Origin of the sequence: Agrobacterium sp. a22-2 (genome assembly GCF_012276985.1) — a bacterium.
In the GTDB taxonomy this organism is placed as follows: Bacteria; Pseudomonadota; Alphaproteobacteria; order Rhizobiales; family Rhizobiaceae; genus Allorhizobium.
The window spans coordinates 172,082-224,603 of record NZ_JAAXMM010000011.1; the positions used below are offsets into that span (position 1 = coordinate 172,082).

Below are 52,522 nucleotides of genomic sequence, written 5' to 3' on the forward strand. Positions count from 1 at the left end.
GAAGCCAAGGTACCTTACGACATCGTCATGGAAATGGACGAGATCAACGACGACTTCCCGAATACGGACGTCGTCATCGTCATCGGCTCCAACGACATCGTCAACCCGGCGGCAGAGGAAGACCCGAACTCGCCGATCGCCGGCATGCCGGTGCTGCAGGTGTGGAAGGCCAAGCAGGTCTTCGTCTCCAAGCGCGGCCAGGGCACCGGCTATTCCGGCATCGAGAACCCGCTGTTCTACAAGGACAACACGCGGATGTTCTACGGCGACGCTAAGAAGTCGGTGAGCGAACTGCTGCCGATGATCAAGTAGGACGGCGCTTTACGCGAGACTTGAAGAAGCCGGGTGGAGACGCCCGGCTTTTTCGTGGGCGCTATCGAAGCGAAAAACGCTCTCAACCCATCAAATGTCAAAATACTCCGGCCGGTCGAGGTCGGCGATGAGGCCGGGTTGGGTTGGGTGCCAGCCGAGCGCGTCGCGGGTCTGTTGGCTTGAGGCGCGGTTGTCGATGGCGGCGAAATGGGCGAACCAGCCGAAGTGTTCAGCGGCCTGCTCGGGGGAAGTAGCGATGACCGGCAGGTTCAACCGGCGGCCGATCACGCCGGCGATGTCGCGGAACGGGATTCCCTCTTCCGCGACACCGTGATAACGCCCGCCGGCAAGTCCCTTTTCCAGCACCAGTCGGTAGAGCTTTGCGGCATCAAGCCGGTGCACGGCGGGCCAGTCGTTCATGCCCTCGCCGATATAGGCGGAGACGCCCTTTTCACGGGCTATGCCGATCAGGATCGGCACGAAGCCGTGGTCGCCATCACCGTGCACCGACGGCGGCAGCCGCACCACCGAGACGCGTATGCCGGCCTCAGTCATCGAAAGGGCCGTCTGCTCGGACACCCGCGGGATCGACGAGCCGTAGGCCGGCGGTGTGTCTTCGGTCGCAAGGGCTGTTCGGGTCAGCAGTCCCGTGGCGGAGGTGACGATCAGGGCGCGTCCTGTGCCGGCCAGCGCCTGGCCGAGAGCCTCGATGGCGCAGCGGTCGACTTCGCAATTCTCCTTGAATCTTGAGAAATCATGGTTGAAGCCGGTGTGAATGACGGCATCTGCCACCGCCGCACCGCTTTTCAGGCTGTCGAGGTCTTCCAGATTGCCGCGATGGGCTTTGGCGCCGGCAGCGGTCAGTGCCGCGGCAGCCTTGTCGGAGCGCACCAGGCCGAGGACCTCGTGGCCTGCCTGGATCAGTTCTTGGACGACGGCCGAGCCAACAAAGCCCGTGGCGCCGGTGACGAAAACACGCATCGTATCTCTCCTTGTTATGTTGCTCGGCGCCGTCGTGCGGCTCCGTTGAGGGAGAGATAAGGGTTTGCGGGCATACGATCTATGCTGTAAAATCCGGATAAACTTCGCCATCGTCCTGGAATTTTGGATGGACCCGCTGTCAAACGTGCTGTCGCTGCTCAAGCCGCGCAATTATTTATCGGCCGGTTTCGAGGCGGGCGGCGACTGGTCGATCCAGTTTCCCGACCAACAGGAAGGCATCAAATGCGGCGCCGTGGTCTCCGGCGAATGCTGGCTGGCGGTGGATGGCGTTACCGACGTCGTGCGCCTTCGGCCGGGCGACTGTTTCCTGTTGCCGAGCGGTCGGCCTTTCCGGCTGGCAACCGATCTTGCTTGGCCCGCGGTCGATGCCGCCTCGGTGTTTCTGGCGCCGCGCGAGGGCAGCATTGCCCGGTTGAACAGTGGCCGGGATTTCTCGCTGGTCAGCAGCCGGTTCGGGCTTTCCGGCAATCATGCCGGCTTTCTGCTGCGGATGCTGCCGCCCATCGTCCTCATCCGCGACCAGGCCGGGCAGGCGGTGCTGCGCTGGTCGGTCGAACGCATGATGCAGGAATTGCGGGATCCGCAGCCCGGCGGCTTTCTGGTGGTCGAGCACCTCGCCCATATGATCCTTCTCCAGGCGCTGAGGCTGCATCTGGCGGAGGGGGCGGCGACCGGCGTCGGCTGGCTCTTTGCTCTTGCCAACAAGCAGATGAGCGCGGCGATCGGTGCCATGCATGCGGACCCGGCCCATCGCTGGACCTTGCAGGCCCTGGCGTCGCAGGCCGGCATGTCGCGATCCAGCTTTGCCTTGAAATTCAAAGAAACCGTCGGCACATCACCTCTGGACTACCTGACGCAATGGCGCATGGCGCTGGCCGCCGACAGGCTGGAAACATCCGAGGATCCGCTGTCGATCATCGCGCCGTCCCTGGGCTACGAATCCGAGGCGGCGTTCAGTACGGCGTTCAAACGGGTCATGGGATGCTCGCCGCGGCGCTACAGCCGCGGTTGATCCTGCCTCACATCACCGCGCCCAGCTGCCACGGCACGAATTCGTTGTCGCCGAGGCCGCAGAGTTCGGACTTGGTCTTGGTCCCGGAGGCGGTGGCCAGGACATGGGCGAGGATTTCACGGCCCTTGGCTTCGATCGACACGCCGGCGCTGACGATATCGCCGCAGTTGAGGTCCATATCTTCGCGCATGTCGTCATAGAGGCGGCTGTTGGTGGCGAGTTTGATGGTCGGAGCCGGTTTTGAGCCGAAGGCCGAGCCGCGGCCGGTGGTGAAGACCACGAGCTGGGCACCGCCGGCAATCTGGCCGGTGGCCGAGACAGGGTCGTAACCGGGTGTGTCCATGAAGACGAAGCCTGGCGTCTCGATGCGTTCGCCATAGTTCAACACGCCGGTCAGCGGCGTGCTGCCAGCCTTGGCGGCCGCACCCAGCGATTTTTCCAGAATTGTGGTCAGTCCACCCAGCTTGTTGCCGGGGCTCGGGTTGTTGTCCATCGAGCCGTTGTTCATGCGGGTATAGTTTTCCCACCAGTCGATCCGTTCGATCAGCTTTTCGCCGATGGCGCGCGAGGCGGCGCGGCGCAGCAGCAACTGTTCGGCGCCATAGATTTCCGGCGTTTCCGACAGCACGACCGTGCCGCCCATGGCGACCAGCCGGTCCGAGGCGATGCCGAGCGCCGGATTGGCGGTGATGCCGGAAAATCCGTCCGATCCGCCGCATTGCAGGGCGAGCTTCAACTCCGAGGCATGGATCGGCTCGCGCTTGATATCGTTGACTGCCGGCAACAGGGCACGGATATGATCGACGATGCGGGCGATGGTGGCCAGCGTGCCGCCGCTGTCCTGGATGGTGAGCGCGAAGAAGCGGCTATTGTCCTCGCCGCCGTAGAGCGATTTCATCCGGGCGATCTGCATCACCTCGCAGCCAAGCCCGACGAAGACGGCGGCGCCGACATTCGGGTGGGTGGCATAACCCCACAGCACGCGCTGCAGGACCTCGATGCCAGCACCGCCCATGTCCATGCCGCAGCCGGTGCCATGGGCAAAGGCGGCGACGCCGTCGATATTGGGATACTGGTCGAGAATGCCGGACCGGTTGATCTCGTCGGCAGCACGACGGATCACCGTGGCGGAACAGTTCACCGTGGCACATATGGCGATGTAGTTGCGGGTTCCGGCCTGGCCGTTCGGCCGGCGATAGCCCATGAAATGGGCCGGCTCGACCTTGGGGATGGCCGCCAGCGCCTTGTCGTAATCGACGCCGATCTGGTAGTCGCGGTCGTGATCGCCAAAGGCGCAATTGTGCGAATGCACATGGTCTCCGGCGGCGATCGGCCGGCTGGCATAGCCGATGACCTGGCCGAATTTGGTGATGTCGCCGCCTTCCGGGATATCGACCCTGGCAATCTTGTGGCCGCGCGAAACCGGCTGGGTAAGCGTCACGCCCTGGCCGAGCGGACAGCTGCCCGCCGGGGCCGGGTCTGTGAGGATTGCGACATTGTCCTGGGGGTGCAGCAGAAGATGGGCGATGGTGTCAGGCATGGGGCATGCTTTCATGGGATAGGGCGCGGATCACGCCGCGCAGTTCGGCAAGGCCGCGCATGCGGCCGATCAGCGGATAGCCGGGATGGGTACCCCGGCCGATGTCGTCAAGCAGTTCATGACCATGGTCGGGCCGGAACGGGATCACCGCATCGGTGCGTCCGTCCTGCACCCGGCGCTTTTCCTCGGCCAGCAGGGCGGCGATGAGCGACACCATGTCCGTATCGCCATCGAGATGTGCCGCCTCCTGGAAGGAGCCGTCAGGGTCTTTCGAGACGCTGCGCAGATGGGCGAAATGGATGCGGTCGGCAAATTGCCGGGCAATGGCCGGCACGTCATTGCGAGGGTTGGCGCCGAGCGAACCCGAGCAGAGCGTCAGGCCGTTGGCGAGGCTTTGCTGCTGGCCCATGATCCAGGCGATATCCTCGGCATTTGAGACGATGCGGGGCAGGCCGAGAATGTCGCGCGGCGGGTCGTCCGGATGCACACAGAAACGCATGCCCAGCTCGTCGGCAGAGGGGATCACCTCGGACAGAAAGCGGGCATAATTGGCCCGCAACGTATCGTGGTCCATGCCCTCGTAGCGCTTCAGCGCTTCGCGCAGGCTCTGGATGTCGTAGCGATCGAAAGCGCCCGGCAGGCCGGCCATGATGCTGTTCAGCAGGTTCTGCCGCAGCCCTTCGCTGGAGGCGTCGAACCAGTCCTTTGCTGCCTGGCGCACGGGTTCGGCATAGTCGGCCTCGGCGCCGTCGCGTTCCAGCATGTGGATCTCGAAGGCGGCCATATGCGGCTCGGAAAAGCGCAGCGCCGTGCCGCCACGCGGGGCGGGGGCGTCGAGCTGGGTGCGCGTCCAGTCGAGCAGCGGCATGAAATTGTAGCAGATGGTGGTGATGCCGCAGGCGGCCAGATTGCGCATCGACTGGCGGTAATTGGCAAACAGCCGCTCCAGATCGCCTTCGCCGCGCTTGATATCCTCATGGATCGGCAGGCTTTCGACGACGTTCCAGTGTAATGCCAGCCCTCGGTCCTCAGCAATTTCGGCCTGGCGGTCGGCAATCAGTTCCTCCGGCCAGACTTCGCCATAGGGGATTTCATGCAGGGCCGTGACGATGCCCGAGGCTCCCGTCTGGGCGATTTCCGGCAAGGTGATGCGGTCGTAAGGACCGTACCATCGCCAGCTCTCGATCATCGGCAGGCCTCCTCCGTCATGCGCCGGGCACCCTTCTCGATCAGGCCCTGATAGGCGCTGACCAGCGTTTGCCGGAACGTCTCGTTTGCTGCCAGGGCCGGCGGGAAGATTTCGCCGACCGAAAGTAGTGCTGCCACCTTGTCTGCGAATGTCGTGGCCGTTTCGCTCAAGGACTTGAGCCGCGCTGCCAGCGGATCCCGCACATCGATGCTCTCTCCCTTTTCATCGACGGCGCCAACATAGCGCATCCAGGCGGCCACGGCGAGAGACAGGCCGGCAATCGGAAGGCCGCTTGCCAAATTTTCGCCGATCGTCGACAGAATGCGCTGTGGCAGTTTCTGCGATCCGTCCATGGCAATCTGCCAGGTCCGGTGCCGGATGGCCGGGTTCGAATACCGCTCGAACAGGGCTTTCGTGTAGGCGCTAAGATCGACGCCTTCGGGCGGCGCAAGACCGGGCACGATTTCCTGCGCCCACAATTGCTTGCAGAAGGCGGCAAAAACCGGATCAGCCACGGTGTCGCTGATCGTCTCATGGCCGGCAAGATAACCGAGATAGGCAAGCGACGAATGGGTGCCGTTCAGGCAGCGCAGCTTCATATGCTCGAAGGGCGTGACATTCTGGACCAGCTGAACGCCAACCGCGCCCAAGTCAGGTCGGGCGCCGTCGACGAAGCGATCCTCGACCACCCATTGGCGGAAGGGCTCGTGTATGACCGGCGACAGGTCCAGCGTGCCGGTCTTTTGCGCCAGCCGCTCGACATCTTCCGGCTTGGTGGCGGGAACGATGCGGTCGACCATGGTGGAGGGAAAGGCGCCTTCTGCAGCGATCCAGTCGGCGAGATCAGGGTCGACAAGGCGGGCGAAATCCAGAACGACACCGCGCACCACCTTGCCGTTTTCAGGCAGGTTGTCGCAGCAAAGCACGGTGAAGGGGCGGTGGCCGGCGTCGCGGCGGCGCTGCAGCGCGCGAGTCAGGAAGCCGATGGCCGAGCGCGGCGCGTCGGGGTGCTCAAGGTCATGAGCGATATCGGCGTGGCCGGCGTTCAACCGACCGGTGGCCGGCTCGTGGCAATAGCCCTTTTCGGTGACCGTCAGGCTGACGATGCGGGTCGCCGGAGCGCTCATGATATCCAGAACCGCATCTGGATTTTCGCGGGCGACCAGCACGTCGTTGATGACGGTGATGACGCGCGGCGTTTCGCCGTCGGGGCCGAGTTCGACGGCGGTATAGGCAAAACCTTGCGGGGCCAGCAGGTCGCGCTGGTCGGGACGCACCAAGCTGACGCCGAGGATGCCCCAGTCGCCGCCGGATTTCTCCATGGCTTCGGCGATGTAGACCGCCCCATGGGCGCGATAGAAGGCGCCGAGGCCGAGATGCACGATGCCGGTCGCGGCACGGTTGCCGGCCGGGCGCGTCAGGCGCGGAAGGTTATCGGGCAAGCCAGCCTCCATCGACATTGAGGATCGCACCATGGATATATTTGGCGGCCGGCGAGGCGAGGAAGACCGCGGTGCCGCCGATATCCTCGGCATCGCCCCAGCGACCGGCCGGGATGCGGTCGAGGATCGCCTTGTTGCGTGCCTCGTCATTGCGCAGTGCTTCCGTATTGTTGGTGGCGATATAACCCGGCGCGATGGCGTTGACGTTGATGCCCTTGGCGGCCCACTCGTTGGCGAGCAGCTTGGTGAGGCCGGCAACGCCGCTTTTCGAGGCGGTATAGGATGGCACGCGGATGCCACCCTGGAAGGACAGCATCGAGGCGATGTTGACGATCTTGCCGCTGCCTTGGCGGGCAAAGACGGACCGGGCGAAGGCCTGGCTCAGGAAGAACACGGCCTTCAGGTTGACGTTCATGACGTCGTCCCAGTCGGCTTCGGTGAAATCCACTGCGTCATTGCGGCGGATGATGCCGGCATTGTTGACGAGAATGTCGACGGGACCGAGGGCTTCGAAGATATCGCGGCCGGCCATGGGATCGGCAAGATCGAGCTTCAGACTTTCGGCCTTGCCACCGGCTTTTGAGACAAGGTCTATGGTCTCCTCGACAGAGGACCTGCCGGCGCAGACGACCGAGGCACCGGCTTTCGCCAGCGACAGGGCAATGGCCTGGCCGATGCCGGTATTGGATCCGGTGACGAGGGCACGCCTGCCGGACAGTGAGAAGATGTCACTCACTTCAGCGTCTCCATGGAGACCATTTCGACATCCTTGTAGTCGACATTGTCGCCGGCCATGGCCCAGATGAAGGTGTAGGCGCTGGTGCCGGCGCCCGAATGGATCGACCAGGGCGGCGAAATGGCGCCTTCCTCGTTCTTCAGCACCATGTGGCGGGTCTCATCCGGCTCGCCCATCATGTGGAAGACGCGGGCCGTCTCCGGCAGGTCGAAATAGAGATAGGCTTCCATGCGGCGGTCATGCACATGGGCCGGCATGGTGTTCCAGATGGAACCGCTCTTCAGCTTGGTCATGCCGACGACGATCTGGCATGATTTCATTACTTCGGGATGCACGAACTGGTAGATTGTCCGCTCATTGGAGGTCTCGGCCGAGCCGAGCGTCATGTTGGCGGCTTCATCGATCTTGATCAGCCGCGACGGATAGGTGTGATGGGCCGGTGCCGAGAGGATGTAGAAGCGGCCTTCGCCTGAAAAGGTGACGGGACCGGCACCCATGCCGAGATAAAGCATGTCGCCCTTTGCCATGGCATAGTCGCCATCCGCCGTGACAGTGCCGGGACCGCCGATATTGACGATGACCATTTCGCGGCGGTCGAGGATCGAGGCGGTGCCGCAGGGCTTCACTTCATCGAGCACCAGCGGCGTGCCATCCGGCACGGCGCCGCCGACGATCATGCGGTCGTAATGGGTATAGATCAACGTGATCTCGCCGGAACGGAAGATATCGCCGACATGGAAATTGTCCCGCAGCTCCGTGGTATCGAAGGTCTTTGCGGTCTGGGGATCGATGGCGTGGCGGATCTCAACGCTGAGCATGGGGAACTCCTGTAAAAGTCAAAGAAAATCGTCGCGGCGCGGGGTGAACGTATCGACCAGCACGCCGGGTTCGATGGCACGGCAGCCGTGGACCGCCATGGAGGGCACGACAAAGCTGTCGCCGGGACCGACTTCGAAACTCGTGCCGGAAATGGTGAACTCGAACCGGCCCGATTTGACATAGGTCGACTGCACATGCGGATGGTTATGCGGTGCGCCGATGCCGCCATCGGCAAAGCGGAATTCGACCACCATCAGCTCAGGGCTGTCGGCCATGACCTGCCGGGTGACGTTGTTGCCGGCATCGACAGCGGGAAAGGTTTTGACGAAGGGTTCGGTCATGAAAGCTCCTATTTGAAAACGGATGGCAGCCAGAGCGACAGTGCCGGTATGTAGGTGACGAGCAGCAGCGTGGCGACGCCGGCGCCGTAGAACGGCCAGATCGATTTCATGGCCTGTCCTACGCTGATCTTGCCCACCGCACAGCAGACGAATTGTACCGCCCCGACGGGAGGCGTGTTGAGCCCGATGCCGAGGTTGAGGATCATGATCACGCCGAAATGCACGGGGTCGATACCGTAGGCCTTGACGATCGGCAGGAAGATCGGCGTGGCGATGATGATGGTTGGGCCCATGTCCATGAAGGTGCCCAGCACCAGCATGATGACGTTCAACATCAGCAGAATGATGATCGGATTGTCCGAGATGGCGTTCATCCCCTCGATCAGCATGCTTGGAACCTTGTGATAGGCCATCAGCCAGGAAAATGCGCTGGCCGTGCCGATGATCAGCAGCACCATGGCGGTGGTGCGCACCGCGCCGAGCGTCGCATGGACAAAACCGTCCCAGTCAAGCTGCCGGTAGACGAAGGCTGCGATCAGCAGGGCATAGAGCACGGCGATGCAGGAGCTTTCGCTGGCTGTGAAGACGCCAGAGCGCACGCCGCCGAAGATGACGGCAATCAGCAGCAGGCCGGGAATGGCGATGAAGCCGAGGCGCAGCACCATGGCGAAGCCTGGAAACGGCTCGGTCGGATAGCCGCGATGGCGGGCGACGATGTAGGCGGTAACCATCAGCGAGCCGGCCAGGAGCATGCCGGGAATGATGCCGGCGGTGAACAGATCGGCGATCGAGATCGTGCCCCCGGCCGATAGCGAATAGAGGATCATGTTGTGCGACGGCGGGATCAGCAGGGCGATCAGCGCCGCCATGGATGTGACGTTCACCGCATAATCGGCGCCGTAGCCGCGCGCCTTCATCTGCGGGATCATGATGCCGCCAACCGCTGCGGCTTCAGCGACGGCCGAGCCGGAAATGCCGCCGAACAGGGTGGCGGTGGCAATGTTGACCTGTCCCAGGCCGCCGCGCACATGGCCGACCAGCGAGCCGGCGAGCGAGATGATCTTCGTGGCGATACCGCCGCGCACCATCAGGTCGCCTGCAAAGATGAAGAAAGGGATGGCGATCAAAGCGAAGGCCGACATGCCGGAATTCATCTGCTGGAACACCACCATGGGCGGCAGGCCCATGTAGATGATCGTGGCCATCGATGCGATGCCGAGGCAGAAGGCAACCGGCGTGCCGATCAGCAACAGGATGGTGAAACTTCCGAAGAGAACGGTCAGCGCCATGGGTCAGACTTCCGTTGGCAGAGCGGGATTGGCCTCGTTCGGCAGCTCGGCGCCGGAGGCGCGCAAGGCTATGCGTTCGAGGGTGAAGAGCGTGATCAGCAGTCCGCCCGTGATCAGCGCGAGAAAGGCGACGCCACCGGAGTAGCCGAGGCCCGGAATGGTCGATTGCCAGGTCTTGGCGGCCATTTGCCAGCCGAAGAAGGCCATGCCGGCACCGAAGCCCAGGACCGCCAGGTCGGATATATAAAATAGTACCCGCCGTGCTCCGTCGGGCAGCACATAGAGTAGCACCTCAAAGCTCATGTGGTAGCCTTCCCGCACGCCGACGGCGGCGCCGAGGAAAATGAACCAGCTCATCAGCAGGATCGCCATCGGCTCCGTCCAGGACGGACTGTTGTTGAGAACGAACCGTCCGAAGACCTGCCAACCGATGAACACCGTCATCAGCACCAGGCCGAGGCCCGCCAGGTAAAGGGCGATGCGGGAGACCCAGCCCAGCACCACCACTGTCTTATCCAAGAAAGCCTGCACGTCCCACTCCTCCCAATTCAAGGTGGCCCGCAGCGACACGCCGCGGGCCACCGATATCGTTATTCAGTTGCCTGAATGCGGGTCACCATGTCCTTGAGCTTGTCCGACTTCAGATACTTCTCGTAGACCGGCTTCATGGCGTCGATGAAGGGCTTCTTGTCGATGTCGGTGATGATCTCGGCACCGGCGGCGCGGATCTTCTCTTCCGACTTCTTTTCCTGGGCGGCCCAGAGCTCGCGCATGTAGGGCACGGATTCCTTGGCTGCGGCCTTCACGGCCGTCTGTTCTTCCGGCGACAGGCCGTCCCAGGTCTTCTTCGACATCACAAGCACTTCCGGCACGATCAGGTGCTGGTCGAGCGTGTAGTATTTCGCCACTTCGAAATGGCCGGAGCTGTCATAGGACGGCCAGTTGTTTTCCGCGCCGTCGATGACGCCGGTCTGGATCGACGAATAGACTTCGCCATAGGGCATCGGCGTGGCATTGGCGCCGAGCGCATTGACCATGTCGACGAACATGTCGGACTGCATGACGCGGAACTTCATGCCCTTGAGGTCGGCTATGGATTTGACCGGCTTTTCGGAATTGTAGAAGCTGCGCGAACCGCCGTCGTAGAAGGCGAGACCGATCAGGTCATGGGCGGCGAAGGCGTCGAGGATTTCCTGGCCGATCGGGCCGTCCATCACCTTGTGCATGTGGTCGACCGAGCGGAAGATATAGGGCAGCGAGGGTATCTGGGTTTCCTCGATGATGTTGTTGAACGGCCCAAGCGAGACGCGGTTCAGATCGATGACGCCGAACTGGGTCTGTTCGATCGTGTCCTTTTCCTGGCCGAGCTGGGCCGAATGGAACACTTCGACGCCGAGCTTGCCGCCGGTCTTTTCTTCCAGCAGCTTGCCCATCTGCTTGACGGCCTCGACCGTCGGATAGCCGTCCGGATGCGTATCGGACGAGCGCAGGGTGCGCTCCGCGGCGTTCAGGCTTACCGCGGTGGCGATGATCGCGACCGAGGCCATGAAGGCTATTCCCATTGTCTGCAGCAGTTTCATTTCCGTTCTCCTCCCGTTGGAAACTAGGCTGTCCTCACAGCCGGTAAGCTTGTTTTGCCAGTCGATAGGCAAGATCGTGGGCGACTTCGGCCGCTTCGTCCTCATCGAGGCGGCCAGTGGCGACAAGCGTCGCCAGATAGGCGCAGTCCACCCGACGGGCCACGTCGTGGCGGGCCGGGATCGAGCAGAAGGCGCGGGTGTCGTCGTTGAAGCCCACGGTGTTGTAGAAACCGGCGGTCTCCGTGGTCAGTTCGCGAAAGCGGCGCATGCCCTCGGCACTGTCGAAGAACCACCAGGCCGGCCCGAGCTTCAGGGCCGGATAGGCGCCGGCCAGCGGCGCCAGTTCGCGCGAATAGCTCGTCTCGTCCAGCGTGAAGAGAATGATCGTCAGATCCGGTTCCATGCCGACTGCGTCGAGCATCGGCTTCAGGGCGCGCACGTAATCGGTGCGGGTCGGGATATCGAAACCCTTGTCGCGGCCGTGCATGGCCATTGTGCCGGCCGAATGGTTGCGGAACGAGCCGGGATGGATCTGCAGGACCAGTCCGTCCTCCAGGCTCATGCGGGCCATTTCGGTCAGCATATGGCCGCGAAAGGCGTCGGCTTCGTCTGCTGTGCAGCGGCCGGCCAGCGCCTTCGCAAAAAGCGCGGCGGCATCTGTCTGGCTGAAATTTTCGGTGCGGGCCGTCGGGTGGCCGTGGTCGGTGCTGGTGGCGCCATAGGATTTGAAAAAGGCGCGACGGTTGCGATGGGCTTCAAGATAGCCGTTCCATGTGGTGGCATCCGTGCCGGCGAGGTCACCAAAGCGCTCGATATTCTGCGCGAAACCTTCGAATTCGGGGTCGACGACGCTGTCGGGGCGATAGGCGGTGACCACCTTGCCCTTCCAGCCGGACTGGCGGATCATCTCATGCCATTTCAACTCGTCGAGCGGGCTTTCCGTGGTGGCAATCGCCTCGATGTTGAAGCGCTCGAACAAGGCGCGGGGCCGGAACTCGGGTTTTGCCAGGCATTCGGCGATATGGTCGTAAAAGGCGTCGGCAGACTTTGCCGAGAAGCGCTCCGTCAGGCCGAAGACATCGGCGAAGGCATGCTCGACCCACAGCCGGCTTGGCGTACCGCGGAACAGATGGAAGTTTTCGGCAAACAGTTTCCAGATCTTGCGGCCGTCGGTTTCGGTCGGGCCGCCATCGATGCGCGGCACACCCAGTGCCGTCAGCGGAATGCCCTGCGAGCACAGCATGCGGAACACGTAATGGTCCGGCGTCACGAACAGCTGCGCGGGATCGGGAAAGGCCTCGTTCTCGGCATACCATCTGGGATCGGTGTGTCCGTGCGGGCTTACAATCGGAAGATTGCGCACCTGCCCGTAAAGCTCTCTCGCCAGCCCACGTGCCGTCGATTCGATAGGAAAAAGCCGATCCTCATTCAGCAATGCCATAGCCTCCCAGCTACTCACTCACTATGGTCGCGAAAGGCAGATTGCATTTCGCGGACAAACTAATATGTTAGTATGCATAGTGAGTCAATGGAGGTTTCATGGCTGATCAACTTCAGCTGCGCACGGTGGAATCGTTGCGTGGGCCATCCGTGACCGAGCTTGTTTTTGAGCATCTTTATCATCAGGTCGTCGAACTGGAACTGCCGCCCGGCACCAAGCTGTCGGAGGTGGAAGTGGCCAAGCAGATGGGCGTTTCGCGCCAGCCGGTGCGTGATGCGTTCTACCGCCTGTCGCAACTCGGCTTCCTGCTGATCCGGCCGCAGCGCGCCACCGTCGTCACCCATATTTCGGAGGAGGGCGTGCACCAGGCGCGGTTCATCCGCACGGCGCTGGAAATGGAAACCGTGCGGGCGGCCAGCGAACGGTTGACCACGGAGCAGATGGATCGGCTGGACGCCCTCATCGCGCGGCAACAGGCGGCGATCGATACCGGCGACAAGGTGCTCTTCCATGCGCTGGACGATGATTTTCACAAGCAGATCTGCGACATGTCCGGTCACGATTTCGCCTGGGCGCTGATCCGCGAGAGCAAGGCGCATATGGACCGGGTGCGCTATCTCAGCCTGTCGTTTGGCGCCCAGAGTGCGCTTGACGATCACAAGGCCATCATGGCAGCGCTGCGCAGCCGGGATGGCGACCAGGCGGCGGCAAGCATGCGCATTCACCTGTCGCGCATCAAGACGATCATCAGCCGGATCCGCGAGAGCCACGGACAGCATTTTGCAATGGACGAGAAATGACAGACATGCAGACAGAGATCATGACCATCGGCGAATGCATGGTCGAACTGGCGCCGCGCGAGGACGGCGCCTTCAACCGCAATTTCGCCGGCGATACGTTCAACACCGCCTGGTACCTGCGCCACGCTCTGCCGGCTGAAACCCCGGTCCACTATTGCTCGGCGCTCGGCACCGATCGCATTTCGGAGCGCATGCTGGGCTTCATGCGGCAGGCCGGGATCGGCACGGACAGGATTCGGCGCATCGCGGATCGTACCGTGGGCCTCTACATGATCGAACTCGACAAGGGCGAGCGCAGCTTCATCTACTGGCGCGACAGATCCGCAGCCAAGCTCCTGGCCGAAGACCGCGAGTGGCTGGCGGTGGCGGTGGCCGGCAAATCCCTGCTGCTGTTTTCCGGGATCACGCTCGCCATCCTGTCCGACGACCATCGCGCCATCCTGCTCGAGGTGTTGGCGAAGGCGCGGGCAGACGGTGCGTCGATCGCCTTCGACCCCAACATGCGGCTCAGGCTCTGGCCGGACGCGGAGACCATGCGCCGCGCCGTGACGCAGGCGGCAGAGGTCGCCGATGTCGTCCTGCCGTCCTTTGACGAGGACAGCCCGAATTTCGGCGATGCTTCGCCCGAGGATACCATCGCGCGCTATTTCAAGGCCGGGGCCTCGACGGTCGTGGTCAAAAATGGCGCGGGTCGCGTCTTTGCCAGACATGCGCAGGAAGGGGCCGTGACCTTTGATCCGCAGCCTGTGACGGATGTGGTCGATACGACGGCGGCCGGCGACAGTTTCAACGCCGGTTTCCTGGCGGCCCGTCTGTCGGGCGCGCCGATGGTCGAGGCCATCGCCAAGGGGGCCGCGCTGTCAGCAAGAGTCATTCGGCAGCGCGGTGCGCTGGTCGATCTCGCGGGGTGAGAGCGTTCAGCTCTTGAAGGTGTAGTCCGCTATCGACTGCGCCTTCATCTCGATCGAGAAGCCCGGCAGGGAGGGCGGCATATAGGCGGCGTCCTTGATCACGCAGGGGTCAAGGAAGTGTTCGTGCAGATGGTCGACATATTCGATCACCCGGCCGTCCTTGGTGCCTGACACGGCGATATAGTCGATCATCGACAGATGCTGCACATATTCGCAGAGGCCGACGCCGCCGGCATGGGGCCAGACCGGCAGGCCGTATTTGGCAGCCATCAGCAGCACGGCCAATACCTCGTTCAGCCCGCCCATGCGGCAGCTGTCGATCTGCACGATATCGATGGCGCCGCCGGCAATCATCTGCTTGAAGACGATGCGGTTCTGGCACATCTCGCCGGTCGCCACCTTGACCGGCGCGATCGCCTCACGGATCGTCCTGTGGCCGGCGATGTCGTCGGGGCTGGTCGGTTCCTCGATGAAGAACGGCTTGTAGACGCTGAGCTCCTTGACCCAGTCGATCGCCTGGCCGACTTCCCAGACCTGGTTGGCATCGATCATCAGATGGCAGTCGTCGCCGATCACCTCGCGGGCTATGCGCAGGCGCCGCTTGTCGTCCTCGAGATCGCGGCCGACCTTCATCTTGATATGGGTGAAACCCTCATCGACGGCTTCCTGGCAGAGCCGGCGCAGCTTCTCGTCGGAATAGCCGAGCCAGCCGGCCGATGTGGTGTAGCAGGCATAACCGTCGCGCTTTAAGTTGGCGATGCGTTCGGCCTTGCCGGGCTCGGCTTTCCTCAGGATGGCGAGCGCCTCCTCCGGCGTCAGGGCATCGGTCAGATAGCGGAAATCGATGATCGAGATGATCTCTTCCGGGCTCATGTCGGCGACCAGTTGCCAAACCGGCTTGCCGGCCTGCTTGGCCATCAGGTCCCAGACAGCATTGACGACGGCGCCAACCGCCAGGTGCATGGCACCCTTGTCGGGGCCGATCCAGCGCAACTGGCTGTCGCCGGTGACATAGTGCCAGAAGCGGCCGGGATTGGCCTTGACCCAATCGAGGTCGAGGCCGATCACCAGATGCTTTAAAGCGTCGATCGCGGCGCAGCAGATTTCATTGCCGCGACCGATGGTAAACGTCAGCCCATGACCCTCCAGCCCGTCCTGATCCGTGCCCAGAATGACATAGGCGGCCGAGTAGTCGGGATCGGGATTCATGGCGTCCGATCCGTCGAGACTCGCGGATGTGGGGAAGCGCAGGTCAATGCTGCGCAGGCTGGTGATCTGGGTCATGGGTCTGCCTTGGCTGTTCTTTAGGTTGCTGTCGTGTCAGGCGTCGGCGCGGAAGGTCTGCTTCTGGGTGCCGAGGCCTTCGATGCCCAGTTCCACCACGTCGCCGGCTTTCAGGAAGCGTTGCGGCTTCATGCCCATGCCGACGCCCGGAGGTGTGCCGGTGGAGATGACGTCGCCCGGATGCAGCGACATGAACTGGCTGAGATAGGAAACGACATGGGCGACGCCGTAGACCATGGTCCTGGACGAGCCGTTCTGCATGGTTTCGCCGTTGACCTTCAGCCACATGCCGAGGTTCTGCGGATCGGCGATCTCGTCCTTTGTGACGAGCCAGGGGCCGATCGGGCCGAAGGTGTCGCAGGACTTGCCCTTGGTCCACTGGCCGGCGCGCTCGGTCTGGAAGGCGCGCTCGGAGACGTCATGGCTGACGCAATAGCCGGCGACGTAATCCAGCGCGTCGGCTTCCGAGACATATTTCGCCGTCTTGCCGATGACGACGCCGAGTTCGACTTCCCAGTCGGTCTTTTCCGAGCCGCGCGGGATGAGAACGTCGTCATTGGGGCCGACAATGGCCGAGGTCGCCTTCATGAAGATCACCGGTTCCGGCGGAACCGTAGCACCCGTTTCGGCGGCGTGGTCGGAGAAGTTCAGGCCGATGCAGATGAACTTGCCGGTGCCCGCGACGCAGGCGCCGATCCGGTCTGCGGCCAGTTCCGGCAGGGTGCTCGGATCGATGGCGGCCAGCGTCTTCAGGCTTTCGGGCGAGATGGCAGCACCACCGATATCGGCGACATGGGCGGAGAGATCGCGGATCTTGCCGCTAGCATCGAGAAGGGCCGGCTTTTCCTGGCCCACGGGGCCAACGCGCATCAGTTTCATGGTCTTAGTTCCTTTGGTAAATTTCGCTCAGATGGTCCAGCCGCCGTCGATGGCATAGGCTTGGCCCGATGTGTAGGTGGCGCCGGCCAGATAGACGGCAAGATCGGCGATTTCTTCCGGTGTGCCGAGACGGCCCATGGGCTGGCGGGCGATGAAGGCGGCGCGGGCGTCGTCGTAATTGCCCTGGGCCTTCATGCGGTCCTGCAGCGACGGGCTTTCGACGGTGCCGGGGCAAATGCAATTGCAGCGAATGCCCTGTGCGACATAATCGGCGGCGACCGACTTGGTCAGGCCGACGACGGCCGCCTTGGTCACCGTATAGGCGCAGCGGTTCGGCACGCCCTTCACGCTGGAGGCGACCGACGCCATGTTGACGATGGAGCCTTCGCCCTTGGCAAGCATTCCCGGCAGAACGGCGCGGATGGTGCGGATCATGGCACGGACGTTGAGATCGAAGGCGAAATCGAGATCGCTGTCGGCCATGTCGAGAACCGAGCCGCCATGCACGAACCCAGCGCAATTGAACAGCACGTCGACCGGGCCGAACTCCGCCACGACGGTTTGAACGGCCTCGTTGTTGAGGACGTCGAGCTTGCGCGTTACAATGCCTGCCTCGCCGGCGAGGGTGGCGAGTGCCGTCTCGTTGATATCGGTCGCGCAGACCACGGCGCCGGCGCGGGCGAAGGCGAGCGCACTGGCCCTGCCTATGCCCTGTCCGGCGGCTGTGACCAGCACGCGCTTGTGTTGAAGTGAGGCCATATGAACTCCCTTTTCATTTTGTCATGTTGTCAGACCACCTGAGGTCTGCGCTCGACAATGTGAATGTGATCGGCGGCAAGCACAACCTCACCCCTCTGATTTATTACCTCCGTGCGCTCCACGACACGCCCGACGCCGGCCCGTTTCGGGTCATCCTCGCGGGAATGGATGGTGACGCGCGTATGGATCGTATCGCCGATGAAAACAGGACGAATGAAGCGCAGCCGGTCATAGCCATAGGAAAACGCAGCCGGGTTGATGACGCTGGCCGTCAGGCCGATGCCGATCGAGAACACCATGGTGCCATGGGCGATGCGCTGGCCAAACGGCGTCGTCTTGGCGAATTCGGCATCCATGTGATGCGGAAAGAAATCACCGGTATGGCCGGCATGCACGATGAAGTCCGTCTCGGTAATCGTGCGGCCGGTCGTCTGGCGCTGTTCGCCGAGCACATAGTCCTCGAAATATTTGAGCTGTTCCATGGCGATCGGTCCTTAAGGTCGTATGCCAAGCGGCGTGGCAGGGGCAGCGCTGGACGCATAGGCCGCCTCGACCAGCGCCATGGTCATCCAGGCATCTTCCACGGAAGAAACCAGTTCGCTGTCTTCGCCGTTCGCATAGCGCTGCAGATTGGCCATCCGGCCGACAAAGGCATCGGGAAACCAGGTACCCTGCAGCGGCACGGTGATCCACCCGGACCCGCCCTTGGGATAGATTTCCAGAATGTCCGGCTCGCCGCGCGGATAGTCGAGATTGACGCCGAGTTGAACGTAAGCCGCCCCTTCCGTTCCGCACACGCGGAATTCGCAGGCCTGGTGGCGCCGGCCGAATTTGTGGTCGTGGTTGATCGACAGAGCGCAACGGACGCGATCGCCATAGTCGAGGATGGCGGTGGTGCGGGTCTGGGCCATCTTGTGGTTCGGATGGCCGATCGACTTGGCATGCACGCCCGTGGGGTCGCCGAGGATCTGGCGGATGGCATCGATATAATGGATCGAGTGCATGGCGATCTCGATGCGCGGCAGGCCTTCGAGGAAGGACCACAGCTGCCAGGGCGTATCGAGGGCCAGATGGACCTCGAAATCGACGACCTCGCCGAGCAGCCCCTTGGCGATCGCGTCTTTCAGCGCCAGCATCATCGGCGCAAAGCGCAGCTGGAAATTGACGGCGGCCTTGAGCTTCTTGTCCCGGCAGATTTTCAGGATCTCGGTTGCCGCCGCCAGATCGCTGCCCATCGGCTTCTGGATCAGCACCGCGGCCCCGTCGGGAAGGGCTGCGAGAACCTTGGCATGGGCCGCCGGCGGCGTGGCGAGATCGAAGATGGCATTTTCGACGGCCGCCGCTTGCTCGAGCGACGCATAGGCCGTCACGCCCCATTGATTGGCAAGCGCCTTGGCTTTTGCCTGATCGGGATCAAAAAGCCCGGCGATCGGGAAGCCGCCCTTGGCATAGGCGGGAAAATGCGCGTCGCTGACGATCGATCCGGCCCCGAAGGTGACGATCGGGCGCGGGACGGAGGGCATGGGCCAGGATTGGGCGAGGGAGGCTGGGTCGAAGGTCATGGGTGAATTTCCCTCGTTGGCATTGCAGTCGGAACAAGCACAGCCTCACGCATGATAAAACACCTCCTCCATCTCCGCCCACCATTCGCCCTCCTTGCGGGTGGAAAGCGGTGCCTGGCAGGGCATGCAGACGGCCCACCAGTCCTGGGTCTTCGGATCGGCGGCCATCTTCGCCATGTCGGCGTCGAAATCGTGGCCGTGATATTCGAAGAAGGAGAACAGCAGGTTTTCCGGCTCCTTCAGGAAGATCGAATAATGCTTGATATGGCAGGCCGAAATCATCGAGAGCACCTCTGGCCAGACGGCCGCGTGCAGGCGCTTGTACTCGGCGATCTTTTCGGCATTGAGGCCGATGACCATTCCCTTGCGTTGCATCTCGGCCCCTCTCAACGGATCTCGCGGTTGAACTCGGCGATCCGCCGGCCGGCGATCGCCTCCCAGTCCCATTCGATGCCGAGACCCGGTGTCATCGGCGCCAGGGCCTGACCGTCCTTGATCTGCAGCCTCGAGGTGGTGATGTCGTCGAGCTGCGGGATATATTCGACATATTTGCCGTTCTGAACGGCGCAGGTCAGGCTGACATGCAGCTCCATCAGGAAATGCGGGCAGATCGGCATGTCGAAGGCCTCCGCTGCATGCGCCACCTTCAGCCAGGGGGTGATGCCGCCGATCCGGCCGGCGTCGACCTGGACGATCGAGCAGGCGCCTTTCTGCATATATTCGCGGAAATGGCGGATCGAATAAAGGGATTCGCCGACTGCGATCGGGGTCGATGTCGAGCGGTTGAGCCGTACATGGCCATCGATATCGTCGGCTGCCAGAGGTTCCTCGATCCAGGCAAGGTCCAGTTCGCGCAATCGGTCGGCGCGGCGGATCGCCTCATCAAGGGCAAAACCCTGGTTGGCATCGGTCATGATTTCATAAGCGTCGCCAACAGCCGTGCGCACCGCCGAAAGCCGGGCGAAATCCTCGGAACCATGCGGTCGGCCGATCTTGACCTTGGAGCCGCGGAACCCTTGGGCCTTGGCCTCCACCGCATCCTCGACCAGGGCTTCGACGGGCAGATGCAGCCAGCCGCCTTCGGTGGTGTAGAGCGGACAGCGATCCTTGGCGCCGCCGGCCAGTTTCCACAGCGGCAGGGTCTGCTTGCGGGCGCGCAGATCCCAGAGGGCCGTGTCGATGGCCGCCAGCGCGATGGCGGTGATGGCGCCGATGGTGGTGGCGTGGGTGGCAAATTCCAGCTCGTGCCAGATCGCCTCGATCTGGTCGGCATCGCGGCCGATCAGGCGGGGGCCAAGATGATCGGCGAGCAGCCGCATGACCGAGGAGCCACCGGTGCCGATCGTATAGCTGTAGCCGGTGCCCTTGGCGCCGTCGCTGTCTGTGATGGTGACCAGCGGCGTCTCCTGGCTGACAAAGCTCTGGATGGCGTCGGTGCGCACGACCTTCGGGCGAAGGTCGACCATGCAGAGTTCAATGCGTTCAATTCTGGCCATGGCTCAGGCCCTCAAGGATTTGCCGGTGTCCCGGTCGAAAAGATGGGCCTGGGACAGGTCGAAGCAGAAGTTCAAGGGCTGGCCCGATTTCAGCTGCCGCGGATTGAGCATGCGGCCGACCCATTCCGATCCGCCGAATTCTGAGAACACCAAGGTCTCGTTGCCGAGCGGCTCGGTGATGGTCACCTTCAGGTCAGCGCTGTGCACCGCCGTCTCATGACCGGAATGGATGCCGTGGCCGGTCGGGTAGAGATCGTCGGGCCGCAGGCCGAAGGTGACCTTGGCACCGGCGGTGACCTGGCTTTCGAACTGCTTCGGCAGCGGCAGGCTATCGCCGTTGGCGAAGACAAGCCTGCCGTCGGCGACATCCGCGTCGCGCAGGTTCATCGGCGGGGAGCCGATGAAACCGGCGACGAATTTGGAATTGGGCCGCTGGAAGACATCCTCCGGCGTGCCGATCTGCTCGATATAGCCGTCGCGCATGATGACGATGCGATCGGCCAGCGTCATCGCCTCGACTTGGTCATGGGTCACGTAGATCACCGTCGACTGCACCTTGGCATGCAGCTTCTTGATCTCGGTGCGCATCTGCGTGCGCAGCTTGGCGTCGAGGTTGGAGAGCGGTTCATCGAACAGAAAGACTTCCGGGTCGCGCACGATCGCCCGGCCCATGGCGACGCGCTGGCGCTGGCCGCCGGACAGCTGCGACGGGCGGCGGTCGAGAAGGGCGGTGAGGTCGAGGGTGCGAGCGGCCTCGTCGACGCGCGGCGCAATCTCGTCGGGCTTCATGCCGGCGATCTTCAGCGAGAAGCCCATGTTCTCGCGCACCGTCATGTGCGGGTAGAGCGCGTAGGACTGGAAGACCATGGCGAGGTTGCGGGCGCGCGGCGGCAGGTCGTTGACGACGCGGCCGCCGATCCGAAGTTCTCCGCCGGAGATCGGCTCGAGACCGGCGATCATGCGCAGCGTCGTCGACTTGCCGCAGCCGGAGGGGCCGACAAGCGCGATGAATTCGCGGTCGGCGACGTCGAGGTCGATCCCGTGAACCACTTCCAGGGCGCCGTAGCGCTTGACCAGCTTATGCAGGGAGACGGTTGCCATAACTTATCCTTTGACTGCGCCGGAGGTGAGGCCGGATACGAGATGCTTCTGGACGACGAAGGTCAGCGCCAGGGCCGGAACGATCATCACCACGGCCAGCGCACACATGCCGCGCCAGTCGATGGTGAATTCCGACGTATAGTCGAGCAGGCCGACCGGCAGGGTCTTGGAGGTGACCGAGCGGGTGAGCTGCGAGGCCAGCGCAAACTCGTTCCAGGAGGTGAGGAAGGCGAAGATGCCGGCGGACGCGATGCCGGGGCCGGCCAGCGGAAATTCCACCTGCCAGAAGGCCTGCCAGCGGGTGCAGCCGTCGATCTGAGCGGCTTCCGCCAGATCCTTCGGCACCTGGCGGAAGAAGCCGTCGATCAGCCAGATGGTGAAGGGCACGTTGAGCGCCACATAGACCAGGATCAGCCCGAAATGGGTGTCGATGATGCCGAGCCTCGCATAGACGAAGAACAACGGCAGCGACAGGGCGATGCCGGGCACGGTGCGTGTCAGCATCAGGCCGAGGAAGATCGCCGATTTTGCCTTGAAGCGGTAGCGGGCAAAGGCATAACCGCCGGCCATGCCGATGGCGATCGAGATCACCGTCGAGGTGACGGAGATGATCAGCGAATTGCGGAAATAGCTGACGATCGGAATGCCGCCCTGGCCGATGCCGGAGAACATCGCCGTGTAGGCGTCGAGCGACAGATCCTGCGGGATCCAGACCGGCGGCTTGGCCATGATCTCGACCGTCGGGCGGAAGGAGGACAGCACGATCCAGATGCCCGGCATGCAGATGATCAGCATGGCGAGGAAAAGGCCGATGGCGTGGGCGACGGCCAGCGCATTGCGCTTCAGGCGATGTTGTGCGTTCTCGTTCATGATCACCAATCCGCAGCGATTTGGGTGCGCGCGGCTGCGAGCTTCCGGTAGAAGTAGACGGTAAAGAGGATCGACAGCAGGATCGCCACATAGGCCATGGCATTGGCCAAGCCCATGCGGGCGTCCGAATAGGCGGTGCGCGCCACCAGCGTCCACAGCAGTTCGGTGCGCTTGGCGGGGCCGCCGTCGGTCATGATCTTGACGATGTCATAGGCGCGGGCCACGTCCAGGGAGCGGATCGTCATGGCGATATAGGCAAAGGGCATGATGAAGGGCCAGGTGACATAGCGGAAGGTCTGCCAGGGCGTGCAGCCGTCGACGCGGGCGGCCTCCAGCGGCTCCTTCGGCATGGCCAGCAGGCCGGCAAGGATCAGGATGGCGAACACCGACGTGGAGGACCACACCTCGGCGATCAGGATCGCGTAGAAGGCCAGTTGCCCGTCGATCAGCCAGGGAATGGCCTGGTCGGTCAGCCCGAGCGACTGCAGGGCATTGTTGATCAGGCCGATGTTGTCGTTGAACATGAACTTGAACTGGAAGCCGACCAGGATAGGCGAGAACATCATCGGAAACATCATAATGGTCCGGAGCAAACGCTGGCCGCCGGTCGCCTTCTCGACCAGCATGGCAAGGCCGAGGCCGAGCAGCATTTCGAGGTTGAGCGCCACGGTCAAAAGCAGCACCGTGCGGCCGAAGGCGGTCCAGAACTCGATATCGGTCAGGATGCGCTGATAGTTGCGAAAGCCGACGAGGGTAAACAGCGATGCCGGCTGCGTCAGCCGGAATGCGGTGAAGCTCGAATAGAGCGACAGCAGCAAAGGCAGGATGACAACGGCTGCCAGGACGATGAAGGCCGGCAGCAGAAGCAAAACGGGCGCCGGGGGTCTCCAGCCTTTCATGAAATGCTTCTCCTGTAAGCGCTTGGTCACATCAGTTCGGTGGTCGTTGCGTAAGGACATCTATAAAGTTGCGGGATGCCCCTCCCAAACCCTCCCCACAAGGGGGAGGGCTTAACCCTGCCATACCCCGGCGAAATAGAACCGGGCGGCTTCCGCGGGTCTTCTCCCCCCTTGTGGGGGAGATGGCCGGCAGGCCAGAGAGGGCTTTCTCCCCGCGAGCGGGGAGAGGGGTATTCTTGCGTCAGAGCTCGCCGGCATCCTCGAGGATGGCGGTCGCCTTCTTGGCAGCGTCGTCGAGGGCCTGTTTCGAGGTCTTGTCGCCGAGGATGGCGGCCTGCAGTTCCGGATAAACCGCGTTGGAAATCTCGATCCACGACGGCGTCTGGGGAACCGGGAAGGCATGCTCAGCAGCCTGCTGGAAAGCGCTCAACACTTCCTTCTTGTAAGGATCGTTGGCGGCTTCGGCGATATCCCATTCCCAGACGGCGGTGCGGGTCGGCAGCGGGCCGGCCTTGGCTTCCAGCTTCTGGCTGTCCTCGTTGGTCAGGAACCAGACGAGCGAGGCTGCGGCTTCCTTGGTAGCGCAGCTCTCGGTGACCGAGAAGCCGTGATGGCCGGACCAGCCGGTGCGCTTGCCGGAAGAGCCGGCCGGCTGCACCTTGACGCCGACATTGCCGGCCACCTTGGACGACTTCGGATCGTTGAAGAAGCTTGCCCAGCCAGGCCAGTCGAGATTGAGGGCGATGGTGCCTGAGGCGAAGCCCTGGCCGAGATCGTCCCAGAGATAGTTCGTCGTGCCGGCCGGAACGGCCTTGGCCTTGTACATGTTGACGAACCAGTCGAGGGCCTTCACGCCGGCTTCCGAGTTGAAGGCTGGCTTGCCGTCGGCGTCGAGATATTCGCCGCCCTCGGCCACGACCATTTCATAGAAGCGGCCGTTGATGGCCTCTTCCTTGCCGGCAAACTGCGTGCCGTAGAAATCCGGCGGGCTGGAGAAGAAGGTGGCCTGGTCGGAGACCTGCGCCCAGGTGTCGGGCGGGGTCAGCTCATAGCCATACTTCTCTTTGAAGGCAGCCTTCTTGGCTTCGTCCTGATAGAGGCTCTTCTGATAATAGAGCGCCGAGACGTCGAACTGGGCGCGCGGCAGCATGACCAGCTTGTCCTGGAGTGTCGAAGCCTTGATATTGGCCGGCACGAAGGCGTCGATTTCTTCCTTCGGCAGCAGGGTCGAAAGGTCCGTGTAGATATCGGGATATTGCGGGGCGAAGGACGAGTGGTTCGAACCGACGCACCATGAGATGCTGCCTGTTGCGATATCCGACTTGATTTCCTTGTCGAGCTCGAAGTGGTTCTTCTTCGAGATGACGTTGACCTTGGCGCCCGTTGCCTTTTCCCATTCGGCAATGCGGGCATAAAGGGCTTCGTATTGCTGTCCGCCAATCAGTTTGGCATCGATCGAAACGCCGTCGAACTTGCCCGGCAGATCGGCAGCGCCGGCCACCAGGGTTGCCGATGCGTAGAGCAATGCTCCGGCTGCAACGCCGGCTAAAAGTTTTGACATTTTCTCCTCCCAGATGGCTGTCGCCACACTCTCACCCATGAGAGCTTCATTTATATACAAACCAAATAAACGAAAGGCGTCAAGCAAAAACTATTGTAGAGTGCTATTTCTGCGTATATGAATAATGTCATTCACTGAGGATGTCGCGTGTGACTGAAGACGATACCGATCGCTACCGCGCCCCGGCGCTGGACAAGGGGCTTGATATCCTGGAGTTGCTGGCAGCCGTCGACGGGGGCTTGTCGCAAGCTGAAATCGCCAAGCGTCTCGACCGCAGCCCCAACGAATTTTACCGCATGCTCGACCGTCTGGTGAAGCGCGGCTATGTCACGCGCATCGATGGCGACCGCTTCACGCTGACGCTGAAACTGTTCGGCCTGGCGCAGCTGCATGCGCCGGTGCGGCGGCTGGTATCCTTCGCCATCCCGTTGATGCGGGAACTGGCCGAAGCCTCGCGCCAGGCCAACCAGTTGGTGGTCTTCGACCGCGGTTATCCCGTCGTGATCGCCCAGCAGGAAGCTCCGGGCTACTGGGGCATTTCCATCCGTGTCGGCTCGCGCATCAGCCTGTTCGACACGGGTTCCGGCCATGTCCTGCTGGCTTTCCACAGCAAGGACGAGCGCGAGATGATGATTGCCGAAAACCTCGGCAGCAGCGGCGATCATGCCAAGGTGACGTCGGAATTCCTGGCGCGGCTCGACCAGATCCGCACCCGCGGCTACGAGATGATGCCGAGCGCCCAGACGGCGGGCGTGATCAACCTCTCGGCGCCGGTCCTGGGCGCAGACGGCAAGGCGATTGCCGCGCTTACCGTGCCCTATATCACGCTGATCAACTCGCCCGGCGCGCCTGACATCACCAACTCGATCCATCTGGTGGTCGAGACGACGCGCAAGCTCTCCGAGATGACCGGCTCCGATTTCAAATCGGACGCGTAAATTCGTATTTGAAGGATCGATTTTTCTGTGGCACCTTGCCGGCGGTTTCGGGGAGGAGGCCGTCATGATCATCGACACCCATCTGCATCTCATCTATCGCGGCGTGCTGCACTATCCCTGGCTTGCCGGCGTGCCGGCGCTGGATGCCGATTTTCCCTATGAAACCTATGCCACCGAGGCAAGGCGCCTCGGCATCGCTGAGGTGCTGCATATGGAAGTCGATGTGGCGGAGGAGCAGATGGAGGCCGAGACCGGCGTCGTCGAGCGGCTGTCGCAGTCGGATGGCAGCCTTTTGCGCGGCGCCATCGCCGCCTGCCGGCCCGAAAGCTCCGAATTTCCGGCCTATCTGGAGCGCCAGCGTGCCAATCCCTTCGTCAAAGGCTTTCGCCGTGTGCTGCATGTCATGCCGGATGATTTGTCGGAGACGGTGCTGTTTCGCGCCAATATCGCCAGGCTGGCCGGCACAGGCCTGACCTTCGACCTCTGCGTGCTGCCGCACCAGGTCGGTCAAGCCGCAGCACTCGCCGATCTGGCGCCGGATGTATCCTTCATCCTCGACCATTGCGGCGTGCCGGATATCAGGAGTGGCGCCTTCGAGATCTGGCAGGCGGGCATCAGCGAGATCGCCCGCCGGCCGAACGTCACGGCAAAACTCTCCGGCATCCCCGCCTATGGCGATCCCGAAAACTGGACGCTCGAGGACCTCAAACCCTATTTCGCCCATGTGGCGCAGAGCTTTGGTTTCGAGCGGATGATCTGGGGCAGCGACTGGCCGGTCTGCACGCTCGGCGGCGGGCTGTCGACCTGGGTCGGTGCAACACATGCGCTGCTGTCCGGCGTCAGCCTGGAGGACAAGGCGCGGGTTCTCTCGGGCAATGCCGCGGCGATGTGGCGGCTGGGGTAGGGCAGTTTGGCCCTCTGGCGGCCCCTCATCCGCCTGCCGGCACCTTCTCCCCGTTGTAACGGGGAGAAGGAGACGTGCCGCGGCGTCTTGCTCCCTCTTGAACGAGAGCGTCGGATTGGTATTGGTGTGGGGATGCCAGGAATGAAAATGGTGCGCAGGGGACACGTCCCCTCGCCCCGCTTGCGGGGAGAGGGCTAGGGTGAGGGGCCGTTTTGCCCGCTACGCTCCAAAACTCTCCCGGAACATACTGTTCAGCCGTTCGACAGCGCCTTTCGCGGTGATCTCCCCGGTCACGGCATCGTTGATCACATGCGAGGCTGCTTCCTGGAAGGGCATGTAGCCGTTGTGCCGCGGGCGCAGCCAGGCGCCGTTGAGCGTGGCGCGGGTGCCGGTGTAGAAATCGCGCGTCGCGGCATTGGCGGCCGCACTTTCCCAGCCATCGGCATGGCCCGGCTGGCCACCGGAGCGCCAGTAGAGATCGGCCTGGACGGGTCCGCTCGCCACCCAATAGGCGAAATCGACCGCTGCCTGCCGGTTGGCGCTGAAGGCCGAGACGGCGATGCCGGTGCCACCCAGCGCCGAGCCGATCGGGCCGCTTACCCCAAGCGTCGGCATGTCGGCGAACTGCACCGGACGAGCGCGGAAACCGTCGAGGCTGTAGCTGACATAGCCATAGATCAGCGGCGACAAGGCGGCTTTGGATCCGGCGTCGCTCATGCGGTCGAGCACGCCGATCGGGTCGAGGGTCAGGCAGGCCGGGTCGACCAGGGCGGCCAATTCGCGGATGGCGTCCAGAGCCTGCGCGCCGATCTTGGCATCGGCAAAATCCCGGTCTCGCTCTACCGCGCAGGCCCGACCGAGATTGCCGCAGAGGGTGAAGAAGCTCATCAACGAATGGGGTGGGCGCAGCGGCAGCAGGACGTGGCCGTGGCGTGCAAGGTCGATCACCTCTGCCCATGTCGTCGGCGGCCTGCCGACCAGATCGAGCCTCAAGGCCATCACCTGCGTCGCCGCATCGATCGGGAAGGCCCATTGCCGGCCCTGCCAATTGTAGCTCGGAAAAGAGGCGCCGACGCTGCCCTTAGCCAGGGCCTCGAACTCGGCCTCGCGGCCGGCCACATCCAGCGGAGCCAGGCAATTTTCGGCGGTGATCTGGCCGACATGCGGGTGATCGATGACGATAAGGTCATAGTGCCGGGCCAGTTCCTCGACCGGGAAACTCTCGAAATCCTGTAGCGAGCGCTTGTCCCAATCGATCGTCACGCCGGTTTTCTGCAGCCATTCGGCGGAACAGGCGACCATCGGATCATAGCCGCGCGGATGGCTCCAGGTCATGCCTTTCAAGCGAGGCGTGCTCATCGGGCGAACTCCGCCCGGATCTGTGCCGTATGCTCGCCAACCAGCGGTGCGGCGCGGCCGCCCTTGGGACGCTTGCCGTTGACGCGAACCGGGCAGCGGGTGGTGCCGACCGAGACATTGTCCTGACGGGTGACCGTCTGCAGCATGTCGAGAATGCCGAATCCGTCGCTGTCCAGCAGTTCCTGCCAGTCCAGCACCTTGGAACACCAGATGTCGGCGGGCTCCAGAATGTCCAGCCAATGCTGGACTGGTTTGGTGGCGATCCGCTCGGCGATGATCTTCTTGATGACGTCGCGCTCGGTAAACCAGGCCTTGGCGTCGTCGCGGAACGGCGAAAGCTGCTCGATGTCGAGCAGGTCCTGCAGCCGGCCGATCGGCGTCATGGCAATGGCCAGATAGCCGTCGCTGGCCGGATAGACGCCATAGGGCGCCGAGAGATAGGCATGGGCGCTGCGGAAATCCGAGCGTTTCGGCCGGCGGCGGCCGTCGTTCAGATAGGTGGTCAGCACTTCGAACTGGAAGTCGACCAGGCTTTCGAGAAGGCTGGTCTGGATATGGGCGCCGCGACCGGTGATGCCGCGCCGGACCAGGCAGGCGAGAATGCCCTGGCAGGCATTGGAGCCGGCCAGCATGTCGGCGATCGCCAGGCCGAAGGGTACCGGGCCCTGGCTCTCGTCGCCGTTCAGCCACATCATGCCGGAGCGCGCCTGCGCCAGCAGGTCCTGGCCCGGCCGCATGACCCAGGGGCCTTCCTCGCCATAACCGCTGATCGAGGCATAGACGAGCCGGGGATTGATCGCCCTGACTGTCTCGTAGTCGAGGCCCAGTCGTTCGATCACGCCCGGCCGGAAATTCTGGATCATCACATCGGCCTTGGTCAGCAGATGGTGCAGGAAGGCGAGGTCGTCGGCATTCTTCAGGTCGATGCCAAGGCTTTCCTTGCCGCGATTGATGGCATGGAACAGGGTGGAATCGCCACCGACTTCGGTGTCGCTCAGGTAAAGCCGACGCGACAGGTCGCCGCCATCCGGCCGTTCGATCTTGATCACCCGGGCGCCGAGATCGAGCAGCCGCAGCGAACAATATGGCCCCGACAGAAACTGGCTCATGTCGATCACCGTCAGGCCTTCGAGCGGCAATCCATTGTCGTCCTGCATGCGAAACATCCTCCCGTCGGGCACCCGAAAACCGGCGCCTTTGCCGCACGCCTTCGGGCAACCTCCCGCGCCCTAGGGTGAGCGGCATTCTTATTTGAATTTATTTTTCACATATGGGTGGTTATTGCAAGGGCAAAGATGGTCGACGTCGGCCGCGTTTGCGACCTGCGCAATTATGGCAATGGCGTGGAAATAGAATGAGGGAGAGCGTCAGGCCGCTTCGGTCAGGCGCCGCAGATAGTCCTGGGTGGCGACGATCAGCGCCTCGACGCTTTCGCGGGCCAGGTCCTCGTCATGCAGCGCAAAATTCTGCAGGATGAGGCCGTCGATGCCGATCAGGATGAAGCGGGCGATGGCCTTGCCGATCCGCTCGCGCTCTGTCGGCGGCACATCGGCATCGTCGAGGATCAGCCGGCTGTAGAAGTCGATATAGGCGTAGTACTGGCGCTCGGCCAGCCATTCGGACCCCTTGGTGCGCAGGGCATAGAGCGTCAGCTCGATCTGGGCGATCTGGCGGTTGCGGGTCTCGCCGATATAGTGCCAGATCAGCCGGATCAGGGCGGCGATGCGCTGCTGCGGATCGTCGGCAAAGGGCCGCGCCGGATGGTAGCTGGAGGCCATATCGGCAATCATGTCTTCCAGCACGGCCAGAAGAATGGTTTCCTTGCTGTCGAAGTAATAGTGCAGGGTGGCCAGCCGGACATTGGCGCTGGCGGCGATCTTGCGGGTCGTCATCGCATCGATGCCGTCGTTTTCCAACGCCTCGCGGGCACCCCGGATGATGCGGGCGCGGGTCTCCACGCCCTTCCTGGTGGCACCGGCGGTCCTTGCCGCCGATGTTTCCGTCGCTGTGGTGTCCTTTTGTTCCATCCGTGTCTTATGCAGCCTCGTAGGTAATGCGTCCATCGCAAATGGTGAGCACCGGCTTGACGTCCGCCACCTTGTCGAGCGGGCAGGCCTCGATGTCCTGATTGAGCATGACGATATCGGCGAGGTAGCCGGGCTTCAGCTGGCCCTTGCGATCTTCCATGAACTCCACCCAGGCGCCCTCGGCCGTATAGGCGTGCAGCGATTCCGACAGCGTCATGCGCTGGTCCGGATCGCCGTCCTTCCACGGCTTGCGGGTCAGGGCGTTCTGGATGCAGCCGAAAGGCGAGACCGGCGAGATCGGCCAGTCCGTCGCAAAGACCAGACGGGCGCCGGCATCCTTCATGGTGCGCCAGGCATAGGCATAGGGAAAGCGGGCCTCGCCGAGGCGATGGATGGTCGGCTCCAGGGGGAAACACGAGCCGCCCGGCACATGCACCGGCTGCATCGACGCGACGACGCCCAGTTCAGCAAAGCGCGGCACATCGCTTGGATCGATGATCTCGATATGCTCGATGCGGTGGCGGCTGTCGCGGGCTCCATTGGCCTTTGCGGCGGCCTGATAGCCGTCGAGGGTCTGGCGCACGGCTGCGTCGCCGATGGCGTGCACGGCGATCTGCAGGCCGAGGCTGTCGGCCTTGACGGCCACAGCTTCCCAGGCCTGCGGCGTGAACAGCGGTTCGCAGCAGAAGTCCGGGCGATCGGCATAGCCTTCCAGCATATAGGCCGTCTGGCTGTCGATGACGCCATCCATGAAGACCTTGACGAAATCGCCGCGCAGCATGTCTGATGCGAAGCGCTGCTTCCAGGACGCTGCCGTTTCCAGCATGCCGATATCCATGAAATTCTTCATATGGAAGGGAATGCGGATGCGCACCGGCAATTCGCCGGCCTGAAGCAGCTCCTCCATCAATTCCAGCTGATAGAGATTGCCGTCGAAATTCTGCACCGAGGTAATGCCTTCCGAGGCGCAGTAGTCGAGGCCGCGCTTCAGCATGGCCCGGTCGCCGGCGCGCTGTTCGGGCGTGACGTTGTCCGGATCGCCACCGGTCAGGATGCCGAGGCCCTCGCGCCCGCCGGTTGAGGCCAGCTGCACGACAGGGCTGATGGCGTTGGTCTCGCGCAATTCGCCCGTTGCCAGACCGTCGTCGCCCATCACCACCTCGTTGCCGACGCCGACATCGCGGCCGTTCAGGAGGTCGGCGAGCTTGAGCGCTGCGGTATTGGCCCAGGCGGTGTGATGGTCCGGCGCATACATCAGGAAGGGACGGTCGGGAAGGATCTGGTCGAGATGGTGGCGGGTGACCTCTTCGCCGGCGCCGAGAATGGTATAGTCGGCCGATTGCGCGAGCAGAACGGGCTCGTCGGGATTGGCCGCGGCATAGGCCTTGATCGCCTCGCTCATCGCCTCGAAACCACGCACCCCGTAAAGGCTGAGTTGTTGCAGCGACAGCGAGCCCATGAAGATATGCATATGGGCTTCATTGATGCCGGGCATCACGGTGGCGCCCTTGGCGTCGATCACACGGGTCGAGGGGCCTGCGAGCGAGTCGATCTCGGCATCCGTGCCGATCGAAAGGATGGTGTTGCCGGAAAGCGCGATGGCCTCAGCATGGGGTGCCGTTTCGTCCATGGTCAGGAGCTTGGCATTGCGGATGATGATGTCGGCGTGCTGCGCCATGGAGTTGGTTCCTACTTATATATAAGAGACGAGTTATGCGGCGAGCCGGCTGATGGTGCGGAAGAAGGCCAGATTGTCCTGCTTCAGCTCGTCATCCAGCGGATTGGGTTGCGACGACAGTTTGACGATGACGGTCTCATGGGCCGGATCGACATAAAGCCACTGGCCGTGGATGCCGATGGCACAGAAGGCGCCGTCCTCTTCGCCGGACTGGTACCATTGGCTGCGATAACGGCCGTTCGGCATCATGTTGGGCTCTCCGGCGAGCCAGGCATCGTGGTCGCCTGCCGTCAGCATGTCGGTCAGCCAGCCGTCCGACAGGATTTGCCGGCCATCCACGGCGCCGCCGTTGCGTAGCATTTCGCCGACGCGGGCGAGATCGCGCGCAGTCACGCAGATGCCGCCGGCGGCGCGCGCCGAGCCTTGCGCATCGACGCTGACCAGCGCGTGGTTCTTTGCGCCGAGCGGTGCCCAGAGCAGGTCGGACATCAATGCGCCAAAACGCTTGCCGGTAACGCGTTCGAGCACCAGTCCGAGCAGGTCGGAATTGGGCGAGGCGTAGAAGAACGGGCCGCCATGCGGACGATCCGCCTTTGGCAGGGAATAGATGAACTCGGCCATGCTCTCGCTGCGCGTGTCCGGCTCCGGCGGGTTCCAGAGGGTCGAGCGGCGATAGCGCGCATAGGCGCCATCCTTGTTGAGATAGGCTTCGTCGAAATCCAGGCTGACGCGCATGTCGAGCACGTCACGGTAGCGGCAGTCGCCATAGGCACTGTCTTTGGCCTCGGGCAGATAGTGGCCGATCGGTTTCTCGGCATCGATGAGCCCTTGCGCCTCCAGAATGCCCGAAACGATCGCCGTCAGCGACTTGCTGACCGAAAAGACGATATGCGGCCGGTTCACATGCGAATGGGGTGCGTAATATTCGGCGACCACCTCGCCGCGTTTCATCAGGACGAAGGCGTCGGTATGGGCATAGTCCAGGAACGCCCGCGCCGTGCGGGCCTCGGCCAGGCCGGTATCGATGATCGCATCGAGCATGGCCGCACCGGCCAAGGCCGTCTCCGGCATTTCGGAAGCGCAGCGGATCGGGCTGGTCGGCACGATTTCGCTCACATGCTGGAAGCTCCAGCAGCTGAAGGGGGCGGTGCGCCAGTTGGCGAGCGTCACATCCCGGCGCTCGAAGCCGTAGGTGGTCTTGAAGTGGCTGGTCATGGAAAAAGCATCCGCTGTGCGGGAGAGCTGATCGGCCCTCCCGCATCTGTTGGTGATCTCAGGCCTTCTGCGGTTACTTCTGCAGTTCGGTCCAGATCTTGGTGTAGAGTTCCTGGACTTCCGGTGCGCAGGCCAGGTTGAAGTAGCCGGCCGCCTTGGCGGAGTCCGGAATGTTGACTTCCGGTGCGGTCTTCATGTCTTCCGGCATGAAGGCTTCCGATCCGGTGATGCCGTTGGCATAGCGGGCGAAGGACGACAGCATGGCGGCATTTTCAGGCGCCATGATGAAGTTGAGGAACAGTTTTGCGTTCTCGACATTCTTGGCGTCCTTCAGGATGGCGGCATTGTCCATCCAGATCGGGTAGCCTTCCTTGGGATAGCCATAGACGATGTTCGGATTGGCCAGGCGACCGCGGAAGGTCGCGCCGTTCCAGTCGACGGAGGCCGCAAGGTCGCCCTTGGTGTATTTCTCGACGGTGCCGTAATCCATCGAGATCCACTTCGGCTTGGCGGCGACCAGCAGGTCGCGGGCCTTTTTCAGCACGGTCAGGTCGCCGGTGCAGGGCGTGCCGCCCGCATAGGTCACGACCATGTGCATGACATCCGACATTTCCGGCACGACATTGACCTTGCCGACCAGCTCGGCCGGCGGGTCGAGGAAGATAGCCGAGGTGTTCGGGTCGCCGGAATAAACCGACTTGTCGACGGCGATGCCGGTCGTGCCCCACTGCCACGGAACCGAATAGTGACGGCCGGGATCGAAGGGCACGTCGACCCACTTGGGATCGACATTCTTGAAGTTTTCCATCTGGTCGGGACGCGATTCCAGCAGCAGGCCTTCGCTGATGAAGATCGGCAGGGCGCTGGCGGACGGAACGACGATGTCGAAGCCGTGACCGCCCTGGCGCACCTTGGCAAGGGCGGTGTCGTTGCTGTCGTAGTCGGTGATGGTCACCTTGACCTTGTAGGTGTCCTCGAACTTCTTGATCATCTCGGGGCTGGTGTAATTGCCCCAGTTGTAGAGGTTCAGTTCGCCCTCCGCATGGGCAATGGCCGTCGACGCCATCAGCGCGATCGCGGCTGCCGCGAGCTTCATCATATGCTTCATGTTCCCACTCCTGTTTATTCGGATTTTTCGTTGGTTCTGCTGAGAAAGAAGAAGATCGTGACGATCAACAGGGACAGCAGCAGAAAGACTGTCGAAATGGCATTCATTTCCGGGGTGATAGCGCGGCGCAGCTGACCCAGCATATAGGTCGGCAGCGTGTCCTGGCCGGCGGATTTGACGAATTCGGTAATGACCACGTCATCGAGTGAGATGACGAAAGCGAGCATTAGGCCGGCGAGGATCCCGGGCCAGAGCAGTGGCAGCGTGACGAAACGGAACACCTTGAACGGCGTCGCATAGAGATCGGCGGCGGCCCGCTCCAGCGACAGGTCCATGTTTTCAAGCCGTGCCCGGATCGGCAGATAGGCAAAGGGGATGCAGAAGGCCGTATGGGCCATGATTAGGTAGCCGAGGCCGGAATAGCCGGTGGCGACCTTGATGCGCGAGAAGAAGATCAGCAGGGCAACGGCGGTGACGATTTCCGGCACCATCAGCGGCATGTTGATGAAGGAATATTTGAAGGTCAGGCCGCGATAGGCCTCGGTCCTCGTCGTGGCGATGGCGGCAAGCGTTGCCACGGCCGTGGCAATCACGGCGGAGATGGCGGCAATGCGCACCGAGCGCCAGGAAGCTTCGATCACCTGGCTGTTGTTCCAGGCGGCCTCGAACCAGCGCAGCGAAAAGCCTTCCCAGACGGCAATCGAGGTGCCGGAGTTGAAGGCATAGACCACCAGCGTGGCAATCGGCAGGTAGAGGATGAAGAAGCACAGCATGGCGATGGTGGCAAAGCCCGGCTGGACGCGAACGTCGAATTTGCTACGCATGGCCACCTCCGGTCTTTCCGGCATTCTTCACATAATAGAGCATGGCGGCCAGGACGATGATCACCAGGGTGATCGACAGGGCGGCGCCGAGCGGCCAGTTTCTGCCCTGGCCGAATTGCAGCTCAATCAGGTTGCCGACCATCAGGTTCTTGCCGCCGCCCAGGATGCGCGGAATGACATAGGAGGACAGCGACGGGATGAAGACGAGGATGGAGCCGGCAATGATGCCGGGCTTGACCAGCGGTATGATGATCCGGCGCAGCACGGCAAAGCGGGTGGCGTAGAGATCGTATCCCGCCTCGACCAGCCGGAAATCGAGCTTTTCCATGCTGGCATAGAGCGGCAGCACCATCAGCGGCAGATGCACATAGGCCATGCCAAGCAGGATGGCGAAATCGGTATAGAGCATCTGGATCGGTGCGGAGATGATCCCGAGTTTCATCAGGACGGTATTGGCCAGCCCTTCGTTGCGGATCATTTCCTGGATGGCGAAGCCGCGGATCAGCAGGTTGGTCCAGAACGGAATGGTGATCAGGAAAAGCCAGATCTGGCGGTAGCTGGTCGGACGGCTGGCGATGAAATAGGCGGTGGGGAAACCGACGATCAGCGTGAACAGCGTGGTGGCAACCGCCAGCTTGATGCTGCGCCAGAGGATCGAGACGTGGGCATCGGCCAGGGACAGCGTGTTGTCGAAAATATCGCGCGACAGGAAGACGTTGAACCAGGCCTCGGTCGAGAACTGCCATTTCACGTCGCCGTAATTGCCCGGCGCCAGGAAGGAATAGACCAGCACGATAAACAGCGGCCCGACGCCGGCGATCGCAATCAGCAGGAGGGCCGGCGCGCTGAGCAGCCAGCGGTTGCGGATATCCTGTTTGCGGAAGGTTTCACCAGACCGCGCAGCGTGGTTTGCCATGGCTAGTCCCTCAGGATCTGCGCGACATCGTCGCTGAGGGCAATGCTGACGGTTTCGTCCTTGGAGAAGCCGCAGGGGCCGCTGCGGCTGTTCTGCTGGCGCACGGTAAACGACGTGCCATCCTGCAGCCGGATGTGGAAATGGGTGTCGGTGCCGAGATAGACGATATCGTGGATCACGCCGGACAGAAGCGCCGTGGGGGAGGGCGGCGTGACCTGCGCATGTTCGGGCCGGATCACCACCGTGACCTTGCCGGATGGAACGGTGCCTTCCGGAAAAGTTGCCGGGATTTCGGCACCGGACGACAGCCGCACCCGGGCGCGGTCTCCGGAAACCGTTATGACGTCGGCATCGAGAAAGTTGGTTTCGCCGATGAAGTCGGCCACGAAGCGTTCGGTTGGGCGGTCGTAGATATCCCAGGGCGAGCCGACCTGGCGGATCTCGCCGCTCGACATGACGGCGATGCGGTCGGACATGGTCAGCGCTTCTTCCTGGTCATGGGTGACGAAGATGAAGGTGATGCCGGTTTCGGCCTGGACGCGTTTCAGCTCGATCTGCATTTCCTTGCGCAGCTTGTAGTCGAGCGCCGAAAGCGGCTCGTCGAGCAGCAGAACCTTTGGCTTGGGGGCTAGCGCGCGGGCAAGGGCGACGCGCTGCTGCTGGCCGCCAGAAATCTGGCTGACGGCACGGTCGCGCATGGCTTCCATATGCACCAGGGCCAGCATCTCGTCGACGCGGCTCTTGACCTCGGATTTCGGCTTGCCCAGCATTTCCAGGCCGAAGCCGATATTCTGGGCCACCGTCATGTGGGGGAAGAGTGCGTAGCTCTGGAAGACGGTGTTGACCGGGCGCTTGAAAGGGGGAAGCGGGGCGATGTCCTCGCCGTTCAGCAGGATCTCGCCGCTGGTCGGGAAGTCGAAACCGGCAATCAGCCGCAGCAGCGTGGTCTTGCCGCAGCCGGACGGGCCGAGGAGCGTGAAGAATTCATTCTGCCTGATGGTGACGTCAACGCCCTTGAGCGCTGCGACCTGGTAGGGACCCGATCCGTAGATGCGGCTGACGCCGCGAATGTCGATGGCTGGCTTCCGCGCAGTTTCAGTCAAGAGATTCCCCCGATCTTTGCCTTGCTGGTCCGTCGTTCCGGCACCCGACGTAAAGCCATTTATGGCCGCTGCCGGATCTCTTGCTCTCATCGACGCAATATGCATGCCACCTCCCGGAAACTGCATCAGGGCTTCGCAACGCCAGGGTTTTCGCCTTCATTCGGCCGAAAAATCACCTGTTTTTGCAGTTACCCGGTGCGGCCTCCCAACCGAACCAGATCCATGGTGCCTTAAAATTGGTCACTTGACCATTTTTTATTTTTGCCAATATCGTTTTTCTTCTGTCGGCTTGCCGAGTTAGCATCCGAGCTTGACGACAGGTGCCGGCGGCGGTCTGATGGACCCCGGACGATGGGTCGAGAGGCCAAGGAAAGGGTGACCGATGACGGAGATCTCAGCGCTTTCGGCAACGGAGCTCTCGGCGAAAATCCGCTCCGGCACGGTCTCCAGCGTCGAGGTGGTAACGGCCTATCTTCAGCGGATCGATGCCCTGAACGGCGCGATCAACGCGATCGTCAGCCGCGTCGATACCGATCTTGTTCTGGCAGAGGCCCAGGCCTGCGACGCGGATCTGGTTGCCGGACGCTGGCGCGGTTTCCTGCATGGCATGCCGCTGGCGGTCAAGGATCTGAGCGAGGTTGCCGGCATCCGCTGCACCTACGGCTCGCCGCTGTTTGCCGATTTCATACCCGATTTTGACGACATTCATGTCGAGCGGATGCGCGCCGCCGGCGCGATCTTCATCGGCAAGACCAATACGCCGGAATGGGGTTTCGGGTCGCATTCCTACAATCCGGTGTTCGGCACGACGCGCAATCCTTACGATCTGACGAAGAGTGCCGGAGGCTCCAGCGGTGGGGCGGCGGCCGGTCTTGCGGCGCGGTTGCTGCCGCTCGCCGATGGCAGCGACATGATGGGCTCGCTGCGCAATCCGGCCGCCTTCAACAACGTCGTCGGCTTTCGCCCCAGCTTCGGCCGCGTGCCGTCCGGGCCGGGGCCGGATCTCTACCAGCACCAGCTTTCGACGGCTGGGCCGATGGGCCGTTCGGTCCGCGATGTGGCGGCCCTTCTGGCCATCCAGTCCGGCTATGATGCCCGCGATCCGTGGTCGCTGCCGCTTGAGCCCATGGAACTCGGCGAGCAGCCAAGCTGGCGCGGGCGCCGGATCGGCTGGCTCGGAGACTACGGCGGCTATCTGCCCTTCGAGGCCGGCGTGCTCGATCTCGACCGGTCGGCGCTCAAGGTGTTTGAAGACCTGGGCATGGCGGTCGACGAGGTCCTTCCGGATTTCGACATGGACAGGCTCTGGTGGGCCTGGACGACCCTGCGCAGCTGGCTGACGGTCGGCAGCATGCAGGCGATCTATGAGGATCCGGCGCGCCGGGCCCTGCTCAAGCCGGAAATCCTCTGGGAAATCCGCCATGGTCTGCGCGTCACGGCGGCGGACATCCATGAAGCCTCGAAAATCCGCAGTGCCTGGTACAAGACCTGCCTTTCCCTGTTCGAGACCTATGATTTCCTGATCCTGCCATCGGCGCAGGTCTTCCCCTTCGATGCCGATATGCCCTGGCCGCGGGAAGTCGACGGCCGCAAAATGGATACCTATCATCGCTGGATGGAAGTGGTGATCGGACCCAGCATGGCGGGGCTCCCGGTGGCAGCCATGCCGGCCGGTTTTGCCGGCAATGGCACATCGGGACTGCCGAACGGCATCCAGATCGTCGGGCCGCCGCGGGGCGATAGGGAGACCTTGCGGCTGGCGCTGGCCTATGAGGAGGCGACGGACTGGCTGAAACGCTCCGCACGATAGAGGAAAGAGGGCTGGGTCGTTTTGCCGCTTGAATACATTGCACTCTTGGTTCTACCATTAAAAATCACGGATATTTCTTCCTGCGGCAAGTCTCTCCCATGCCGTCCCCCACGAACATATTATCATCGTCAGGATACGTTTTATGGAATTGGTTTTCGATGGACACAACGACGTCCTGTTGAGGCTCTGGCGCAACAGGGCGACCGGAGGCGACCCGGTGGCGGAATTCGCTGGCGGCGCTTCGGATGGGCATATCGACGGCCCTCGCGCCAAGGTGGGGGGCCTCGCCGGCGGGCTTTGCGCCATCTACATCCCTTCGACCGAGGAATTCGCGCTCAAGGAGCCGGACGAAAACGGTCATTATGCCACACCGCTGTCGGCGCCGCTCAAGCGCGAGCCGTCGCTCGATATCGCCCTGCAGATGGCATCGATCGCGCTCCATCTCGACCGCAGCGGTGCCTGGCGGCTGTGTCGATCGACCGCTGATATTCGCGCGGCGATCGATGCGAACGTCTTTGCGGCGGTAATGCACATGGAGGGATGCGAAGCGATCGATGCGGATCTGACCGCGCTCGACGTGTTCTATGCGGCCGGTCTGCGGTCTCTGGGGCCCGTCTGGAGCCGCAACAACATTTTCGGCCATGGCGTGCCGTTCGCCTATCCCATGTCGCCCGATAGCGGGCCTGGGCTGACCGATGCCGGTTTCGAACTGATCCGCACCTGTAACAGCATGGGCATTCTGGTCGATCTGGCGCATATCACCGAAAAGGGCTTCTGGGACGTCGCCAAAACCTCGGACCAGCCGCTGATTGCCAGCCATTCCAATGCACATGCGCTGACGCCGGTGGCGCGCAACCTGACCGACAGACAGCTCGACGCTATCAAGGAAAGCCGTGGTCTGGTCGGCCTCAACTATGCGGTGACCATGCTGCGCGACGATGCGCGCGATAACGCGGCCACGCCGCTCACCGACATGATCCGCCACATCGATTATCTCGTCGACCGCATGGGAATCGACTGCGTGGCACTTGGGTCCGACTTTGACGGTGCAACCATTCCGGCCGATATCAGCGATGCCGGCGGCAACCAGAAACTGGTTGCGGCGCTGAAAGGCGCCGGATACGCTGACGACGATCTTGCTAAAATATGCCGGGAAAACTGGCTGAGGGTTCTGGCGTCCGCCTGGCACGAATGAGCCGGGGGATCTGGATTTATGACAACGAGAAAACAGGGGAATACGAAAATGATGCATGTTTTCAATAAGCGGATGCGCCTGATGACGAGCAGTGCGGCTTTGGCCCTGCTGCTGGCGGCAGCACCGCAGGCCTTTGCGGAGACGCCGGCCGACACGCTGGTCGAGGGTTTCGCCTTCGACGATATCATCACGCTCGATCCGGGCGAGGCTTTCGAGCTGTCGACTGCGGAAATCACCGCCAACAGCTACAGCAAGCTGGTCGCGCTTGATCCGGCCGACACGTCCAAGGTCGTCGGCGAGATTGCCGACAGCTGGACCGTTTCCGATGACGGCCTGACCTATACGTTCAAGCTGAAGCCCGGCCTGAAATTCGCCTCCGGCAATCCGATCACCGCCGAGGACGTCGCCTATTCCTTCGAGCGCGCTGTCAAGCTCGACAAGTCGCCGGCCTTCCTGCTCACCCAGTTCGGCCTCTCCGGCGACAATGTTGCCGAGAAGGCAAAGGCAGTGGACGAGGGCACGTTCTCGATGACCGTCGACAAGCCTTATGCGCCGAGCTTCGTGCTGAACGTTCTGACATCGACGGTTACCTCGGTCGTCGACAAGAAGGTCGTTGTCGAAAATGCCAAACCCGTCACGCCGACCGCGGAATACAAATACGACAACGATTTCGGCAACGAATACCTGAAGACCGGCTATGCCGGCTCCGGCCCTTACAAGATCCGCGAATGGCGCGCCAACGAAGTGATCGTGCTGGAGCGCAACGACAATTTCTTCGGCGAAAAGGCCAAGCTCGCCCGCGTCATCTATCGTCACATGAAGGAAAGCTCGGGCCAGCGCCTGGCGCTTGAAAACGGCGATATCGACGTGGCGCGCAACCTCGAGCCCGGCGATATCGATGCCGTTGCCAAGAAGGACGGCATGGCGACGACGGCAGCCCCGAAGGGCACCGTCTATTACTTCAGCCTCAACCAGAAGAACCCGAACCTTGCCAAGCCTGAAGTGGCCGAGGCCTTCAAGTATCTGGTCGATTACGATGCGATCGGCGAAACGCTGATCAAGGGTATCGGCTCGATCCACCAGACCTTCCTGCCCAAGGGCCAGCTCGGCGCGCTCGACGAGAACCCCTACAAGCTCGACGTTGCCAAGGCCAAGGAACTGCTGGCCAAGGCCGGCCTTGCCGACGGCTTCACCGTCACCATGGACGTGCGCAACACGCAGCCCGTCACCGGCATTGCCGAGAACGTCCAGCAGACGCTGGCCCAGGCCGGCATCAAACTGGAGATCATCCCCGGCGATGGTAAGCAGACGCTGACCAAGTACCGCGCCCGTACGCACGATATCTATATCGGTCAGTGGGGTTCGGACTATTTCGACCCGAATTCGAATGCCGAAACCTTTACCGCCAACCCGGACAATTCCGACGAAGGCAAGACCAAGACGCTGGCATGGCGCAATGCATGGGACGTTCCGGAGCTGACCAAGGAAACGCAGGCAGCCCTTCTTGAAAAGGATAGCGCCAAGCGTGCGGCGATTTATGAAGGCCTGCAGAAGAAGGTTCTGGAAGCCAGCCCGTTCGTGATCATCTTCCAGCAGACGGAAGTGGCCGGCTATTCCGCCAAGCTCAAGGATTTCAAACTGGGTCCGAGCTTCGACACCAATTTCGTCTATACGGTTTCCAAGGAATAGTTTCCCTTGGCAACCATCGCAAAGAAGACCGAGGCGCGGCGCGCAAGCGCGCGCGCCTCGGCGTTTTCATGGTCCGTACTGCGGTTTCTTGTGACCGTCGTCACGACCTTTCTCGGATTGCTGGCGGTGACCTTCTTCATCGGCCGCGTCATCCCGATCGATCCGGTTCTGGCCATTCTCGGGGACCGGGCGCCGGCCCATGTCGTCGATCGCGTGCGCGAGGAGCTGGGGCTGAACCTGCCGCTCTGGCAGCAGTTCCTCATCTATATACGCCAGGCGTTGACGGGTGATTTCGGCACGTCGGTGCTGACCACCAATCCGGTTCTGACCGATATCAGACGGGTGTTTCCGGCAACAATAGAGCTTGCCACCGTCGGCACGATCATCGGCTCTGTGCTCGGCGTGCCGCTTGGCGTGCTGGCCGCCGTCAAGCGCGGCAGCCTGATCGACCAGATCGTCCGTATCATCGGCCTGATCGGTTATTCCGTGCCGATCTTCTGGCTCGGGCTGCTGTCGCTGCTGCTGTTCTATGCGCAGTTGCGCTGGGTCGCCTATCCCGGCCGCGTCGATATCATCTATGAATACAGCTTTACGTCGGTCACCGGTTTTTTCCTGCTCGATGCCGCCTGGCAGGGCAAATGGGACGTGATGTGGGACCTGTTTCGCCATATCATCCTGCCGGCCTCGCTGCTCGGCTATTTTTCGCTCGCCTATATCAGCCGAATGACGCGCTCGTTCATGCTCAACGAGCTGAGCCAGGAATATATCGTCGCGGCGCGGGCCAAGGGGCTGACGGAAACCCGGATCATCTGGTTCCATGCGCTGCGCAATGCTGCGGTTCCACTGGTGACCGTCATCGCTCTGTCCTATGCCGGCCTTCTCGAAGGTTCGGTCCTGACCGAGACGATTTTCGCCTGGCCGGGCCTCGGCCTCTACATCACCAATTCGCTGCAAAATGCCGATATGAACGCCGTGCTCGGCGGAACCGTCGTCATCGGGTCGGTCTTCGTCGGCATCAACCTGCTGTCGGACCTGCTCTACCGCACGCTGGATCCAAGGACGCGCAGCCGATGAGCGAGACCGCGACGACACCTCCACCCTCCCTTCGCGAATGGCTGACATCCGACCGGCCGCAGTCGCGCCGCCAGGCCCGGCTTGGACGGCTCTATGTCATCTGGCAGCGCTTCTCTGAAAACCGGCTGGCGCTGGCCGGTCTCTGCATCATCCTGCTGCTGCTGTTCATCGCCGCCTTTGCCGATGTGCTGGCGCCCTATTCGCCGGTGCAGGGCGATCTGCGCAATGCAAGGCTTCTGCCGCCGGGCTCGGCCGGCTATCTGCTCGGCACCGACGACCAGGGTCGCGATATCCTGTCGCGGTTGCTGCACGGTTCGCGGCTGACGCTGTTCGTCATCTTCCTGGTCGCCATCATCGCCGCCCCCATCGGCCTGATCATGGGCACGGTGTCGGGTTATGCCGGCGGCTGGATCGACGCCGTGCTGATGCGCATCACCGATATCTTTCTCGCCTTTCCGAAGCTGGTCCTGGCGCTGGCGCTGGTCGCGGCCCTTGGTCCCGGCATCGAGAATGCGGTTCTGGCCATCGCGGTCACCTCATGGCCGCCTTATGCGCGTATTGCCCGGGCCGAAACCATGACCTTCCGCAATTCGGATTACATCTCCGCCGTCCGGCTGATGGGGGCGTCGCCGCTGCGCATCGTGCTGTTTCATATCATGCCGCTGTGCATGTCGTCGCTGATCGTGCGCGTCACGCTCGACATGGCCGGCATCATCCTGACCGCCGCCGGCCTGGGTTTCCTCGGGCTCGGCGCCCAGCCGCCGCTGCCGGAATGGGGCGCGATGATCGCGTCGGGCCGGCGCTTCATTCTCGATCAATGGTGGGTGGCGGCGATGCCGGGCTTTGCCATTCTGATCGTCAGCCTCGGTTTCAATCTGCTGGGCGACGGATTGCGCGATGCGCTCGATCCGAAGGAGGCTGGTCAATGAGCCCGCTTCTCGATGTCCAGAATCTCAAGGTCGGCTTCCCGACCCGCACCGGCCTTGTCGAGGCGGTCCGCGGCGTCAGCTTCACGCTCGGCAAGGAGCGGCTCGGCATCGTCGGCGAATCCGGTTCCGGCAAATCGCAGACCGGCCGGGCCATCATGGGCCTGACGCCGGGCCACGCGAACATCTCGGCAGACCGGCTGCGGTTTGGTGACACCGATCTTCTGTCGATCTCGCCCAGTGAGCGGCGGACGCTGCGCGGCAAGAAGATCGCCATGATCCTGCAGGATCCGAAATATTCGCTCAACCCCGTCATGTCGATCGGCAAGCAGATCGTCGAGACGCTGCTCACCCATGAACGCCTGTCGTCGGCGGAAGCGCGCCGGCGGGCCCTGCTGATGCTCGAAGCGGTGCAGATCCGCGATGCCGAGCGGGTCTTCGACCTTTATCCGCACGAAGTCTCCGGCGGCATGGGCCAGCGCGCCATGATTGCCATGATGCTGGTCTGCGGTCCGGAATTGCTGATCGCCGACGAGCCGACCTCGGCGCTGGATGTCACCGTCCAGCTGGAAGTGCTCGATATTCTCGACAAGCTGGTGTCCGAGCGCGGCATGGGGCTGATCTTCATCAGCCATGACCTCCGGCTCGTCTCATCCTTCTGTGATCGGGTCCTGGTGATGTATGCCGGCCGCGTGGTCGAGGAACTGCCGGCCGGCGAACTGTCCAAGGCCCAGCATCCCTATACCCAAGGGTTGTTGAACTGTCTGCCGCAGATCAGCGGCGACCGGCATCCGCTGCCGGTGTTGAAACGCCAGGCGGAGTGGTCCCTATGACAATGGCTCTTTCGGTCCGCGACATGGTCGTCACGTTCGACGGTTTCCGGGCGCTCGACACGGTTAGCGTCGATGTCGAGCACGGCGCCTCGTTCGGTATCGTCGGCGAATCCGGTTCCGGAAAGTCGACGCTTCTGCGAGCCGTGGCCGGCCTGAACAGCTTCGAGAGCGGAACGCTGGAGGTCGATGGCCGCCGCTTCAAGGGCAAGGCGAGGGATCGCGATTTCTATCGCACCGTGCAGATGGTGTTCCAGGATCCCTATGGCTCCCTGCATCCGCGCCAGACAGTCGATCGGCTGTTGCTGGAGCCGCTGGCCATCCACGGTTTTGCCGACGTCGACCGCCGCATCGAGCGGGCGCTCGACGAAGTGGGGCTTGGGACCGGTTTCCGCTTTCGCTATTCCCACCAGCTGTCCGGCGGTCAACGCCAGCGCGTGGCGATCGCCCGGGCGCTGATCGTCGAGCCGAAGATCCTGCTGCTCGACGAGCCGACTTCGGCGCTCGATGCCTCCATCCAGGCGGAAATCCTCAATCTGCTCGAACAGGCCCGCAAGGACCGCAACCTGACCTTCATCATGGTCAGCCACGATCTGGCCGTCATCAGCCATATGTGCGAGCGGCTGGCCGTCATGCGCGATGGCGAAATGGTCGAGCAGTTCAGCGTCGAGGATCTACGCTCGCGCAGTTTCTCGACCGACTATACGCGCCAATTGCTGAAGGCCAGCGAAGGGTTCCGACGCACTCAATCAGCCTGAAGTGGTGTGGTGACCAGGGCATAGAGAATGTCGGGTTCTTTCTCTTCGTTGTCTCGCCCGTCGGTGCGTCTGACCTCGGCAAAGCCGTGGTGTTCGTAGAAGCGTCGCGCCTGCAGATTTTTCTCGAAGGCCCAGAGGTGCAGCGTCTTTTCCTGCCCGATGGCAGCTGCCAGAAGCCGCGTCCCGATGCCACGCCCGGTCTGTTCCGGATCGACATAGAGGTGTTCGATCCATCCGTTCCCGAATGCGATGAAGCCAACAATCCGTGGGCCGCGGCATGCGACAAGCACTGACAATCTGCCGATAACCTGGGTGGCGATGAAATCGCGATCTTCTTCCGGCGAATGAAGTTTTGGCAGGAATGCCAGCAGACCGTGCGACCGGGTGAAGACATCTGCTATCGCATCGACATCTGCGGCTTGCGCCGTTCTGACATCGATCAACGAAGCGAGGTCGTCCGTCACGCCACCCGCACGCCCTGCCGCCAGATGGTCTTCAGGAAGGGATGGCCGTCATGGGTGCCGACGCGCAGCAGGTCGGCGCGCTTGCCGATGGCGATTTCGCCACGGTCCTTGAGGCCGGCAGCTTCCGCTGGCGTCTTGGTGACCATGCGCAGGGCGGCCGGCAGGTCGAAGTCGAGGTCTTCGTCGGCGGCGATCATGAAGGCGGCGTCGAGCAGCGAGCGCGGCACATAGTCCGAGGCAAGAATATCGACGAGATTCTCAGTCAGCAGATCGCGCACCGCAACATTGCCGGATTGCGAGCCGCCGCGCAGTATATTGGGGGCGCCGGCAACGGTCAGCATGGAACGGGCGCGGGCCTCGCGGGCCGCCTCCATCGTGCAGGGAAATTCGGAGATCAGCACGCCTTCGTCGGCGGCCATGTCGACATGTTCGATATCGGTGTCGTCATGGCTTAACAGCGGCAGGCCGCGGGATTTGGCAAGGGCGACGACCTGCGGCCGCACGATTTCGCCGATATGGCTCTTTTCCTCGACCAGTAGCTTGATCTTCTCACGAACGATGTGATGGCTCTCGCCGGTCGATTTCGAGGCGCGCGAGACATAGGCATCGATGTCACGGCTTTGCCGCAGGCCCGGCAGATGCTCCATGACGGACACGACCTTGACGATGGCGCGATCGATATTGGCGGCGGTCAGGGCCACGGTCTCCGGGTCGGTGATCTCGCAGCGCAGATGCAGGAAATGCTCGGCGCGCAGCATGCCGGCGGCCTGGGTCTTCTCAAGGGCGTCGATCATCGGTCCGAGGATCTGGGCGCGTTCCGGATTGTCGGTCGTGGCGCCGACGCAGAGACTGTCGAACACCGTCGTCACGCCGCCGCCGATGATCTGCGCATCGTGGGCGAGTGCTGCGCGGGTGTAATCCCAGCGCACATGGGCGCGCGGATAGACGTGTTTTTCGAAGTGGTCGGTGTGGATGTCGACAAGGCCGGGCAGCAGGTAATCGCCGCCGAAATCCAGCGCATCCTTGCCGTGCAGCACCTCATCGATGGCCGTGATGACACCGTTTTCGACCGTGATGCTGCCGGTGACGATGCGGTCGGCAAGAACGATTCGGGCATTGGTCAGGCGGAAGCTTGCCTCGTGGGCCTTGGACCATGGGCCGGATATCGTGTTCATAACCTTGAATTCCTTCGGCGTTCGATGCCGGCAGCGGCGGCGTCGTTTCATCTGCCGTCGTGCGGCGCGGGTTGAGGGAGTTTAACCTCGGTTTTGCTGCAAGACTACAGCTTGGGCCCTGCTTATCGATGCCGTATGTCGGTTATGTGTCAATGCCGGCATTTTCGGATCGTTCGGCAAGGCGCCGTGCCGTGGTTCAGCTGTCGAGAACGCTGATCGTCTCGTCGGCGATCACCTGTTCCTCGTCGGTCTCGATCACCAGCACGGCAACGGGGCTGGACGAGGCATTAATGGTCTTGGCATTGGCGTCATTGGCCACCTCGTCAAGCGCGATGCCGAACCATTGCAGGCGGCGGCAGACCGCGGCGCGGATCTGCGGCTGATGCTCGCCGATGCCGGCGGTAAAGACCAGGGCGTCGAGGCCGCCGATCGTGGCCGTCAGCCGGGCGATCTCGCCGGCGATGCGCAGGGTGAAGATCTCAATGGCTTCGGTTGCTTCCGGCGCGTCACTTTCCAGCAGCGCCCGGCTGTCGGCGCTGAGGCCGGAAAGGCCGAGCAGGCCGGATTTGTGGTAGAGGATGTCTTCCACAGCCTCCCGGTTGAGGCCCATCTGCCCCATCCAATGCAGCAGAACGCCGGCATCGATGGCGCCGCTGCGGGTCGCCATCGGAATGCCGTCTAGCGTCGAGAAGCCCATGGATGTGTCGCGGCTGATCCCGCCTTGCAGGGCACAGAGGCTGGCGCCGCTGCCGAGATGGGCAATGATGGTCTTGCCGCCGGCAAGGTCGGGCCTTAGCCGCGCCAGCTCATCGGCGATATAGCGGTAGGACAGGCCGTGAAACCCGTAGCGCTTGATGCCCTGATCGAAATACTGGCGCGGGATGGCAAAACGCTGCACGATCGGCGACTGGGTGCGATGGAAGGCCGTGTCGAAGGATGCGGTCTGCGGCAGGTTCGGGCGCAGGTCGCGGATCGCCGTGATCAGCCGAACATTCTGCGGCTGATGCAGGGGCGCCAGCGGCGTCAGGGCCTCGATGGCGGCAATCGTCGTGTCGTCTAGGCGGACAGGGCTGGAAAACACGTCGCCGCCATGCACCACCCGATGGCCGACGGCGGTGACGGCTTCCATATCGAAATGGGCGGCAAGCCAGCCAAACGTCTCCTCCAGCACCTCGTGCAGCACATCGCCGGCTTCGGCTTCAAGCGGCACGTCGAAGATTTCGGGACCTTCCACCAGATGGAAGGTCAGCGGCGTGTGGCGAAAGTCGATCATGCCCTTGCCGATGCGGCGCGCCTTGCCGCCCTCGCGTAGGAAGAGGCCGATCTTCACCGTCGAGGATCCGGCATTGAAGGTCAGCAACAGCTGGTCGGTCATCGGGCCGGCAGTCCCTGCGCCAGGCTGCGGGCGGCCACCAGCTTGGCAAGGGCTGCCGAGGCGATGCGTACCTTCAGGCTGTCGGAGCGGCTCGTCAGGATGATCGGCACCCGCGCACCCAGCACGAGGCCGGCAGCGTCGGCTCCGGCAAAGTAGAGCAATTGCTTGGCCAGCATGTTGCCGGCTTCAAGATCCGGCACGAGCAAGATATCGGCCTGGCCGGCCACCGGCGAAACGATGCCCTTGGTGCGCGCGGCGTCCATGCTGATGGCATTGTCGAAGGCGAGCGGGCCGTCGACGCGGCCGCCGGTGATCTGGCCGCGGGCCGCCATGACGGTGAGGGCCGCAGCATCGAGCGTCGCTGGCATCTTGTCGTTGACGGTTTCGACGGCGGCCAGCACGGCGACCTTCGGTTCGGTATTGCCGAGCAAATGCAGGAGATCGATGGCGTTCTGGCAGATGTCGCGCTTGTGGTCGAGTGTCGGGGCAATGTTGATCGCCGCATCAGTGACAATCAACAGCTTGGTATAGGCTGGCACGTCCATGACATAGACATGGCTGATGCGCCGTTCCGTCTTGAGGCCCGATCCGGGCGCCACCACCGCCCCCAGCAATTCGTCGCTGTGCAGGCTGCCTTTCATGATGGTTTCCACCCGGCCGGCCACGGCCAGTTCGACGGCGCGGGCCGCCGCTGCGTGGCTGTGCTCGACGGAGACGATCTCGAAGCCGTCCAGCGAAACACCGGCCTTGGCCGCGGCCGCCCTGATCTTTGCCTCCGGGCCGATCAGAACCGGATCGAGAAGACCTTCGTCGCGGATTTCAAAGGCGGCGAGGATCGCTTCGGGTGAGCAGGGGTGGACGAGGGCGGTGCGGACCAGCGGCAGGCGGCGTGCTTCAGCCACGATCGCGTCGAAGCGGTCGTGACGCTGCACGGCGATATCGGGAAGAACGGTCTGCGGCCAGGCGACATGCTCGGGTGGCGCAAGGACGGTCGCGGTGCCGGTCAGCACATCCTCGCCGGCCTGGTTGACGCAGCTGGTATTGAACAGCACCACTTGGCTTTCGGCCCGCTTTTCCTGAACGGTGACGGTTGCGGTGATGGTATCACCCGGTGAAACGGGTTTCAGAAATTTCAGGTCCTGGCTGAGATAGACCGTGCCGGGGCCGGGCAGCTTGGTGCCGAGCAGCGCCGAAACCATGCCGGCGGTCCACATGCCGTGGGCGACGATATGGCCGGTCCCACTGTCGGCCGCGAATGCCGTGTCGAGATGGGTCGGATTGAAATCCCCGGACGAGGTGGCAAAGAGGTCGATATCCTCCCGCCGCACGGTGCGAACCAGCGTGGCGCTGTCGCCGACGGAGAGCTCGTCGAAGGTGCGGTTGGTCATCAGCGTCTGATCCATGTCAGGCCTCATCTCTGCAATACATAGGTGCCGGGCGCGGCTTCCTTCGCGGCATAGCCGTTTTCGCTGGAACCGATCGGCGGCGGGGCAATCTTGCCCGCCGAGGAATGGCCGGCCAGCCAGTCCGACCAGCTCGGCCACCAGGAACCGTCCTGCGAGCGGGCCTCGGCCGCCCATTCTTCCGGGCTGACGCACGGATCGCTGGCGCGCTTGGTCGTCATACGGAAATGGCGGTGGGCGTGGCCTGGCTCGCTGACGATGCCGGCATTGTGGCCGCCGCTGGTCAGCACGAAGGTGACGTCGGTGTCGGCGAGGTAGTGAATCTTGTAGACCGATTTCCACGGCGCAACGTGGTCGCGCTCGGTGCCGACCACGAAGGTCGGGACACGGATGTTCTGCAGGGCGGCGGGATGATCGTCGACCATAAGCCGGCCCGCGGCCAGTTCGTTGTCGAGATAGAGCCTCTGCAGATATTCCGAATGCATGCGGAACGGCATGCGTGTCGTGTCGGCATTCCAGGCCATCAGGTCGATCATCTCGCTGCGCTCGCCCATCATGTAGTCATGCACGACGCGCGACCAGATCAGGTCGTTGGAGCGCAGCAGCTGGAAGGCGCCGGCCATCTGATCGGCGGACAGATAGCCGCGGTTCCACATCACGCTTTCCAGGAAATTCAGCTGGCTGTCATCGATGAACAAAGCCAGTTCGCCCGGCTCGGTGAAATCGGTCTGGGCGGCAAACATCGTCACGGAGGCCAGGCGCTCGTCTTTCGCGCGTGCCATGGCGGAGGCGGCGATCGCCAGCAGCGTGCCGCCGAGGCAATAGCCGGTGGCATGCACCTTGCGGTCCGGCAGGATGGCGCTGATGGCGTCGAGCGCCGCCATCACGCCCATACGGCGATAATCGTCCAGCCCAAGATCTCGGTCGGCGGCATTTGGATTGTGCCAGGAGATGCAGAACACCGTATGGCCACGGCTGACCAGATAGCGGATCAGCGAGTTTTCCGGCGAGAGGTCGAGAATGTAATATTTCATGATCCAGGCCGGCACGATCAATACCGGCTCGGCATAGACGGTCTGCGTCGCCGGAGCATACTGGATCAGCTCGATGAGCCGGTTGCGATAGACGACACGCCCCGGTGTGACGGCCACCTCCTTGCCCGGCCGGAAAGCCTCGGTGCCGGCAGCGGGCTGCTTGGTCGCCTCGCGGTTGAGGTCTTCGATCCAGTTGGCAAACCCCTTGGCAAAATTCATCCCGCCGGTCTCTGCCGCTCGCTTCATGACAACGGGATTGGTGAAGGGGGAATTCGACGGGGAGACTATGTCGAGGATCTGACGGGCGGCAAAGGACATCACGTCCTGATGATGGGGGACGACACCCGGCACGTCATTGGTGACATTGTGCCACCATTGCTGGTTCAGCAGGAAGGTCTGCGCCATGATGTTGAAGGGAAAATGCTGCCATTCCTCATCGGAAAAGCGCTCGTCGCCGGGGAGCGGCTCGATGCAGGGCGGCGTTTCGGGGTCGATGGCCGCAGCTGCCAGATGGGTCGTCAGCCTGCCGGCCTTGCGGAGCGCCTTCTGGGCCAGTTCGGCGCGCTTGCCGGGCGCCATCGCCAGGTGAATGGCCCAGTCGGTCAGCGCCAGGGTGAGGGCCGCCGGCGACAGGCCGCCGGTGGCAGGCGCCAGCAGCGCGTCGCTCATCCGGTCCAGCGCTCGATAGCCCTCCAGTTCGGTCGGTTCGCCCATGCCAAGAGCGTCCAGTGCCGTGTCGATATTGGCGGGAGCCGGGGCTACGGGTCTGGCGATGTTTCCTGACGACATGGGACACCTCTATGGAAACAGGTATGACGGAAAGGGCAAAGCCTGGCCCAAGCAATAGGGCTTTCGTGTGACGGCCGGACGAATGCCGACGCGCGGCTTGCCAATCGTCAATTTTGTAACGGTTTCATGCCTTTGCATGCCCGATCGGGGCTGGCTCAGACGTCGTGTTCGGGTCTTCTGCCGCATGCTTTGAACTCGCAGGTTGCTGCAATGCAACGATACGCCCGGGCCTCGGGCCGGTCAACCGAAGCGGTCGTGCCAGGAGGCCTGAGCGCCATCGACGGGCAGCGCCGTTGCCTCAAAAACGCCGCGGGCGATGGCGCGGGCCATGACCAGCGTTGCCAGGTGGCAAAGCTCCATGAAATCGGCAGAGGTGGCGAGCGGCCTTGCATGGGTGGCGGCAGCGAAGATGGTATCGCCATCGGCCGGCAGATGGGCCGGCAGTACGCCGCGGGCCAGGCCGTCATGGGCCATGATCGACAGGCGATGGGTCTGCGCCTTGGTCAGCGCCGCATCGGTGACCAAGGCGCCGATGGTGGTGGCCGTCAGGTTGACGCCCTTGGCGCGCAGAACGGTATCGGGCGAGGAGAAGCTCTGGGGGTAGCCGATGCCGCCGAATTCTCCGTCTACCTCGAACGGTGCCGACCAGAAATGCGGACCGTCGCCGACGGTGGCGGACCCCATGGCATTGACCGCCACCAGGGCGGCGACCGTGAGGCCGCTGGACGAGACGGCGCTGGCCGAGCCGAGTCCGCCTTTGAAGGTGGCCGTGGTCGCGCCTGTCCCAGCGCCAACCGTGCCGAGGGAAAAGGCGCCTTTGGCGGCGGCCTGGAAGGCGTCATATCCCATGTCGCGATAGGGCGAATGAAGGCCCCAATCCTTGTTGCCGCCATTCAGCAGGTCCATCAGGATCGCCTGCGGCACGATGGGCACTCGCGTATTGCCGACCGGAAAGCCCCGGCCGATCGACCGCAAGCCGGCCTGTACGCCGCCGGCGGCATCAAGCCCGAAGGCCGAGCCGCCCGACAAGACGAAGGCATCGACCTGCTCCACTGTCATCGACGGATCGAGCAGCGCCGTCTCGCGCCCGCCCGGTGCCCCAC

The 52,522-nt window shown here is 62.8% G+C and carries 50 protein-coding genes (1 of these 50 only partly in view); 13 read left to right on the forward strand and 37 right to left on the reverse strand.

Annotated elements, in window-relative coordinates; translation table 11 throughout:
- Positions 1 to 312, forward strand: the 3' portion of a protein-coding gene (locus HFC70_RS18180; RefSeq protein ID WP_168474691.1) for an NAD(P)(+) transhydrogenase (Re/Si-specific) subunit beta. It extends 1,128 nt beyond the left edge of the window; only the last 312 of its 1,440 coding nucleotides appear in the window; its start codon lies off the left edge, out of view; it ends in the stop codon at positions 310 to 312.
- 90 nt (positions 313 to 402) lie between these two features.
- Here HFC70_RS18180 and HFC70_RS18185 read toward each other — a convergent pair whose 3' ends face one another.
- Positions 403 to 1,293, reverse strand: a complete 891-nt coding sequence (locus tag HFC70_RS18185; RefSeq protein ID WP_168474692.1) for an SDR family oxidoreductase — start codon at positions 1,291 to 1,293, stop codon at positions 403 to 405.
- A 127-nt stretch (positions 1,294 to 1,420) separates the two neighbouring features.
- On the opposite strand from HFC70_RS18185, the gene HFC70_RS18190 reads away from it, so the two are divergent.
- Positions 1,421 to 2,326: an AraC family transcriptional regulator gene (locus tag HFC70_RS18190; protein ID WP_168474693.1), complete on the forward strand. Its 906-nt coding sequence runs from the start codon at positions 1,421 to 1,423 to the stop codon at positions 2,324 to 2,326.
- Positions 2,327 to 2,333: 7 nt separating this feature from the next.
- On the opposite strand, the gene HFC70_RS18195 is transcribed toward HFC70_RS18190, so the two are convergent.
- The 10 genes from HFC70_RS18195 to uxaC form a co-directional block, all read right to left on the reverse strand.
- The gene (locus tag HFC70_RS18195) at positions 2,334 to 3,866 is read right to left on the reverse strand and encodes a UxaA family hydrolase (protein WP_168474694.1); all 1,533 of its coding nucleotides are present in this window, start codon (positions 3,864 to 3,866) and stop codon (positions 2,334 to 2,336) included.
- The gene (gene uxuA / locus HFC70_RS18200; RefSeq protein ID WP_168474695.1) at positions 3,859 to 5,055 is read right to left on the reverse strand and encodes a mannonate dehydratase; all 1,197 of its coding nucleotides are present in this window, start codon (positions 5,053 to 5,055) and stop codon (positions 3,859 to 3,861) included. Before uxuA ends, HFC70_RS18195 begins: the two co-directional genes overlap by 8 nt.
- Positions 5,052 to 6,497, reverse strand: a complete 1,446-nt coding sequence (locus HFC70_RS18205) for a mannitol dehydrogenase family protein (protein ID WP_368669717.1) — start codon at positions 6,495 to 6,497, stop codon at positions 5,052 to 5,054. The genes uxuA and HFC70_RS18205 overlap by 4 nt, the downstream gene beginning before the upstream one ends.
- A complete protein-coding gene (gene kduD / locus HFC70_RS18210) occupies positions 6,487 to 7,233 on the reverse strand; it encodes a 2-dehydro-3-deoxy-D-gluconate 5-dehydrogenase KduD (RefSeq protein WP_168474696.1) in 747 nt (248 codons plus the stop codon). The genes HFC70_RS18205 and kduD overlap by 11 nt, the downstream gene beginning before the upstream one ends.
- On the reverse strand, positions 7,230 to 8,051 hold the full coding sequence (gene kduI / locus HFC70_RS18215) for a 5-dehydro-4-deoxy-D-glucuronate isomerase (protein WP_168474697.1): 822 nt from the start codon (positions 8,049 to 8,051) through the stop codon (positions 7,230 to 7,232). The genes kduD and kduI overlap by 4 nt, the downstream gene beginning before the upstream one ends.
- 18 nt (positions 8,052 to 8,069) lie before the next feature.
- The gene (locus HFC70_RS18220) at positions 8,070 to 8,393 is read right to left on the reverse strand and encodes a cupin domain-containing protein (RefSeq protein WP_168474698.1); all 324 of its coding nucleotides are present in this window, start codon (positions 8,391 to 8,393) and stop codon (positions 8,070 to 8,072) included.
- Positions 8,394 to 8,401: 8 nt separating this feature from the next.
- Entirely contained in the window at positions 8,402 to 9,682 is a 1,281-nt protein-coding gene (locus HFC70_RS18225; protein WP_168474699.1) for a TRAP transporter large permease, read from the reverse strand.
- A gap of 3 nt (positions 9,683 to 9,685) precedes the next feature.
- Entirely contained in the window at positions 9,686 to 10,213 is a 528-nt protein-coding gene (locus HFC70_RS18230; protein WP_368669718.1) for a TRAP transporter small permease, read from the reverse strand.
- 59 nt (positions 10,214 to 10,272) lie between these two features.
- A complete protein-coding gene (locus HFC70_RS18235) occupies positions 10,273 to 11,229 on the reverse strand; it encodes a TRAP transporter substrate-binding protein (protein ID WP_246735859.1) in 957 nt (318 codons plus the stop codon).
- Positions 11,230 to 11,296: 67 nt separating this feature from the next.
- Entirely contained in the window at positions 11,297 to 12,703 is a 1,407-nt protein-coding gene (uxaC, locus tag HFC70_RS18240; protein WP_168474700.1) for a glucuronate isomerase, read from the reverse strand.
- Positions 12,704 to 12,801: 98 nt separating this feature from the next.
- On the opposite strand from uxaC, the gene HFC70_RS18245 reads away from it, so the two are divergent.
- Both HFC70_RS18245 and HFC70_RS18250 read left to right on the forward strand, forming a co-directional pair.
- Positions 12,802 to 13,503: a GntR family transcriptional regulator gene (locus HFC70_RS18245; RefSeq protein WP_168474701.1), complete on the forward strand. Its 702-nt coding sequence runs from the start codon at positions 12,802 to 12,804 to the stop codon at positions 13,501 to 13,503.
- Positions 13,500 to 14,414, forward strand: a complete 915-nt coding sequence (locus HFC70_RS18250) for a sugar kinase (protein ID WP_246735846.1) — start codon at positions 13,500 to 13,502, stop codon at positions 14,412 to 14,414. Before HFC70_RS18245 ends, HFC70_RS18250 begins: the two co-directional genes overlap by 4 nt.
- A gap of 6 nt (positions 14,415 to 14,420) precedes the next feature.
- Here HFC70_RS18250 and HFC70_RS18255 read toward each other — a convergent pair whose 3' ends face one another.
- From HFC70_RS18255 to HFC70_RS18305, 11 genes are all read right to left on the reverse strand, one after another.
- A complete protein-coding gene (locus tag HFC70_RS18255; RefSeq protein ID WP_168474702.1) occupies positions 14,421 to 15,698 on the reverse strand; it encodes an L-fuconate dehydratase in 1,278 nt (425 codons plus the stop codon).
- 36 nt (positions 15,699 to 15,734) lie between these two features.
- On the reverse strand, positions 15,735 to 16,577 hold the full coding sequence (locus HFC70_RS18260) for a fumarylacetoacetate hydrolase family protein (RefSeq protein WP_168474703.1): 843 nt from the start codon (positions 16,575 to 16,577) through the stop codon (positions 15,735 to 15,737).
- 27 nt (positions 16,578 to 16,604) lie between these two features.
- A complete protein-coding gene (locus HFC70_RS18265) occupies positions 16,605 to 17,336 on the reverse strand; it encodes an SDR family oxidoreductase (protein ID WP_168474704.1) in 732 nt (243 codons plus the stop codon).
- 29 nt (positions 17,337 to 17,365) lie between these two features.
- Positions 17,366 to 17,818 (reverse strand): MaoC/PaaZ C-terminal domain-containing protein, encoded by a 453-nt coding sequence (locus HFC70_RS18270; RefSeq protein ID WP_168474705.1) that lies wholly within the window; start codon positions 17,816 to 17,818, stop codon positions 17,366 to 17,368.
- A gap of 12 nt (positions 17,819 to 17,830) precedes the next feature.
- On the reverse strand, positions 17,831 to 18,898 hold the full coding sequence (locus HFC70_RS18275) for a Gfo/Idh/MocA family protein (protein ID WP_168474706.1): 1,068 nt from the start codon (positions 18,896 to 18,898) through the stop codon (positions 17,831 to 17,833).
- A 45-nt stretch (positions 18,899 to 18,943) separates the two neighbouring features.
- On the reverse strand, positions 18,944 to 19,273 hold the full coding sequence (locus HFC70_RS18280) for an L-rhamnose mutarotase (RefSeq protein WP_168474707.1): 330 nt from the start codon (positions 19,271 to 19,273) through the stop codon (positions 18,944 to 18,946).
- An 11-nt stretch (positions 19,274 to 19,284) separates the two neighbouring features.
- A complete protein-coding gene (locus HFC70_RS18285; RefSeq protein WP_168474708.1) occupies positions 19,285 to 20,394 on the reverse strand; it encodes a mandelate racemase/muconate lactonizing enzyme family protein in 1,110 nt (369 codons plus the stop codon).
- 3 nt (positions 20,395 to 20,397) lie between these two features.
- Positions 20,398 to 21,495: an ABC transporter ATP-binding protein gene (locus HFC70_RS18290; protein ID WP_168474709.1), complete on the reverse strand. Its 1,098-nt coding sequence runs from the start codon at positions 21,493 to 21,495 to the stop codon at positions 20,398 to 20,400.
- A 3-nt stretch (positions 21,496 to 21,498) separates the two neighbouring features.
- Positions 21,499 to 22,365, reverse strand: coding sequence for a carbohydrate ABC transporter permease (locus tag HFC70_RS18295; RefSeq protein WP_168474710.1), 867 nt, complete (start codon positions 22,363 to 22,365; stop codon positions 21,499 to 21,501).
- Positions 22,366 to 22,367: 2 nt separating this feature from the next.
- A complete protein-coding gene (locus HFC70_RS18300) occupies positions 22,368 to 23,264 on the reverse strand; it encodes a carbohydrate ABC transporter permease (protein WP_168474711.1) in 897 nt (298 codons plus the stop codon).
- A gap of 241 nt (positions 23,265 to 23,505) precedes the next feature.
- Positions 23,506 to 24,825, reverse strand: a complete 1,320-nt coding sequence (locus tag HFC70_RS18305) for a sugar ABC transporter substrate-binding protein (RefSeq protein ID WP_168474712.1) — start codon at positions 24,823 to 24,825, stop codon at positions 23,506 to 23,508.
- A gap of 149 nt (positions 24,826 to 24,974) precedes the next feature.
- On the opposite strand from HFC70_RS18305, the gene HFC70_RS18310 reads away from it, so the two are divergent.
- Together HFC70_RS18310 and HFC70_RS18315 are read left to right on the forward strand one after the other, a co-directional pair.
- Entirely contained in the window at positions 24,975 to 25,763 is a 789-nt protein-coding gene (locus tag HFC70_RS18310; RefSeq protein WP_168474713.1) for an IclR family transcriptional regulator, read from the forward strand.
- Positions 25,764 to 25,827: 64 nt separating this feature from the next.
- Positions 25,828 to 26,667, forward strand: a complete 840-nt coding sequence (locus HFC70_RS18315) for an amidohydrolase (protein ID WP_168474714.1) — start codon at positions 25,828 to 25,830, stop codon at positions 26,665 to 26,667.
- A 219-nt stretch (positions 26,668 to 26,886) separates the two neighbouring features.
- On the opposite strand, the gene HFC70_RS18320 is transcribed toward HFC70_RS18315, so the two are convergent.
- The 9 genes from HFC70_RS18320 to HFC70_RS18360 form a co-directional block, all read right to left on the reverse strand.
- Complete coding sequence (locus HFC70_RS18320; protein WP_168474715.1) at positions 26,887 to 28,026, reverse strand: extracellular solute-binding protein; 1,140 nt, start codon at positions 28,024 to 28,026, stop codon at positions 26,887 to 26,889.
- Entirely contained in the window at positions 28,023 to 29,183 is a 1,161-nt protein-coding gene (locus HFC70_RS18325) for a CaiB/BaiF CoA-transferase family protein (RefSeq protein WP_168474716.1), read from the reverse strand. Before HFC70_RS18325 ends, HFC70_RS18320 begins: the two co-directional genes overlap by 4 nt.
- Before the next feature lie 210 nt (positions 29,184 to 29,393).
- Positions 29,394 to 30,053 carry a TetR/AcrR family transcriptional regulator gene (locus tag HFC70_RS18330; RefSeq protein WP_168474717.1) on the reverse strand — a complete coding sequence of 220 codons (660 nt, stop codon included), beginning with the start codon at positions 30,051 to 30,053 and terminating at the stop codon, positions 29,394 to 29,396.
- Positions 30,054 to 30,060: 7 nt separating this feature from the next.
- Entirely contained in the window at positions 30,061 to 31,731 is a 1,671-nt protein-coding gene (locus tag HFC70_RS18335; protein ID WP_168474718.1) for an amidohydrolase, read from the reverse strand.
- A 33-nt stretch (positions 31,732 to 31,764) separates the two neighbouring features.
- Positions 31,765 to 32,946 (reverse strand): serine hydrolase, encoded by a 1,182-nt coding sequence (locus tag HFC70_RS18340; RefSeq protein ID WP_168474719.1) that lies wholly within the window; start codon positions 32,944 to 32,946, stop codon positions 31,765 to 31,767.
- A 73-nt stretch (positions 32,947 to 33,019) separates the two neighbouring features.
- Positions 33,020 to 34,045, reverse strand: coding sequence for an extracellular solute-binding protein (locus tag HFC70_RS18345; protein ID WP_246735861.1), 1,026 nt, complete (start codon positions 34,043 to 34,045; stop codon positions 33,020 to 33,022).
- A 23-nt stretch (positions 34,046 to 34,068) separates the two neighbouring features.
- Positions 34,069 to 34,878: an ABC transporter permease gene (locus HFC70_RS18350; RefSeq protein ID WP_168474721.1), complete on the reverse strand. Its 810-nt coding sequence runs from the start codon at positions 34,876 to 34,878 to the stop codon at positions 34,069 to 34,071.
- The gene (locus HFC70_RS18355) at positions 34,871 to 35,794 is read right to left on the reverse strand and encodes an ABC transporter permease (RefSeq protein ID WP_168474722.1); all 924 of its coding nucleotides are present in this window, start codon (positions 35,792 to 35,794) and stop codon (positions 34,871 to 34,873) included. Before HFC70_RS18355 ends, HFC70_RS18350 begins: the two co-directional genes overlap by 8 nt.
- A gap of 2 nt (positions 35,795 to 35,796) precedes the next feature.
- Positions 35,797 to 36,897 (reverse strand): ABC transporter ATP-binding protein, encoded by a 1,101-nt coding sequence (locus HFC70_RS18360; protein WP_246735847.1) that lies wholly within the window; start codon positions 36,895 to 36,897, stop codon positions 35,797 to 35,799.
- Positions 36,898 to 37,279: 382 nt separating this feature from the next.
- Here HFC70_RS18360 and HFC70_RS18365 point away from each other — a divergent pair, with 382 nt between their 5' ends.
- The 7 genes from HFC70_RS18365 (at position 37,280) to HFC70_RS18395 (ending at position 45,179) form a co-directional block, all read left to right on the forward strand.
- Entirely contained in the window at positions 37,280 to 38,707 is a 1,428-nt protein-coding gene (locus HFC70_RS18365; protein WP_168474723.1) for an amidase, read from the forward strand.
- 142 nt (positions 38,708 to 38,849) lie between these two features.
- Complete coding sequence (locus HFC70_RS18370) at positions 38,850 to 39,902, forward strand: dipeptidase (protein ID WP_168474724.1); 1,053 nt, start codon at positions 38,850 to 38,852, stop codon at positions 39,900 to 39,902.
- 48 nt (positions 39,903 to 39,950) lie between these two features.
- Positions 39,951 to 41,591 carry an ABC transporter substrate-binding protein gene (locus tag HFC70_RS18375; protein WP_168474725.1) on the forward strand — a complete coding sequence of 547 codons (1,641 nt, stop codon included), beginning with the start codon at positions 39,951 to 39,953 and terminating at the stop codon, positions 41,589 to 41,591.
- 15 nt (positions 41,592 to 41,606) lie between these two features.
- Positions 41,607 to 42,665, forward strand: a complete 1,059-nt coding sequence (locus tag HFC70_RS18380; protein WP_368669723.1) for an ABC transporter permease — start codon at positions 41,607 to 41,609, stop codon at positions 42,663 to 42,665.
- Complete coding sequence (locus HFC70_RS18385; RefSeq protein WP_168474727.1) at positions 42,662 to 43,594, forward strand: ABC transporter permease; 933 nt, start codon at positions 42,662 to 42,664, stop codon at positions 43,592 to 43,594. The genes HFC70_RS18380 and HFC70_RS18385 overlap by 4 nt, the downstream gene beginning before the upstream one ends.
- Positions 43,591 to 44,424, forward strand: coding sequence for an ABC transporter ATP-binding protein (locus HFC70_RS18390; protein WP_168474728.1), 834 nt, complete (start codon positions 43,591 to 43,593; stop codon positions 44,422 to 44,424). Before HFC70_RS18385 ends, HFC70_RS18390 begins: the two co-directional genes overlap by 4 nt.
- Positions 44,421 to 45,179: an ABC transporter ATP-binding protein gene (locus HFC70_RS18395; RefSeq protein WP_168474729.1), complete on the forward strand. Its 759-nt coding sequence runs from the start codon at positions 44,421 to 44,423 to the stop codon at positions 45,177 to 45,179. Before HFC70_RS18390 ends, HFC70_RS18395 begins: the two co-directional genes overlap by 4 nt.
- On the opposite strand, the gene HFC70_RS27020 is transcribed toward HFC70_RS18395, so the two are convergent.
- From HFC70_RS27020 to HFC70_RS18425, 6 genes are all read right to left on the reverse strand, one after another.
- Positions 45,167 to 45,643 (reverse strand): GNAT family N-acetyltransferase, encoded by a 477-nt coding sequence (locus tag HFC70_RS27020; RefSeq protein WP_168474730.1) that lies wholly within the window; start codon positions 45,641 to 45,643, stop codon positions 45,167 to 45,169. The genes HFC70_RS18395 and HFC70_RS27020 overlap by 13 nt on opposite strands.
- Entirely contained in the window at positions 45,640 to 46,818 is a 1,179-nt protein-coding gene (locus tag HFC70_RS18405; protein ID WP_168474731.1) for an alpha-D-ribose 1-methylphosphonate 5-triphosphate diphosphatase, read from the reverse strand. Before HFC70_RS18405 ends, HFC70_RS27020 begins: the two co-directional genes overlap by 4 nt.
- Positions 46,819 to 47,014: 196 nt before the next feature.
- A complete protein-coding gene (locus tag HFC70_RS18410) occupies positions 47,015 to 48,193 on the reverse strand; it encodes an acetate/propionate family kinase (protein WP_168474732.1) in 1,179 nt (392 codons plus the stop codon).
- Positions 48,190 to 49,596 (reverse strand): bifunctional enoyl-CoA hydratase/phosphate acetyltransferase, encoded by a 1,407-nt coding sequence (locus HFC70_RS18415; protein WP_168474733.1) that lies wholly within the window; start codon positions 49,594 to 49,596, stop codon positions 48,190 to 48,192. The genes HFC70_RS18410 and HFC70_RS18415 overlap by 4 nt, the downstream gene beginning before the upstream one ends.
- Positions 49,597 to 49,604: 8 nt before the next feature.
- The gene (locus HFC70_RS18420) at positions 49,605 to 51,344 is read right to left on the reverse strand and encodes an alpha/beta hydrolase (RefSeq protein WP_168474752.1); all 1,740 of its coding nucleotides are present in this window, start codon (positions 51,342 to 51,344) and stop codon (positions 49,605 to 49,607) included.
- Positions 51,345 to 51,659: 315 nt separating this feature from the next.
- Positions 51,660 to 52,522: P1 family peptidase (locus tag HFC70_RS18425; protein ID WP_168474734.1), on the reverse strand; the 863-nt coding region annotated here is incomplete at its 5' end.

What these genes read in the sequence shown, in the direction of transcription:
- HFC70_RS18390 (WP_168474728.1), top strand. Translation starts at nt 43,591, where the DNA reads ATGAGCCCGCTTCTCGATGTCCAGAATCTCAAGGTCGGCTTCCCGACC.
- HFC70_RS18225 (WP_168474699.1), bottom strand. Translation starts at nt 9,682, where the DNA reads ATGGCGCTGACCGTTCTCTTCGGAAGTTTCACCATCCTGTTGCTGATC.
- HFC70_RS18320 (WP_168474715.1), bottom strand. Translation starts at nt 28,026, where the DNA reads ATGAGCACGCCTCGCTTGAAAGGCATGACCTGGAGCCATCCGCGCGGC.
- HFC70_RS18405 (WP_168474731.1), bottom strand. Translation starts at nt 46,818, where the DNA reads ATGAACACGATATCCGGCCCATGGTCCAAGGCCCACGAGGCAAGCTTC.
- HFC70_RS18185 (WP_168474692.1), bottom strand. Translation starts at nt 1,293, where the DNA reads ATGCGTGTTTTCGTCACCGGCGCCACGGGCTTTGTTGGCTCGGCCGTC.
- HFC70_RS18195 (WP_168474694.1), bottom strand. Translation starts at nt 3,866, where the DNA reads ATGCCTGACACCATCGCCCATCTTCTGCTGCACCCCCAGGACAATGTC.
- HFC70_RS18265 (WP_168474704.1), bottom strand. Translation starts at nt 17,336, where the DNA reads ATGGCCTCACTTCAACACAAGCGCGTGCTGGTCACAGCCGCCGGACAG.
- HFC70_RS18345 (WP_246735861.1), bottom strand. Translation starts at nt 34,045, where the DNA reads ATGATGAAGCTCGCGGCAGCCGCGATCGCGCTGATGGCGTCGACGGCC.
- HFC70_RS18255 (WP_168474702.1), bottom strand. Translation starts at nt 15,698, where the DNA reads ATGACCCAGATCACCAGCCTGCGCAGCATTGACCTGCGCTTCCCCACA.
- HFC70_RS18300 (WP_168474711.1), bottom strand. Translation starts at nt 23,264, where the DNA reads ATGAAAGGCTGGAGACCCCCGGCGCCCGTTTTGCTTCTGCTGCCGGCC.
- uxaC (WP_168474700.1), bottom strand. Translation starts at nt 12,703, where the DNA reads ATGGCATTGCTGAATGAGGATCGGCTTTTTCCTATCGAATCGACGGCA.
- HFC70_RS18245 (WP_168474701.1), top strand. Translation starts at nt 12,802, where the DNA reads ATGGCTGATCAACTTCAGCTGCGCACGGTGGAATCGTTGCGTGGGCCA.
- HFC70_RS18350 (WP_168474721.1), bottom strand. Translation starts at nt 34,878, where the DNA reads ATGCGTAGCAAATTCGACGTTCGCGTCCAGCCGGGCTTTGCCACCATC.
- HFC70_RS18285 (WP_168474708.1), bottom strand. Translation starts at nt 20,394, where the DNA reads ATGGCCAGAATTGAACGCATTGAACTCTGCATGGTCGACCTTCGCCCG.
- HFC70_RS18260 (WP_168474703.1), bottom strand. Translation starts at nt 16,577, where the DNA reads ATGAAACTGATGCGCGTTGGCCCCGTGGGCCAGGAAAAGCCGGCCCTT.
- HFC70_RS18290 (WP_168474709.1), bottom strand. Translation starts at nt 21,495, where the DNA reads ATGGCAACCGTCTCCCTGCATAAGCTGGTCAAGCGCTACGGCGCCCTG.
- HFC70_RS18270 (WP_168474705.1), bottom strand. Translation starts at nt 17,818, where the DNA reads ATGGAACAGCTCAAATATTTCGAGGACTATGTGCTCGGCGAACAGCGC.
- HFC70_RS18340 (WP_168474719.1), bottom strand. Translation starts at nt 32,946, where the DNA reads ATGACCAGCCACTTCAAGACCACCTACGGCTTCGAGCGCCGGGATGTG.
- HFC70_RS18365 (WP_168474723.1), top strand. Translation starts at nt 37,280, where the DNA reads ATGACGGAGATCTCAGCGCTTTCGGCAACGGAGCTCTCGGCGAAAATC.
- HFC70_RS18250 (WP_246735846.1), top strand. Translation starts at nt 13,500, where the DNA reads ATGACAGACATGCAGACAGAGATCATGACCATCGGCGAATGCATGGTC.
- HFC70_RS18385 (WP_168474727.1), top strand. Translation starts at nt 42,662, where the DNA reads ATGAGCGAGACCGCGACGACACCTCCACCCTCCCTTCGCGAATGGCTG.
- HFC70_RS18295 (WP_168474710.1), bottom strand. Translation starts at nt 22,365, where the DNA reads ATGAACGAGAACGCACAACATCGCCTGAAGCGCAATGCGCTGGCCGTC.
- HFC70_RS18420 (WP_168474752.1), bottom strand. Translation starts at nt 51,344, where the DNA reads ATGGGCGAACCGACCGAACTGGAGGGCTATCGAGCGCTGGACCGGATG.
- HFC70_RS18330 (WP_168474717.1), bottom strand. Translation starts at nt 30,053, where the DNA reads ATGGAACAAAAGGACACCACAGCGACGGAAACATCGGCGGCAAGGACC.
- HFC70_RS18315 (WP_168474714.1), top strand. Translation starts at nt 25,828, where the DNA reads ATGATCATCGACACCCATCTGCATCTCATCTATCGCGGCGTGCTGCAC.
- HFC70_RS18325 (WP_168474716.1), bottom strand. Translation starts at nt 29,183, where the DNA reads ATGCAGGACGACAATGGATTGCCGCTCGAAGGCCTGACGGTGATCGAC.
- HFC70_RS18220 (WP_168474698.1), bottom strand. Translation starts at nt 8,393, where the DNA reads ATGACCGAACCCTTCGTCAAAACCTTTCCCGCTGTCGATGCCGGCAAC.
- HFC70_RS18355 (WP_168474722.1), bottom strand. Translation starts at nt 35,794, where the DNA reads ATGGCAAACCACGCTGCGCGGTCTGGTGAAACCTTCCGCAAACAGGAT.
- HFC70_RS18410 (WP_168474732.1), bottom strand. Translation starts at nt 48,193, where the DNA reads ATGACCGACCAGCTGTTGCTGACCTTCAATGCCGGATCCTCGACGGTG.
- HFC70_RS18335 (WP_168474718.1), bottom strand. Translation starts at nt 31,731, where the DNA reads ATGGCGCAGCACGCCGACATCATCATCCGCAATGCCAAGCTCCTGACC.
- HFC70_RS18375 (WP_168474725.1), top strand. Translation starts at nt 39,951, where the DNA reads ATGATGCATGTTTTCAATAAGCGGATGCGCCTGATGACGAGCAGTGCG.
- HFC70_RS18275 (WP_168474706.1), bottom strand. Translation starts at nt 18,898, where the DNA reads ATGACCTTCGACCCAGCCTCCCTCGCCCAATCCTGGCCCATGCCCTCC.
- HFC70_RS18395 (WP_168474729.1), top strand. Translation starts at nt 44,421, where the DNA reads ATGACAATGGCTCTTTCGGTCCGCGACATGGTCGTCACGTTCGACGGT.
- HFC70_RS18305 (WP_168474712.1), bottom strand. Translation starts at nt 24,825, where the DNA reads ATGTCAAAACTTTTAGCCGGCGTTGCAGCCGGAGCATTGCTCTACGCA.
- HFC70_RS18235 (WP_246735859.1), bottom strand. Translation starts at nt 11,229, where the DNA reads ATGGCCTCGGTCGCGATCATCGCCACCGCGGTAAGCCTGAACGCCGCG.
- kduI (WP_168474697.1), bottom strand. Translation starts at nt 8,051, where the DNA reads ATGCTCAGCGTTGAGATCCGCCACGCCATCGATCCCCAGACCGCAAAG.
- HFC70_RS18370 (WP_168474724.1), top strand. Translation starts at nt 38,850, where the DNA reads ATGGAATTGGTTTTCGATGGACACAACGACGTCCTGTTGAGGCTCTGG.
- uxuA (WP_168474695.1), bottom strand. Translation starts at nt 5,055, where the DNA reads ATGATCGAGAGCTGGCGATGGTACGGTCCTTACGACCGCATCACCTTG.
- HFC70_RS18280 (WP_168474707.1), bottom strand. Translation starts at nt 19,273, where the DNA reads ATGCAACGCAAGGGAATGGTCATCGGCCTCAATGCCGAAAAGATCGCC.
- HFC70_RS18190 (WP_168474693.1), top strand. Translation starts at nt 1,421, where the DNA reads ATGGACCCGCTGTCAAACGTGCTGTCGCTGCTCAAGCCGCGCAATTAT.
- HFC70_RS18415 (WP_168474733.1), bottom strand. Translation starts at nt 49,596, where the DNA reads ATGGATCAGACGCTGATGACCAACCGCACCTTCGACGAGCTCTCCGTC.